Origin of the sequence: Bradyrhizobium sp. MOS001 (assembly GCF_004634465.1) — a bacterium.
GTDB classification, from domain to species: Bacteria; Pseudomonadota; Alphaproteobacteria; order Rhizobiales; family Xanthobacteraceae; genus Bradyrhizobium; species Bradyrhizobium barranii.
Window position 1 is genome coordinate 1 of the sequence record NZ_SPVJ01000039.1, and the last position, 57,671, is coordinate 57,671.

The following is a 57,671-nucleotide window of genomic DNA, read 5'->3' on the forward strand; positions in this document are numbered from 1 at the left end:
TGATGTGGCGGCCAGGCGTTGACCACGGACAGAAGCATGAGCTCGGCGGCGTGACATTCACTCGGGAGGCTTGACATCATCGGGCCCATTACAGAAGGGCGTGGACTCGTTAGCGCGTAGCCAAATTCGGATTGATGCGAGCTTGATGAACGCCAGATAGTTGGCTGCGAGTTTGTCGTACCGGATCGCGACACGCCGACATTGCTTGATCTTGTTGAAGAACCGTTCGATCAAGTTCCGCGCACGATACAGATGCGGGCTGAAGCAGATCGGGTCTTTGCGATTTCGTTTCGGCGGAATGTTCGCCCATGCTCCTTGCTGGCGGGCAGACTCCCTGATCCAGTCCGCGTCGTATCCACGATCCGCGAGTAACATCGTTTGTGGAAGCAGGGCGCTGAGGAGAACCGAACACAGCCGATTGTCATGCGCTTCACCCGGCGTAAGAGCGAGATGGACCGGCAGGCCATTGGTGTCCACCACCGCGTGAATCTTGCTCGTCAGGCCCCCTCGCGAGCGACCCATATCTTGGTGATTGTTGTCCGCGATACAGGCTCCGTGCTGGTGCACGCGCACAACGGAGGTATCGATCATCTGCACCGCTGCGTCATGACCGGCGGCCAACGCATCCATAATCTGGTCCCACACGCCAGCCCGCCGCCAACGAACGAAGCGATTGTAACAGGTGGTACGGGGACCATAGGTCTCTGGCAGGTCGCGCCAAGGCGCACCTGAACGGAGGACCCAAAAGATGCCATTGAGCACGCGACGGTCATTTACACGCCGAATGCCACGCGGCTTGTTCGGCAGCATCGGTTTGATGGCGGTCCATTCATAATCGCTGAGTTCGTAGCGCATGATTCGAGGCTCCAGTTTCGGAGCATGAATCACGTCCGCAGCGATACCCTCAAGCCGCATTGGCCCTTTGAGGTGCCGCTAAATTAATGCTCTGAATCATTCTGCTTTCGGCGGCATAGCGGACACGGCCGGACTTGCAACTGGTTCGACCCAGTCGCGAATGACCCGGAACGGACCTTGCGCTTGCTTGGCCTCGGGCAGAAATCAAAATATTAGCAACGGGCAGATTGGCTCAGTCCGAGCTATCTCGCTGTGTCCGGGGAGCCATGCTGACCCCCCGGGCGGGAGAAGCTTCAGGAGCAGGCAACTACCAGGGCTGCCCTTTGCCAAACGACCAATCCTCTTTGTTGACGAAGACCATGTTGATCATGATGTCGTCGGGCCGTACGCCGAGCTTGTTGGTGAGTTCGTCGGCAATCTGCCGGTAGAAGGCAAACTTCAGTTCTTTGGTGTTACCGACCGTGCTGGTCACCTGGATCAGGATGAAGTCAGGCGACCGATCCATGCCAAGGAAGTGCCGATCATAGATGAGATTCTCTGGCGCGTGCTCATTGACAACAATGAAGCGGTCGCCATCCGGAGCCTTAAGAACACCGACAATCCCTTCATACACAATGTCAGCGAGTTTGGCGCGATAGTCTGCAGATTTGCCTTTGATCAGATCGATACGTGCAAACGGCATAATTCTCTCCTTTGTGGTCGGGTGGATGGATTTTAGACTACCAAGTGGTTGGTAGCTAATCTTTAGGGCTTGGAATTGCTGCCGTCAAGCCCTACCTTCCACTTGGTTGGTTTTTTTAGGGAAAAGGCTCAATGAGCGCAGGTTCGAAGGAAATCATTCTTGCTGCAGCAAAACGGAGCGCGATGGCGCATGGCTACACTGGCTTAAACTTCCGAGACATCGCCGCCGAAGTCGGCATTAAGGCACCAAGCATCTATCATCACTTTCCGACCAAGGCCGATCTCGGGGCAGCGGTAGCAAAGCGTTACTGGGAAGATATTGTCGTGGACCTTAAAGCTATATCGGACCAGTCGCCTGATCCGCTCAAAGCGCTGCGCCGATACCCCGAGATTTTTCGTAAGTCGCTCTCGAGCGACAACCGCATGTGCCTTTGCAGCTTCATGGCTGCGGAATATGACGACCTGCCGGACACGGTGAAGAAGGAGGTCCATGCCTTTGCCGACGTTAATGTGGCGTGGCTCAGCAAGCTCCTGTCTGCTGCCGGGATCGTCAAACCTAAGGAAAGCCAAGCGCGGGCTCGAGCAATCTATTCGGCCGTTGCGGGCGCGCAGCTCTTCGCGAGAGGTCGCTCGGATATCTCACTCTTCGACGCGATGATCGACAGCTATCGTTCGGCTGGACTTTTGCCGGCGTAAGCGAGGGCCTTCATCTTCGCCATTTCGCCTGGCACGGGCATCGACATGATGCCGAAGGCGACGGACCGTCCTGACTGTTGGCGTATAATCAAAGGCATTTGGAGCAACGAGCAACAGCGGCACAATCGGAGCGTGAAGCAATTCGTTGGACTTTGCCCGTCGAGGCGATGTCGCATATTGGCCCATCGCGTCATTTCGCTGTGCTGCGGAATTTGGTCGCTATCGGGGCATAGCGGACTCTAGCAAGCCGACCGACCGGCAGATTTATGGGTTCACGGCCTAGTCATCTGGAACGCAAGTTCGCCACATTAGTTGATAGCTCGAATCTCTACAGAGGAGAGAGCTCGTGGCGAATGCAGGTGAACGAGGCCGGCCGATCGCGCCGTTGGTGCTTAGTCCGCAGGAGCGGGCGTACTTGGAGAGGCAAGTTCGTCGTCATCGCGTTGCCCGATCGCTATCTGAGCGCTGCCGCGCGATCCTGCGGTGTGCGGATGGCTTGCCAAGCAAGTCCGTGGCTGCCGAACTCGGCCTCCACGAACACACCGTTGGCAAGTGGCGTCGCCGATTTTTGAAGGATCGCTGTGATGGCCTGCTTGACGAGGCCCGCCCTGGCCGCCCTCGAACCATCAACGACGATCAGGTTGCTGAGGTAATTGAGCGGACATTGCGTACAACGCCACCCGACGCGACGCACTGGTCGATCCGCTCAATGGCTGGGGAAACTGGCTTTTCCCACACCACGATCCGCCGAATGTGGATGGCGTTCGGCCTGCAGCCGCACCGCAGCCAGACATTCAAGCTGTCGAGCGACCCGCTGTTCGTCGACAAGGTCCGCGATATCGTCGGCCTTTACCTGTCCCCACCGAACCGAGCCCTTGTCCTCAGTATCGATGAGAAAAGCCAGATCCAGGCCCTGGATCGCGAGCAGCCGGTCCTGCCGATGATGCCGGGCGTACCGGAACGGCGCACGCACAGTTATGTGCGGCATGGTACGACCTCGCTGTTTGCCGCGCTCGATGTCGCCTCGGGGTTCGTCATCGGCAAATGCTATAAGCGGCACCGGGCAGTCGAGTTCTTGAAGTTTTTAAAAGGGATCGATGCTCAAGTTCCTGAAGGCCTCGATGTCCATCTCGTCATGGACAACTACGCCACCCACAAAACACCTAAGATCAAAGCGTGGCTCGCCCGTCGGCCGCACTATCATGTCCACTTCACGCCGACTTCCGCGTCATGGATCAATCAGGTCGAGCGCTGGTTCGCTGAACTCACCAGAAAACAGATCCAGCGAGGTGTTCACACCTCCGTCAGGCAGCTCGAGGCCGACATCCGTACCTTCATCGACCTGCACAACAGAAAACCGAAGCCATTCAAATGGACCAAGTCCGCAGACCAGATTTTGGCTTCCGTCAAACGCTTCTGCTATAAAGCTCAGCGGACTTTATGTGGCGAACTTTAGATTCACGTGACTAGGAGGGCAGACATGGCACGGCAGGTCATTCCAGCCCCAATGCTCCCGGCTGCCGATCCAATTGCGGATTAGAGCGCCGGGAGTGCCAGGCCCGCCAGTTGTGGCCGAGGAAGAACAGCCCAGCCAGCACGCCAATAGCGGCCGGTATTACCAGGCTCAGACAGTCCATGACGCACCGCCTCCCAGCAAAGGAATCGTCCGTCCGATAAACTGACGGCCTTCGGCTGCGTTAAGCGTCAGCGATAAAAACCCGCCGGCGTGAACCGGCAGGTCTTTGTGATGGACTCGCGATCGGCTTACCAAGGAAGATAGAGCGCGACGAACAGCGCCAAGCCGATCAGACCGCACGCCTCCGCGACCGACCGCGTGCCATCCGGCGAGCGATGGATTCACGAAATCAAGTTCGACGGCTACCGCGTGCAAGTCCACCTCGCCAACGAAGCCGTCAAGGTCTTCACACGGCGCGGCCACGACTGGACGAAGCGTTTCAAGAAGGTTTCCGATGACGCCTGGCACGTCAAGGCGAGCTCGGCCATCATCGACGGAGAGATTGTCGTACCTGCCACCGACGGCACGACGGACTTCTCGGTCTTGCAGAATGAGCTCAAAGGCAAGTCAACGAAGATCGTGCTCGTCGCCTTCGACCTGCTCTACCTCAACGGCAGGGACATCCGGAAGTTACCGCTGTTTCAGCGCAAGGCGGAGCTGAAGAAGATCATTGCCGGCACCGACGTTCAGTTCAGCGCGAGTTTCGAGATCGACGGGAACGAGATGTTTGCCCATGCCTGCAAGATCGGGCTCGAAGGCGTCATCTCCAAGGTGCGCGACAGCGCGTACCCGGTCGGCCGCAGCAACAATTGGGTCAAGAAAACCTGCGCCCAGCGCGAGACACTCACCATCGCCGGCTTCGCCCTCGATGAGGGCAAGTGGGACGGCATGTATCTCGGTCGGCGCAAGGGCGACGACCTGATCTATGCCGGCAAGGTCGACCACGGCTTCGACAAGACATCGGCGGCCGAGCTGAGGTGGCGCCTCGAGCCGCTGGTGCGGAAGACACAGCCCTATGCCAAGATGATTGCGCACAAAGGTGGTCGAACCGAAGCTGCTTGCTGAGATCGAGTATCGCGCCAAGTCCGCCGAGGGAAAGGTGCGGCATCCGTTCTTCAAGGACTGCGGGAGGACCTGTAACGGCGCGGCAATCGGTGACAAATTTTTTTCAGCCTCCTCTTGAAACCAAAACCGGCTTTGCTAGGCCGTGAACCCATAAATCTGCCGGGCGGACGGCTCGCCAGAGTCCGCTATGCTCCGATAGCGACCAAATTCCGTAGCGCAGCGAAATGACGCGATGGGCCAAAACCGGAAGTCGCCGGGTCGCTCGATGACTTCCCGTCCCGAGTGTCTCATCCAATCAGCGTCGACCTTATCAGCGCTGACGAGACGGGAACAATCCATGCGTCGACAGCGGGACTGGACTGCGAGGCGGCGCGGCTCATTCCGGTAGGCCCGCCATCCGGCAAGCTTGCGACAATCTTTCGATATCTTCCGCCCTGCGAAATCTTGTTTTGATTCTGGAAATACGTAGGACCGGCTTCAGTTGCAGTAGGCGCGCAAAGACGACTCGTGCTTCCTCAACCCGTCCAGACATCGAAAGGCATGCCGCCAGAATAAATTGTGCGTTCACATAATTTGGCCGCTGCAGGACAGCAGACCTTGCCCAAGATGAACCGTCGTCATACCGACCCGCCATAAAATGAGCATATGCTATCCCGGTCTGGGCAAAAAATATTAATGGATCCAGCGGACTTAAACGCACCGCGATTTCATATTGTTCGAGCGCCGCGTCTAATTCGCCGAGCATAAGGTGTTCTCCGCCGCGCGAATACCGTGCGATGACGAGATTTGGATCTAGATTTATCGCCCGTGAGAGGAGGGCTGCGCCCTCCTCGACCTCACCCAATAATTCAGAGATCACCTGTCCGGTCCTCGCCAGCACCGTTGGATCGTCCTTATCGAGCTCAATTGCCCGCATTACGAGTCGCCTGGCTTCAACACACTCCTGTGCAGCATCGCTTCTCCAGCCGAAGAACTTTCTTTGCAGATAGGAATAAGCGCCAAGGGCGTATGCTGCGGCGAATTCGGGATCGATCACGTTGGCGGCCTGGCTCAGTCTAACCGCTTCAATATTCTGTTCGCGGGTGAATTGGTAAAAGCTTGATAGCGCGCGAAGATAATAGTCGTAGGCCTCAAGGCTTCCAGTCGGCTTGCGTTTCGCGCGCTCGATTTCGGCGCGCTCCAATTGAGGAAAGATTGCGCCAATCACGCAGCTCGTTACTTGATCCTGCAGGTCGAAAATATCTTCGAGTTGACTGTCGAACCGGTCCGCCCAAAGATGTGCTCCTGTCGTAGCGTAGATCAACTGCCCGGTAATGCGGACTCGATTGCCGGCTTTGCGCACACTGCCTTCGAGCACATAGCGAACGCCAAGTTCACGCCCGACCTGCTTGATGTCGACGGCCTTGCCTTTGTAAGTAAAGGTGGAGTGTCGCGCGATGACAAAAAGCGACTTGGACCGCGACAGGCCGGTAATGATGTCCTCGACCATGCCGTCGGCGAAATACTCCTGCTCCGGGTCGGAGCTCAGGTTGGTAAAGGGGAGAACGGCGAGCGAGGGCTTATCGGGGAGTGGCAGGACGGGTTTCGGCTGTTCCGCCGGGATTTCGGTCACCGCCACGCTTAAGGGCCTCTGCGCTTCCCGCACCGGGCCAACGAAGCGAAAGCCCTTCCTTGGCAGTGTTTTGATCAGGCGCTGTTCCTCGCCGGAATCGCCGATCGCGCTCCGGGCGACGTTCACGCGGGTCGTCAGCGCTGCATCGGAGACGATACGCCCGTCCCAAATGGCCTTGATGAGGTCGTCTTTACTAACGACGCGCTCCCTATTGCGGAGCAGGTAGTCGAGCAGGTCGAATACCTGGGGCGCGATGGCCACGACGTTCGCTCCGCGATGTAGCTCCCGGCGGTCAGTGTCGAATGCGTACTCCTCGAAGAGGTAGCGCACGTTGCTATTTCCCTACGTTGCCTCCAACGGCTTCTGTTGCCGGTTGCAGGCGCAAAGAATAAGCCGCCGGGGAGGAAAAAGTAAGCCGGATGTTAAGCGCGCCAGCGCATCGCCCGGTATCCTCGGCTCGTGAAACAGTCCAGCCTGGACACATCGCAATGAGCACGGTCCACGGGGCCACCGAGCCGAGACAGGCAGCCGCAAAGCGGCAAGTCTACAGCCCTCTCGAAATATATTGGGATGCATTTCAACAGTGGCGAGGTTACGAGCCACCTTGTGCGACCTAAGTGACAGGGAGCTAATGGATATCGGTACTACGCGCGGCGAGATCGATTACGTCGCCTCGAACCGAGGTATCGATCCGCGAGGCATCCGATCTGCCGAATGAACGTTCGATGTCTGGTAATGGTGGGGGCCTGAATTTGCCACGGCGGGGAAAGCGGACGTCTCCCGAGGTCGCTGAAGGGCCATGAGCCGACCTAGACTCATTTAGCAAAGCTGGCCCGCAATCAACCCTTCTCATAGGCAACAAGGCATTCGGCCAGTCCCTCCGCATTCGACAACGCAACAAGATGGCCACCGGGAATTTCTGCCACCTCCTTTCCGAGCCTTTCGCGCGCGACACGCCGTTGAAATTCGATTGGGAAAAAGCGGTCATCTTTTCCCGCAAGAACATGAATGGGGATGTCAGGCCAACGCTCGAAAAGACAGGGCTCGCCGAAAATGGTCTCGGCTTCCTCGCGAGGCTTTTCAGGGCCAGCGCGCAGCACCTCCTGCGGCACGTCGTGCAGAAAGTACGTTTCCACGTCGAATTCCGCCGTATAGCCACGCACCGCCGCAGCTTGTTCCCGCGCCTCTACTGCTCCTGTTGCGCCCCACCATACGCCAGCGGTCTCGCCCGGCTCTGGGATCATCGCGTTGACAAACACCACCATCCGCACGTGCGCACGTGCGCAAACGAGGGGTGCCGTGAAGCCTGCAAGCGACTGAGCGACCAGAATAACATCGGCTCGTTCCGCGATCGAGCGGACGACGATGTCAGCATACGCTGCAAGACCGGCGTGCCTGTCGTCGCCAGGGAGGTCAACCGCCACGGGTTCGTGCCCTGACGCGTGAATAAGCGGGGCCACACGGTGCCAATACCAAGCCATGCCGCCTGCCCCGGGAACAAGGATGAATGTTGCCATATTGAGTCCTCCTTTTCTTAAGACCGCTCGTAAGCCGCACTTTGATGGGCTGCCTCCCTATAAGACGGCTTGGAATGAGCTGGACCGACGGCATCACAGATTGTTTTGTCAGCGATGGCACCCTGATCCCTCATTCAGACGGATGTCTGGGTGGGGTCATTCGCGTCGGTTTGGCCGGAGCACGACGACTTCCGGTCTACCCCCTGCCGGCTCAACCGGTTGACGCAACACAGGCATTAAATCTCTCTGCTGGCGTTTCAAATTGTAAGGTCTCACGTGGTCGTTCGTTTAGCTGACGAGCCACTTTGTTCAGATGGGCTTGCGAATGCACCGACAAGTCGGTGCCCTTTGGAAAGTACTGTCTCAGCAGGCCATTGGTATTCTCGTTCGACCCGCGCTGCCACGGGCTTTGCGGGTCGCAAAAATAGACATCGATGTTGGTCGCCATCGAAAAGCGCCGATGATCCGTCAGTTCCTTGCCTCGGTCCCAAGTCAGGGACTTATACAGTTCTTTTGGTAGCTTCTTCGCCGGCTTGATGAGCGCGTTGACTACAGTCTGGGTGTCCTTGCCTGCCACTTTGGCCAGCATCACGTAACGCGTTTGACGCTCGACTAAGGTCGCGATGTAGGTGTTGTTCGGCCCGGACAGCAGATCGCCCTCCCAATGGCCAGGCACCGCCCTATCTTCAACCGCAGCCGCTCGCTGACGGATTGAGACGGCATCCTTCATATGTCCCCGTCTATCGCCATTCGGATCAACCGGTCTGGAGCGACGCATCGAGCGCTTCGATCGAAGATGGCGAAGCAGCTCTTTCTTGAGCACGCCGCGCGCTTGGACAAACAGGCTGCGATAGATGGTCTCGTGTGACACCTGATTATACTCGTCTTCAGGATGCGTTCTCTTCAGCCAACCGGTTATCTGCTCGGGTGACCAATCCAATCTGAGCTTCCCTGCCACGGCCTGCCGAAGCCGCGAATTGATCGCCAGCTTACAACATTTTGGACGACGCGATTGTGCCCAGGCATTCTCGTCCGCAAGTGTCGCCCGGTAGCGATCACAGCCGCCATTGCGGCTCATTTCACGACTCACCGTCGAGGGCGAGCGGCCAAGCAGTTTGGCGACAGACCGGGCTGATTGACGTGCCGTAACGCCTCTGGAAATCACCTCGCGTTCCGCAAGCGTCAATGCCAACCTGGAGCGACGCCGCTCCGCAGGACGAAACCCTCCATGCGGGGCAACCAGAAAATAGATCGACGATGACTGCTTACCAAAAGCTCGCCCGATCGCCTTCAGTGACTCCCCGCGCTTCCAACGGTCCCATAACTCCGTCTTTTCTGCCGCGGTAAAACCTCTATGAAATCTCCGTTCCATCCTACACTCCATCTTTTCCCTCTAAGATAAAGTGTTGCGTCGATCGGTTGAGACCGCCCCCGGTGAACGGACATTCTCAGGATAGTGGGCACGTCTCAAACGGGCCACGAGCAGGCCTTGGCCGCGAACCGACGCGCGGAAATCCTCCAAGGTTGCAATCCGCTTCGGTCCCGATCTTCCTCAAACCATAGGAATTTTGTCATGACGAATGGTGGAATTACCCGCCGTCGCATCCTGCGCAGTGCTGCAACCGGCGGTCTCGCGGCAGCAGCGACCCCAGGGGCGGTCGGTGCCGACCGCGCGCAATCGGCGCGAAAGACCTTTGTCTTTGTCAGCGGGGCTTTTTGCGGTGGCTGGATATGGCGCCGGGTCACTGACCGGCTCGAACAGGACGGCCATAAAGTGTTCGCTCCGTCACTCACGGGTTTAGCCGAGCGCTCGCATTTGCTGAGCAAGGATGTCGATCTGGACACCCACATTGCCGACGTCGTCAACCTGATCAAATGGGAAAGTCTCGAGAACGTCTGCCTCGTGGCTTGGTCCTATGCAGGCTTTGTAGGCTCGGGTGCACTCGAAAGCATCGGCGATCGCGTCTCATCGGTTGTATGGCTTGATGCCTACATTCCGGCCGACGGACAAAGGGTGGCGGACTACGCAGCCGAGCCGGTCCGCAAAGGCATACAAATGGCCATCGACAAGGGCGAGGCGGGCGTTCGCGGATCGGCGCATTATCCGGCCAGTGTTGTTGCCGAACGCGATCGGGCATTCGCCGAGTCTAAGGTTACTCCGCATCCAGTCGGCACCTATCTCCAGCAGATCAAGGTTTCCGGGGCGCTCCAAAAGGTGGCGAAGAAGACATACATCCGGCTCCCAAAATTTCCACAGCCGCCCTTTGACAAGGCACTGGCAGACTGCAAGAGCGACAAGTCTTGGGCCACATTCGAACTGCCGGATTTTGGGCACATGGCCATGCTCGATGCACCAGACCGCGTGAGCGAGTTGATACTGCAAGCCGCGTAAGATCGACCTCCCCGCAACGTAGGGGAAGACATCACGCCGGAGTGCGTTATGTCCGCCATGGGTCCAAAAGGCGAAATGCTCAAATTGCCTGCGTAGTCTGCTTTTCCTCCAGAAGCGGTCATCCATCCGTGCATTGCTGTGCCGGCTTCGGCGAGATGATCCACCAAAGGACGCGCCCGGTCTCGTAGAGGCTGAATGGCACGCCGACCCCGCAAACGAATACGACGGGCAAACCGCTCAGGTCGGGACCGTATGTGGGACGCTCCTGGGCAACGCCGGGATTTGGCCGGGGGCCGACCTCGAGCTTTTCTAGGCGGGGCGTGCCGAGCTCAGGCCGGTTCATGGCTTAGCAGCGACGCCCCCGAAGCAGGCGGTGCGCGAACTACGCAGGTCAGGATCATACCCACAAAACGCCAGCAAATCGTGTGGAAAGGCGGGTCTCTCGGCCTCACTTTGGCACTTCAGCTTGAATGCGCAGGACGTAAAGCGTGGTCTGAAACTCGTCCGTCACTTCCATCTGCCAGTCTCGGGCCGGCGTCAGCTTCCCATCAATGCCTTGGAGCATCTGACGGGCTGTCACAGTGGCCTCGTTCCACGCCGCATGCTTGTCAGGAAGTTCCTCATCCTGGTGGTCGATCTCGCCACGCACGTGCTTGATATGAAAGAAGTATCTCGGCATGACCAGAAAATGCTGCGAAACTTTAGTTTCATGGGTTGCCGCGTCGCATCGCGGGTTCACTCCGTGCAGGAACTTCAACACCTCGCCCTACGTTTTCCCGGAAGGGAGATCTCTCACATGACGGGTATGACCGAGCAAGACATCAGGAATCGAGCTTACCTCCTTTGGGAAAAGGCGGGCCAACCAGCAAGGCAGATGGACACTTTCTGGTACGAGGCTGAGAAGGAGCTTATCGCCGAGCGCAAAAAGCAGGGCGACGTGCCTTCCTACTTGCCCAACCTGGCGGCTAGCTGACCTTCGCAGTCATTGTTAAGACAGCGGCCTCTACCTGTATGCGATGTACAGCCGGATCAGCACGTAGCCCCAGCCGATGCCGTAGGCAGCAGCTGTGCAGACCAGGGCCGCGGCGGTGGCATACCATATGATCTCGTGAACGCTCACGCGCTCGCCTCTTGCGCCAGCGACCGCCGGCCCCCACAGCGAGGACGTTCAGCCCGATCCAGCAGGCGGCGGCGACCAGGGCGATGGTCATTGGCCTGCCTCGTCGAAGATGTGCGGGCTGAGGGCGGACTGCTCGACCAGAAAGCCGGCGCGGTCGAGCACCAGAGGGGGACGGTCCAGAGCCGCCCCAACTCGGCATTCATCGGGGACTGGGCGAGTCGCTTCGATTAGCCGATAACATCAGATCATTATACGCGCGGTGAAGTTCTATCGCTCTAGGAGCTTAATCGTTGAGACGGGCCACTTCCCGGGATGGCCAGCGACGGAAAGACGCAAACGTGCGCTTCGTCCAAGCACAATTCCTCGATAGTCCCTGCCTTTTCATCCGTCAGCACCACGGGCTTGCCGATCAATTCCGTCTCGGCTTTGTGATACTCCCACAGACTAGCGGCGGCGTGCGCTTGGCTCGGGGCATTGCCTCAGCTGTCTCCAACGCATCAGAGCGACTGTGCATGCAAACCTTAGGAAGCTGAGCAGGGTTCCTTCGGGTGCCAGATGGCTGCCGGCGCGCGCATCGCAGCATGTTGCTCATAGGAGTTAAACAGAAATTTTCTGTTCAATGAAAGCACGTTGGGGCATCAGCAGAGGTGAGCCCCTACCCTAGCCAGCCTGCTCACTCCGCTTCAACCTGGGCCAGGAACCGACTGGTTGGTAAGGTTCGCGTTTGAACTCTCCCGCGCTGTCATTACTGTGACTGGATTGCCAATTGCCCTTCCTGCCGCGCGGATGGTGTCGACGAACAGCCTCGCGGCCGGATTCCGACCAATCGGACCACCATGTCCTCCGGTTCCAGCGCCAGTATCGCCAAGAAAGCGCGCACGAAGGCTGAGGCGGATTTTGCCACCTGGCTAATGATGGCCAAGCTCGGTGGTTTCGATGACCTGCCGTCCAGCGCCCAAAGCTTTCTGACTAACTATCGAACTCGGCTCGAGACAATGAGCGAGGCCGAATCCACGGCCCTAGCCGTTCGCGAGGTCTACAGCGCTTATTACAGCGAGATGGGAGGCGTGGGCGCAGCGCCGGAACCAAAGGCTCGGACGCCAACGACAGAGGGCAAAGTCGTGCGGTCCCAGAGACCGCCTAGATCTCAACCCCGTGAATCGGCTGCGCGCCGTTCGACGAGGCCAATGACCCGAAAAACCCTCGCGGCGCTGCTGATTTTCGCGAGCATGGTGGCGCTGGTTATCGCATTCAGATTTCTAGCGCAGTAATACCGCCCGCGGATTGTGTGCGACGTCCGCTTTTACCCCGATAGCGACTAAATAGCGGACATCGTGCACTTCGCATTTGGGCCAATTTCGGAAGTGGCGACGCTCATTCGATGATCCTGTCGGCACGACTCAGGATCGTTGACGGCACCACAATGTTTGAGGCCTTGGCCGTCTTGAGTTTGACGACAAGCTCGAACGTGGTCGGCCGCTCGACGGGGATGTCTGCCGGCTTCCCGCCTTTGAGAATGAGGTCGATAATCTCCGCGCCGCGCCGCCATTGCTCGCCATGATCGGTGCCGTAGGACATAAGGCCGCCTGCCTCCGCGAACTCGCGGTAGCCGTAGATAGCGGGCGAATGCAGGCGGGAGGCGGCCGCGGCGATTTCGGTCCGCTACTAAACGTGAGGCGGTCCTCGAGATCGCAAGGCCCCCGGCTCCTGCAACCTTGCTGGCCTCGAGCTGCGGCGCGATCTCCTCGGGCGAGCGCACAAGACCCGTAACTCTATTCTCCCGACATGCGCTGCGGTCTCGAGTTCCCTGTAGGCGAGGGCCGCGTACGGCGTGCCCGGGTTCAAGACCGCGGCAATCAACGAGGCGGCAGGGACGATCTCGCGCAACAGCTGAAGCCGGATGCCCTATATGCGGCTAGGTCCGACAGTCCGGTGACGTTACCGCCGGGCCGGGCGAGACTTGCAACGACCTCGGCGCCGGCAGGATCGCCCACAGCCATGAGTACAACGGGGATGCCGCTTCTGGCTGCCTTGCCCGCCGTGGCGGCAACCGTGCCAAATCCGGTGACAAGCGCGTCAGGCTTCATCCGAATAAGGTCGGACGCAAGGCCTCGCAAGAGTTCCGGCCGGCCTTCTGCCGAGCGATAGACGAACTGCAGGTTTTTTCCGTCACGTTAATCAAGCTGATCGAGACGGCGCAAAAAAATTCCGCACGAAGCTACGATCCTCACCTGCAAGTAGGCGAGGTAGGCAATGGTGAATGATTTGACTTTTTGTGCGCTGGCCCTGCGCGCGACGCCGAGGAGCGTGGCACCGGCTAGGATTTTCAATCAACGACCGCAGGTCCGTCATGCAAATGCCTCTCGCTCGAAGTATTCGAGCCGCAGACCAGAACGGGTCGCTCAAGAATGCTGCTAGATATCAAATGCGCCTTGACTATTCCCGAACAAAAATACGGACTTAACCTTCCATTCGCCGTTGGATTGGTGCTCATAAAGCTGAACGGTACCGCCGGACAGCATGGTCGTTTCCTCGCCCTTTACCAAATGAAGCTTTGAATAGCGAGGTAAGCGTAGTCTCCCCTCTGCAAAGTCTCTACAAGCTCAAGCTTGTGATTTCTGACGCTCGTGCCTCTTTTGGCAAAGAAGTCGCGTATCGCCGTAGGTCCAGAGGCGCTGCGCCGGGTGGCATTAGACTGGCGTCGGCGGCATACATTGGCAGCAAGGCGTCGAAATTCGGATCGTTGATCGCAGCATCCCATTGCGCATCGAGTTTCGTCATGTCTTCAGGGAGCGGGTCCGCCCGAGAGAGGGCCCGCGATCCAGGCGCGACGCCCTCCTAGACGGCGCGCCCACATCGCAAGACGGCGAGGCTCGATCTGACTTAACGTACAGCCCTTATTCGGAAACAGCGAGAACGGTCAGGCCCCTGGTGCGCTTGTGGGGTGTCTCGAATTCGATCCGCTGCCCCGGCGATAGGCCGATCAAGGCCGCTCCAACAGGTGTCAGGACCGAGATCCGATTGAGTTCGATGTTTGCCTCATGCGGATAGACCAGCACGATCTCTCGGCTCGCACCCGTTTCGTCATCGCGATAGGTTACTTTCGACCCCATCCTGATCACACCTCGCAAGTTGTTCTCGTCCGTCACCGTGGCACGTTCCATTTCTCGAGCCAGAAAATGGGCGACTCGCGGAAACAGATCCATGCTCGAATTGGCCAAAGAACTGAGACGCCGCGATTCGTCCTCAGTGATCTTGATCGGCGGCAACACCGGCTGTTCTCGCAGGCTCTCAGCTTCGAAATTGCGCATTGATCGCTCCTATGCTGCAGTTGGTCCGGGGTCGTCATCGAACTGGTTGCCTGACCGCCTCGTCCCTCTCCGGAAGAGTGGGACGACCTTTGAATCCGATGGGGTCAGGCTTTGGACCCTGACGACATTCAGACATCCGGCGACAAAGTACGGCATCTGATCGCCGACCTGCAGTCCGATCAAAGCCGCACCCAGCGGGGTCAACACCGAAATGGAGGCGGGATCCGACCAGCACTCCTCGGGCCAGACCAATTGCACGGTGCGACGCGGAACGCCCCAATTCGTGCAATGAGTGACCCATGATCCGATCGTCACGAACGGACGGACGTTGTCCGCTTCGTCCGGGACGATATCGGCGCGGTTGATTTCGCCCATGAGGAATATCCCGTCCAAATCTCCTTTTTGGACGGCGAGGCGGGCGAGCTGTTCGAGCCGCGGATAGTCTGATGCGGTCAGCGCAATTTTTGGAAGAGGCAGCACGGCACACTCCTTCTGCTTCAAGACGACCTCTCGAGTGGAGGTCACGAAAGCTGGAAAAGAGCCCGGACGGCGCGAACACCGTCCGGCTAACCGCCTGCTTGGAGGCGGCCGGCGTGAAGAGCAAAACGCGCGGTGCGCGCATCAATGTCGATGACATAAGCCATGATGCTCTGACTATAGTAGTTCATTTCCCTGGAAACATTGCGACGAAACCGCACAGCACCTGTGCACGCGAAGTATCGAGAGGGGACAAAGGGACGTCGTTGGAGTGAGAGGGGCGGACAATCACGCGGGACTGCCTGGCTGCGTAAGAACATGCGTCGAAAGATTACATCGCGTGGGATGGCCAGGCTGGCGTTGCTGCAGGCGATCACTCTTGTCGCTTCACCGGTAGGCCTGGGCGGTTTGACGTGAATGTGAGCCGTAGTTCTACAGAGCCATTGTTATAGTCGGCGTCGATCGCTTGCACCTGCGATGGAACACTGAACGGGCGCCATGACATGCGATACCGCTCCGAGGTCAGCCCAGCTGAGGACACCGAGCCGGTCGAGATGAGTGGCTGGCGGGTGATCGCGCTCTGCGGATTCTACGCGTTGCTCGGCGCTCTCGCGGCCGTCGTCGCCGCTGCGACTGGCACGCTTCCACACTGGATCTGAACCGCTCGATTGCGGAGCCAGTGTCCGCCAGAATGGCGGTTTCCGGGTCAAACCAATCACAATGGCGCTAAATCTAGCAGTGGAGATATCGATCCGCCTCGGCTAAGCAATTGAGGATCAGCGAAGCATCTCTCCACCTCGCAGCCTGGGGCAATGAACGCAAATGTTCCTGCTTGCCGTTCTCGTCCTTCCTTTCGCAGGAAGCTTTATTGCGGCACTCTTGCGGGTCAATGCACGCAACGCTGAAGCATGGCTCGCTGGATCGATCGCACTTACAGCTTTTTGCCTCATCGGCGCGGCTTATCCGAACGTGACGAATGGCCGCGTTGTCGGGTGGCGAACGGACTGGGTCGCTGAACTTGGACTCGCATTTGTGCTGAGGCTTGACGGGTTCGCATGGGCCTTCGCCATGCTGATCACCGGCATCGGCTTTCTGGTGGTGCTGTATGCCCGCTACTACATGTCACCCAGTGATCCCGTTCCGCGGTTCTTCTCCCTCCTGCTCGCCTTCATGGGGGCAATGCTTGGAATCGTGCTCTCCGGCAACCTGCTGCAACTTGTTTTTTTCTGGGAGCTGACCAGTCTCTTTTCATTCCTACTGATCAGTTACTGGCACCACAACGCGGCTGCGAGAGACGGCGCGCGCATGGCGCTGGTGATCACGTCGACGGGCGGGCTTTGCCTCTTCGCTGGCGTGCTGCTGATCGGGCACATCGTCGGCAGCTATGACCTGGAGCAGGTGCTGGCTTCCGGAAACGTGATCCGTTCGCACGCGCTTTATGTCCCCGCACTCGTTCTGATCCTTCTCGGCGCTCTGACCAAAAGCGCGCAATTCCCGTTTCATTTCTGGCTGCCGCACGCGATGGCCGCTCCAACTCCCGTTTCCGCTTATCTCCATTCGGCAACAATGGTGAAAGCCGGAGTGTTCCTTCTGGTGCGGCTCTGGCCGGCAATGGGTGGAACGAATGAATGGCTGTGGCTGGTGGGCTCGATCGGCCTGATCACGTTTTTTCTGGGCGCCTTTCTCGCCGTGTTCCAGCAGGATCTGAAGGGGCTACTGGCCTACTCGACGATCAGCCATCTCGGACTGATCACGCTTTTGACCGGACTCGATACCCCATTCGGGCAGATCGCGGCGATTTTCCATATCATGAACCACGCGACCTTTAAGGCATCGCTGTTCATGGCGGCCGGCATCATCGATCACGAAACCGGCACGCGCGACATCCGCCGCCTTAGCGGGCTATGGGCCTTCATGCCGATTACGGCGACGCTGGCCATGGTGGCTGCCGCGGCAATGGCGGGAGTGCCGTTGCTGAACGGTTTTCTGTCGAAGGAGATGTTTTTTGCCGAGACGATCGAGGTCCATGACAATTCCCTCGTCGATCAGGCGCTGCCGTACATCGTCACTCTCGCCAGCACGTTCACGGTTGCCTATTCACTGCGCTTTATTCGCGACGTGTTCTTCGGCCCGGCTCCAACCGGCTTGCCACGCGTTCCACATGAGCCGCCCCTGTTGATGCGACTTCCGGCCGAACTGCTCGTGCTGGCATGCCTCGTCGTCGGCGTCGCGCCGGCTCTCACCGTAGCGCCGATCCTCGATACGGCTGCTCGGGCGGTTCTCGGCTCCGCGATGCCGGAGTACAGCCTTCGTCTCTGGCACGGAATTACGCCCGAACTTCTGATGAGCATAGTAGCGATGGTCGGGGGGTTGGGCGTCTACGTCATGCTGCGCTCCTACCTGCTCGTGCACGAGGGACCGCCGTTGCTCGGTCGCATCAACGGTAAGCGGATCTTTGACTGGGTGTTGGTGACGTTGTCCTGGCGCCTTGCGCGATGGCTCGCCACCAATCTCGGGACGAGACACCTCCAACCACAATTGCGAATCTTGGCTGGCGTGGCGTTCGTCGCTGCCCTGCTACCCCTGTACGCCCGCGGCCTCTCGCTGACGGGACCATCAGGGCGTGAATTCGACCTCGTCTTCGGATTACTCTGGGTGGTGGGCGTCGGTTGCGCGGTAGGAGCCGCGGTCCAGGCCAAATTTCATCGGGTGGTCGCGCTGATACTGCTCGGGACCGCGGGCCTCGTCACCTGCGTCAGCTTCGTCTGGCTGTCCGCTCCCGATGTCGCGCTGACGCAGATCGTCGTTGAGACGGTTACGACGGTTCTCCTATTGCTCGGCTTGCGGTGGCTGCCAAAACGCATTGCTCAATCAAGCCCGGACGAGGCACGCGGCAGCATTCGGTGGCACCGCGCTCGCGACTTCTCCATCGCGCTCCTCGCCGGGCTCGGTTTGGCCACCCTCGCTCTGGCAGCTATGCAGCTCCCGGATAATCACAGCATTTCACGATACTTCGTGGAAAACGCATACACGAAGGGTGGCGGAACCAATGTGGTGAACGTCATCCTGGTTGATTTCCGCGGGTTCGATACGCTCGGCGAGATCACGGTGCTTGCGGTGGTCGCACTGACCGTCTTCGCGCTTTTGCGCCGTTTCCGTCCGGCCCCCGAAAGCATTCCCGTTCCCGAACAGCAGCATGCCCAGGATGCCCACGACGAGGCTCATCCCGATCGACAGAAGGGCGACACTGCCAAGGACACGCTTGCTACCGCGGCATTAATGATGGGGCTGCTGTTTCCCGTGATCGGCGTCGTGGCCATTTTCCTTCTATTGCGCGGGCACGACCTTCCGGGCGGCGGCTTCGTCGCCGGCATCGCAATGGCGACAGCGTTCATCCTGCAATATATGGCTCGCGGCACGGTTTGGGTGGAAGCTCGTCTTCACGTCATGCCGGTGCGTTGGATGGGTTTCGGCCTCTTGCTGGCAGGGTGTGCGGGAGCTGCCGCCTGCGTTTTCGGACACCCCTTCCTGACCTCGTACTTTGCATATGCCGAATTGCCTCTGCTCGGTCGCGTCCCCACGGCCAGCGCTCTTCTCTTCGATATCGGTGTGTTCTCGCTCGTCGTCGGCGCCACGGTCTTGATGCTCATCGCAATCGCGCATCAATCGCTGCGTCGCTACGGCGTGCCGCTCCAGGCGGGGCAACGCGCGCCCGGTGAGCGACCGAAAGAGGGGTTGGTGTAATGGAGCTTAGCCTGGCCATCGGCATAGGTGCGCTTGCGGCGTCCGGCGTGTGGCTGGTCCTCAGGCCGCGCACGTTTCAAGTCATCATCGGGCTTTCGTTGCTCTCTTACGCCGTCAACCTCTTCATCGTGGCCATGGGGCGGGCGCGGACGGGAGCGCCGGTGCTGATCGCAAAGGAGATCGGGGATGCAATGAAACATGCTGACCCGCTACCACAGGCGCTCGTATTGACTGCAATCGTCATCAGTTTTGCGACGACGGCGCTGTTCCTTGTCGTTCTCCTCGCGTCGCGCGGCCTGGCTCGCACCGATCACGTCGACGGTCAGGAGCCCGAGGCGTGAGCGGAATCGCAAATCTGGTCGTTGCGCCCATCGTCCTGCCCCTGCTTGCCGGTGCAGGCATGCTGCTCTTGAATGGAGAGCGGCACCGCAACATAGTGGCATCCGTCAATGTCGCCGCAACGGTTGCACTCGTTTGCGTCGCGATGATCTTGCTCGGAATGTCTGATTCGGGTCACCCCGGAATCAGGGAAGTCTATCGCCTGGGCGATTGGCCCGCTCCTTTCGGAATTGTCCTCGTTCTCGATCGGCTCTCCGCGCTCATGCTGCTCCTGACCAGCATCCTGGCGTTGGCGTCGGTTGTGTTCTCTCTTGCCCGTTGGCACCGGACAGGCGCGCATTTCCATCCGCTCTTTCAGTTTCTGTTGATGGGCCTCAATGGTGCCTTCCTGACCGGCGATCTCTTCAACCTGTTTGTCTTCTTCGAGTTATTGCTGGCCGCTTCGTACGGCCTTCTGCTGCATGGTTCCGGTCTCGCACGAGTGAAAGCTGGGTTGCACTACATCGTCGTCAATCTGGTCGCGTCGCTGTTGTTCCTGATCGGGGTCAGCCTGATCTATGGCGTCACCGGGACGCTCAATATGGCGGACCTCTCGGCGCGGATACCTACAATCGCTGCGGAGAGCCGCGGTTTGCTCGAAGCAGGCGCCGGCATGCTGGCGGTGGCCTTCCTGCTCAAGGCCGGCATGTGGCCCCTGTGTTTCTGGCTGCCGACGGCCTACGCAGCCGCGAGTCCACCGGTGGCGTCGATCTTTGCGATCATGACCAAGGTCGGCGCGTATATCATCCTGCGTCTATCGCCGTTGCTTTTTGGTGAGGGCAGCGGCGCGTCAGCGGGCTTCGGTAGTGACTGGCTGTTGTGGGGCGGGTTGGCGACGATCGCATTCGGAGCAATCGGCACACTGGCATCCCAGGACACCGCCCGTCTCGGCGGCTTTTCGGTGCTGGTATCCTCCGGAACCGTACTGGCAGCCACAGGGACCGGACAAGTCAGTGTCACCGGTGGAGCACTGTTTTACCTGGTCAGCTCGACTCTCGGCATCAGCGCGTTCTTCCTTCTGGCCGAACTCATCGAGCGCGGCCGCGAACCCGGAGCTGATGTGATCGCCGTCACCCGGGAAGCTTATGGAGAAGATGATGACGCGGACGATACGGAAGAGGAGGTCGGCATGGCCATTGTGGCCACGATGGGGTTGCTCGGCGTCGCCTTTATGGGGTGCGCGCTAGTCATCGCCGGGCTCCCGCCGCTGTCGGGGTTCATAGCCAAATTCGCGCTGCTGACGGCGGCGCTTCGTCCTGCAGACATGCATCCGGGCGGTGCCGTTCCTGGCAGTGGATGGGCGCTCCTGTTGGCGCTCCTCGTATCCAGTTTCGCGGCGTTGGTCGCGCTGACCCGAGCAGGCATACGCTCCTTCTGGGCCTCGCCAGATCGCGCCGTGCCGCGTGTGCGCTTGATCGAGATGGCGCCCATCATGTTCCTGTTGATCATTTGCGCGGCCCAGACAGTGCTCGCCGGTCCGGTGATGCGTTTCATGCAGGCAACGGCGCAATCGCTGCACGCGCCGGCGGGCTACGTCAGCGACGTCCTGGAGATCAGCGCCCAAGGCAGTCGAAAGGCGGGCGGCAAATGACGCGATTCCTGCCCTTTCCGCGGATGAGCTTCTGTCTGCTCGCATTGTGGCTACTGCTCAATCAGGCAGTCACGATCGGACATGTCCTCCTCGGTTGTGTGATTGCGCTCGTCGGCGGGCGGTTTCTCACCGTACTGGAGTTACCAAGCACGCGCGTCAGGCGACCCGGCGTCCTTCTACGCCTGCTGGGATTGGTGGCGATTGATATCATCCGCTCCAACTTGGCGGTTGGCCGGATCATTCTCGGTTTTGGGCGCCGACAGCGAAAATCCGGATTCGTGAACGTTCCGCTCGATATGCGCAATCCCTACGGACTGGCGTTGCTGGCCTGCATCATTACCTCGAGCCCCGGAACGCTGTGGGTGAACTTCGATGCACAGAAGGGTTTGTTGATGATCCATGTTCTGGACCTGGTCGATGAAGCCGAGTGGATCCGCACGATCAAGCAGCGCTACGAACGCCATCTGCTGGAGATATTCGAATGAGCCAGCTCTTGCTGATCTACGCGCTTTCCGCCGCGCAGGTACTTCTGGTGTTGGCTATCGGCTGTGGCGTGGTCCGCATCTTTCGCGGGCCGCGGGCACAGGATCGCGTTTTGGGTTTCGACACGTTGTCCGTGAACGCGATGTTGTTGCTTCTGACGTTCGGGATTCGATCCGGCGAAACGCTCTATTTCGAAGCGGCCCTGGCCATGGCCCTCTTCGGTTTTGTTGGTACGGTTGCGCTGGCGAAGTTTCTACTGCGCGGCGAGGTGATGGAATGAACGGCATCGAACACCTGCCGCCCTGGGCTGCGGCTCTCACGGCATTTCTCCTGCTTGTTGGCGCCGCCGTCACACTGGTCGGTTCGCTGGGCCTTTTGCGGCTCGGCACATTCTACGAGCGGGTCCACGCGCCGACGCTCGGGACAACGCTGGGCACCGTATTCATTGCAGCTGCTTCAATCGTTTGCTTTTCGGTACTTCAGAGCAGGCCAGTGCTGCACGAAATCCTAATCATCGGGCTTGGCGTGGTAACCACGCCTATTGCCTTGACCGTATTGGTGGGCGCAGCGCGATTTCGCGATACTGCCGAAAAGAGTGCGCAGGTTCGCGGACCAGAGGGCAATTAGCGCAAGACGCGCGATTTCTTGCAGCAGGTTCCTTGACCGGCGAGTCGGCCAATCCAGGCTAAATGTCGCATTTGATTTCCTGCATCGCATGCCCACCTCTAAGTGCATGATGTATGATGCTGAGTAATAAACGAGTTCGCCGAAGTCTTTGCAGATTGGCCGCCTGATCGGAGGCAATCAGCCCCGAACTCAGTGCACGTCGCGGCCGCGAGGGCTCTAGCTCGCTGCCCCGCAGGGCGATGCACATGCCGCTGGCAAACAAGCCGTACGGCAAACAGAGGCAGTGATGACTACAACGCTACGACGCCGGATTTATAGGACCCAGCTGCAGATCCGCCGGTAACCCGGACGATGCCACATCGTCCGGGACGGCACCTCAATAGTTCTGCAACCAAAGCCGGGAGTTTCTCATGTCAGTGTTTTTCGCGCTGCTCGTCCTGACCTCATGGGTCATGTTCATCTGGATTTCAGATCCCGATGGTTTCCGCGAGGCATTCGCTCGCCGCCAACCGCCAATTCCTCACGACCCTAAAAGGTGACGTTGAGAGGTTCACCTCCGTCACCGCGTACAACAGTTGCTTATGAGCGAGAAAAATATCGTGCTCCGGATGTTCGCGGGGCGCGATGCTTGGTTGCTTCTCGGCTACAGATCGTCGGTCCAAGCCAATCTGGTGGATTAGATTGAACGAAGCCGGCACGCGACAGCGTCATAGGCCCTCCGCAAGGCAACCGAATTGCCGCGCTGGTCGAACTTGGCAAGCCATCGTTCTTGCTGCCGTTCGCAATTACAAGGATTATGACATGAACATCGTAGCTGCGACAGATTTCTCGACGCGCTCCAACCGCGCTCTGCGGAAGGCCGGCCTCTCAGCGCGCTCCCTTGATGCAAAGCTGCACCTTGTTCATGTCGTCGACGATGATCAGCCAAAAGAGCTGGTCCGCATCGAAGAGCGTGAGGCACAACGGGTGCTGGTTGAGCAGATCGTATCCATGCCGGAGCTGCAAAACGTTCAGTGCTATCCGACTGTGGTCAAGGGCCATCCTTTTGACGGGATACTGCGAGCGGCTGCAGCAGCCGACGCGGATCTCGTTGTAATGGGAGCCCATCGCAAGCAGTTTCTGCGCGATATCTTCACGGGCACCACAATCGAGCGTGTTATTCGCGGAGGAAGGTATCCGGTTCTGATGGTGAACAACGAGGCGCAGCGGCGCTATGAACGCGCTCTAGTGCCAGTTGATATGTCGGATACATCGGCCGATGCAATTCGCGTGGGCCTGTCCACCGGACTCTTGGCGGAGGGCACGATTCTTCACGCCTTCTCGCCGATGGCGAAAACGCGATTGCTCAGCTCTGGTGCGAGCGGGGCTGTAATCAGCGGATATGTCGATAGCGAGCGTCAAAAGGCAATGGAGGAGCTGACGAAGTTTCTGGTGACGAACAAGCTCGGCACGCAACGATGGTTTCTCCAGGTCGCCGAGGGCGGGCCTATGCAGGTCATCACCCGTGCTGTTTCGGAGAGGCGGCCTGACATGCTGGTGATGGGCACGCACGGCCGATCTGGCATGCTTCGGGCGTTGATCGGGAGCGTAACGGAAGAAGTCCTGCGTTCGTTGAACGTGGACGTTCTCGTTGTTCCTCCCGGCGGCTCTGAACGCACAATAGCAAATCCACCGATCGCCCCTGCCCCAAAGGCGTGACGCGTGCCGCGGCTCATCGCTCGCGAGCGAGTCATGCGCGCTCCGCCTGCAAACCGGCGGCGATCTGGCAAGAGACCCCCAAGAAATCGACGCCGTCTCTTGGTCTCCGCCCGCGCTAGGCGTCGGCCAGCCGTGTTCGCAGGGCCGGCGACCCCTCCTTCAGCGAACAACGGCTCCCACTCTGCCGGGTTGGTCGATAGACTAGCGGCGCCTTCGTTCAGCGTCGCGCGCAGCCGGCTTTGCTGCGTGTGGTTTAGTCGAGCCCCGCGTGATTTTCAACGGATCGCTGGCCGGAAAGGTTTGCTGCAATTGCCGGTCCAGCTCCTCGTCGAGTTCTCGCTTCTCCCGCTGCTCCGATGTTTCGTAGTGCTTTGGCATTGCTCAATCTCCGCGTTTAGCACTTGGTGACCGGCCGTCTGCCACCAAAGAATTGTGGCGCCAAATACGCACAGTTGGCGTTAAAGCGAGCGGAATTGAGGATTTAGAATCAACAAAGATCTTGAGGCAACAGCGCAGTGCTCGGGGCACCAATGCGGAGTTCGTGGTGCCGAGGCGCTCTACACCCGCAGGTTGCAGTCTAGTGATGCACTGCGCAAGCGCATGCAACGCTTCGAGTACCTGGCCCTGCGCTGTTGCGCCTAAGATCGGGCATTCCTGTCGGGGTGACGTAGATCCGGCGGATCAATTGTCCGGTCCGGGTCAATCGCGGCACGGGCGAGCCAGCGGTAAGTCCGGCTAATGTCGGCCATCCCGCGGAAAGCGGAAGTAACTTCAGAACATTTGCAATAGGCCGGTGCGGGTCGATGCCTTGACGTGTTGACGCTCTGAAATCGGAACCTCGAATCATGCGCTAGGAACTCAGCGACTGTGAGTGGCCGCCATTCCACCGACAAGAGCGAGAGCAACCCTCTAAAGATCGAGTCTCAGAGCTTGTTGAACAATTTCAATCGAGAGTTCACCAGTCGACGTGTCGCTTCCACGACTGCGGGCAGGATCTTGTACGGAACCACTTCATCCGGCATAGCTGCGAGCGCTTCATCCAGGCTACGACGCCAAGCAACCCTGAGCTCAGTGTTCACATGAATAATGTTTATGCCGGCATCTATGGCACTGTCGAAATCGACATCCTCCGTTCCCGACCCGCCATGAAGCGTAAGCAACGTCCCAGTGGCTCGCTTGATGGCCGCAATCCTTTCAATGTCCAGGTGCTTCCTAGTCTTTCCCTCAACCATGCTCCGCAGCATGCCGTGCATGTTGCCGACCGCAGGGGCCAAGATGTGTATACCGGTCGCCTCGAAGGCCTTGGCCTGCTCCGGATCAGTTAACCCGCGGCTCAAATCAGGGGCATCATCATGGATCCGCGAGCCCGTTCCGATGTCGCCGATTTCACCCTCTATCAGGATCGACGGATTGATGTCTTTGAGCATTTCAACCGCTGCTTTGGTTTTCCGGATATTTTCGTCGATCGGAAGAGCTGAGAGATCGAACACTATGGAATTGAAGCCAACTTTTGCGGCGGCCATCGCCGATTCCAACGAGTGGGTGTGATCGGCGTTAAGATAGACTGGGAGTCCTTCGCCATCGCGGAAGCTTGCGACCAGAGCCGATATTTGCCTATCACCGAGAAGCTCGCGTTCGCCCTCTGAAACCCCGACGACGACAGGAACCTGCAGGTCCTTGGCCGCCGCCACGATGCCCTTCAGTACAGTGCGACTGTCGAGGAAGCTCGCACGGATAATTCACGTGCTGTTGTGTTTCCCGAGTGCTGCAACAGCGTAGCGATCGCCCCCGACCACCTCCAGATGGCCGGCGGCTGGCAGGGTCAGCTATGCCACGGGTTGTTGTGGATCCAAGTGCACGCGTTTGGCTTGCGAAATGTGGGATCGCGATATTCGATGTAGTCGAAGTTCACCGTCCCGAACGTTGTCTGAGGCTTCTTTAAAGCCGAGCAAGTCTGAACCTCGATAAATTCGCTCTTGAAATTACCGCGGGGAAAAGCCGCGATGACTTGGTCGCGTTGCTCTGGCGTGTACTCATCATATCCAATCCCGACGACGTCCACCAAAACACCCGCGTTTGTGAGAGCGATCTCGGGCCGCATATACTGGGGGATACCAGGCGTGGTGTGTAGGGCGATGGCTTCCCACACCAGATCCGCCTTCGATTCGGAAATGCCATGGCTCTTGAGAAATTCGCGCGCTGCATCTGCGCCATCGACTTCAAAACGTTTTGTCTCGGTATGATAGGTGTCGATAAGGCCCAAGTCATGAAACAGCGCAGCGACATAGAGCAGTTCAGAGTCGAATTTCAGGTTCTGGCGGACACCCTTCATCGCACCAAACACAAAGACTCGAACCGAGTGGTTAAACAACATCTCGGTTTCGTGGTGCCGCACCAGTTCGGTGGCTTCGCGCGCGATCTTGCTATCCGGAATCTTAATGCCGAAACTTACGTCGTTCATTGTTAAACTCCTGTCTTGTGCGCGCTGAACTGCCGACAGCACCGCAATTCATGCCCGCCGACGCTTTAGATCGATACCCACAAGGTAACCCGCGAATGTTGGACCGGAAGTACCCTTCTGTATGACGATACTGCAGTGCGATTGAGGCTGAAAGCAGGGTCTCGCTCGGGCAGTGTGGCTGTCGTTTTCTGATCAGCGGTCCCTGTTCTCGTGGTGCACTCCATGGATTAGGGGCGGCTTGAAGCTCCTGAGGAAGCTCGCCACCCAAATCAAAGAAATGTGCAGGACGCCAAGTACAAACCGCGGGAAATTCACTTCCTGCGAGTAAGGATCAGATGTAGGGAAATTGCGCGAGAGCTGGTTGATGACCAGCTATTGTCGTTCCCGGTCTAGAATTTTAAAATGCGATAAAGGCTACGAAGCCCATCTCTCAAACACGCAGAATCTTGCGGGTTGTGGAGAGCGCCGAGCGTAGGTGTGACTTTTGAACTCGGCAATAGCGCAAGCCGGCGGCTGACTCACATCTTGGTAGGAGTCAAGAATGGGAAGCACTCTCGTCGGTAATGGTCCTGCTGATTCTTCTATGTTGGCATGGCGAGTACACAAATTCGGCGCGCCGGACGTGATGATATTTGAACGGGTCCCAAGGCCAGATCCTGGTCCGGGCGAAGTTCTTGTCGATGTTCACGCAGCAGGCGTCGGTCCCTGGGACGGCTGGATCAGGGCCGGCAAGAGCGCGTTGCCGCAGCCTCTTCCTCTCACGCTCGGCTCCGATCTGTCCGGAACGGTCGCGGCCGTGGGATCGGGCATTTCGGACCTGGCTGTCGGAGATCAGGTTTACGGAGTGACCAACACTCAGTTCCTTGGTGCTTACGCAGAATACGCGGTGGCCTATGCTGCGATGCTTGCGAAGAAACCAAGCTCGCTGAGCTATGCCGAAGCGGCTTCCGTTCCCGTCGTTGCGGTCACGGCGTGGCAAGGTCTGTTCGACCACGCTCGCCTCGAAGCCGGGCAGACGGTTGTCATTCATGGAGCTGCGGGAAACGTTGGAGCCTACGCGGTTCAGCTCGCTCGTCGCGCTCGGCTTCGTTCAATCGCGACGGCTGGGGCGAAGGACGTCGAGTACGTGAGGTCCCTCGGTGCCGACGAAGTATTGGACTATCATACGCAACGCTTCGAGGAAGAGGTGAAGGACGCGGACGCGGTACTGGATCTCGTCGAGGCGAAACGCAAATGCGTTCTTTTCAGGTTCTTCGCTCGGGCGGCAAGCTGATCTCCGCTGTGTCCCAGCCCGATCAAGACCGCGCAAAGTCCCGCGGGGTCACCGCAGCCTTCTTCTTGGTGGAAGTGACCACCGAGCGGCTGCGCACAATCGCCGATCTCATTGACCGCGGCGAACTGAAAACCCGCGTCGGTGTAGTTCTGCCTCTCGCCGATGCGCGAGACGCGCACATGATGTTAGAAGGCCGACGATCACCGCCGAAAGGAAAGATCGTTCTCAACGTAGAGGCCACGGGCGAAGTCACCGCGCCCGCTTGAATTCGGGCTAACGATGAGCGTCGCGGCAAGCAGGTGTGGAGGGCCGCCAACTCCCGCGGGGACCGGGAACAATTGCTGAGAACGCTTTGGCTTGTGGGCTCTGCTTGTAATCACCCATCGCTGGTGCCGTCGTCAACGCAGGTTTCAGCCCGTCGACCCAACGCCGAGCACATCGTCGCACTCAATCGCCAAGCTACGCGGAGGGACGCGCCTCATTCGACGTCGACGACAAAAGTCTGGTTTCGGCTTCAAGATCTTCTTGTGAAACTCCGAAGCCTCTTCGAACTGAAAGCTCTCCATGTGGGAGAACCGGACCACTGAGGGATCGCTTCGCCTATTGCCCGACAGCCCAGCGCGACTTCCGCATCAGATTGCTGAAGTCCCTGCGACGGAAACCAGGGTCCTTGTAGGCCATTACATCGGCCAAACCGGTGCCTTGGGTGGTTTCAGGACGGTGCTTGAGGCTGTCGTAAAGGGCCTGCAGGAAGCCTTCCGCGAATTGTGGCGGACGCGGATAAACCGTCTCGACAGCGCTCCGCTGCGCGGCAGTGAAGTCGTCATAGCCGGCGCCGACAAGGTCCATGTTGGCTCCTTCGGCAAGAAGTGCCGCGATGGGGTACAGATGCGGGGAAATTCCATTTGTCGTATGCAGTGCGATCGCAAGCCAGACGCTCTGGCCATCAGCTTCCGAAATGCCGTGACTCCGCAAAAAATCGCGTGCGGCATTCGCGCCATCCACTTCATAGCGCAGGTGACTTTCCCCATAACTTGCAGTCAGTCCATAATCATGGAACATGGCCGCTATGTAGAGAAGTTCCGGATCAAAGGTCAGACCCTTGCGCTTTCCTGCCAAAGCAGCCCAATAGTAAACGCGCATGGAGTGCTGAAACAGCAAATCGTTTTCGGTATCGCGAATGACCTGAGCTGCATCGCGCGACAATTTGCTGTCCGGAATTCTTATCTCCGAAACCTCCTCGACGGCGTTCGGAACCGCTTCCGCAATTTTAGGCGTGACCGTTTCGGCCTGACCGTTTGGTGCCAAGGCGGATCCGGCGACCAATGCGAGGGCGGCCCAGGTGAGAGTGGTACGAACATTCATGTCGTTCTCCTCTGTAGCCGGAGATGGCGTGTATGGGGCTAGAACGTGCTTTCGCCCTGGCATCGACCATTGGAGTTTCCCTGTTGGAGGTCGAAAAGACTCGCCTCAGGCAAACAACACACGCTCTTGCGCTTATTCCGTAATCTTTACGAATCCCTGCTGAACGAGCTGTGTCGTCCTCGCCATGGCATCCGTATTGACTTTGATGCCGGGTAGCAGATCGGCATTGCCCCAGTTGTGAGCCTTCGCGGTCGCTCCGCACAGCTCGATACGCACACTGCGCTTCATCAGGTCTGCCACAAGGTCCTTATAGGGATTGCCGGTCGCGATATTTCGATCAGCGTTGTAAGCAGTGTCGTGCAGCGTCACGTGGCCGGCATTCGTGTGAAAGACGGCGATAACCTCCGATTCGGCCTTCGCGTGGGCGATGTCGTTGGTGATCAGCTGAAGGTGGAAAATGGAAGCCGGCAGATCGCCTTCGAACGCCAACGCGCCGATGCTATACACTGTCTTCACGTCCTTGAGCGTTACCTGAATATCGATGTGAAGCGGCTTCTCGGAGGCAGACATATCCATACTCCTTTCACTGGAAGAACGGGTGATGGCCATCATTTGAGAGGACCGTCAGACGCCCTCGTAAACCAGTCGGGTGAAGAGCGCCGGGGTGATGAGGAACTGGCCCCATATCGCATCGAACGCCGCGGTCGGCTTGGCGGCGATCGCGTCATCGAGCGATCGGCCCTGCTGCTTGAGCTTGCCGACATTGTCGCGGATTGCGATAAGCATGTCGCGGTAGGCCGCAAGTTCAACCTTGTTGCTGACAGGGTTGCCGTGCCCCGGGATGACGATCGTCTTGTCGGTTACGGCGGCAACATTCGCCTCGGCCGCCTTGATCATCCCGTCGATGTTTCCGCCGGTTGAATAGTCGATGAACGGATAGATGCCGTTCCAGTAGGTATCGCCACAATGAAAAATGTCCGCTTCGGGGATCGTCACCGATAAGTCGCTATCGGTGTGCGCGGGACCGTAATATTCAAGGAGAAGCGTGGACCGGTTGAGCTTCAGGGCTTTCTCAGACGAGAAGGTTTCGGTCGGAACGGCCGATAGCGGAGGAGACGGGAAGTTGAAATCCCAGTCCGCAACTCTCTGGGCAACTAGCAGATGCTTGTGGGTGTTCTCATGGGCGATGATGGCTGCCCCTTCCGCATTTAGCCATTGATTTCCGTCCGTGTGATCGAAGTGCCAGTGCGTGTTGATCAGGTGCGAAATTGGCTCGCGGCTCAAACTGTTCGCAGCCTCTAGGATGCGCGGACGGGATGCGGTGATGCCGGCGTCAATGAACACCTTGCCGTCGGCGCCTGTCATGACCGCGATATTGCCGCCAGAGCCCTCGAGGACGCTGACATTGTCGCGCAACTTATGGACTTTGATGGCCGCTTTGGCGGCGTCGTCGCGGATGAGGTCCACAATGTTGCGCGCTTCCGCGAAAGCCTGTCGCGGCGAGAGCCAGCCGCCCGTCGCCGCTACTGTAGTCGCCGCCACGCAGCACAGGCAGAATCCGCGTCGTGACATGATATCCTGGTTGAGGGTCACCATGGGTTTCTCCAATGGATGTCCGCAAACGGGCTAGCGCCACAACGCGGCGTCGCGCATGATGCTTGCGACGTGAATGATGGTCATGCGGAAAACGCCTGTTGGCCCACCATCATCTCTTCTGCAATGCTCTTCGTAGCCTTATCGCTATCGACTTAACCTTGCATATCCGGAGCGATAAGCGCAGATCCGTCGCCGAGCCGCTCAGTCCTCAGGAGGAACTCACGGTTGCTTTGCGGCCGCCGTGCATGCACAGAACCACGGGACCGTGACGTAATAAACCGTAACACCATTTGTCTTGATCCGCTTGTGAATCGTTTCCACGGAGCTACTATTGGAGTCCTGCATTCGTCCTTGGACTTGCTCTAGGACAGAGTTGCTCAGCTTTGGCAGATCTCGTCAGCCCCGCCGGTGCTGCTCTCGAGTTGGGGCGCAATCGCTGTATAGCAGCTTACCAAATTCTAGTTGGTCCTTTCTCGCGGGTCTTTCGAGATCGCACTTAAGATTAGACACACCGGCATGATCATCCTGATTGGCGACCCACAATCAAATCGACGGCCTCTCGAGGTTGCTCCTCCATGATCCAGTGCCCAGACTTCATTGTGGCAGCGCTCTAGACGTTTCTCGGGACGGCGCGCTCGCGTAGCTTGGGCAAATGTCCCTCGGAAGCGCCTTCTGCCCGTGGTGACCTTCGACTTTCGGACTGTCGCGCCTTACCGCCTTCGCAACTCACAAAATTCCCGCCGCTGGGTTTAGGCCAACGACGGGCAGTTCGCACGTTCCCCGCTATAGCGGGGCTCGGTGGCCGCGCCACAGCTGCAAGGCGGCGGCCCCCTGCAGTCTCCGCGATAGCCTCAAATCCAAGGACCTCCAGATGAGGCGACTTCGCCGCCTAGGTCGGAAGCACTGCGACCCATTTTTGGTGCTGGCCTGTTTCCGACCTTGTGGCCTAGTTTGAGTTTATGTCGGCCGGCAGACAGACGAGCCGCGTTAATTTCTGATTCACTTGTCCCATCATCTGCTGACGGGACAGATCCATGAACATGCCATTAAACGTGGCAGCCTCTCCTTTGCGAAAGCAAGCAGCCAATACGCTTCTCCGCGCGCGTAAACTTCCGCCCGGCCCTTACCGCAACGACCTACGCCAATTGGGCATGGGGCTGTTGAAGCTGTATAAGGGGGCCTCGGAGCTAACATTCGAACAATCGAGAGGAGAATGGAGTGTGACAAGTAACGCGCCTCACCTGATTGGCGAAGACGAAATCATCGGCCGGAGGGGGCGCAGTGAACTCGCGGACTTGCCGCTGGTCATTCAGCAGACGCGAGCGATAGTTGAGGCAAGTCGCAGTCGTTTGGAGCGAAGCCACCGATTGTTGCAGCAGCGATCTTACTCCGAGGAACTAAGGAATGAACTAGGGCCGCCTCGGTGGGACGGCCTCCCTGCTTTTCGAGCTCGCGAAAGTAGTCCAAAAGCTCCGCCTCGATCTCGCGGACATGGTTTGACGTGGGTCTGCGATAAACGCGGTCAACATCAACGCGCGCTCGGTCTTCTCTAGCGCTTTCAGAACAAAAAGTTCACCGCGAACTGTGTCTTTACTGGTTTGAAAGGGCGATCTCCCGAGTCACGCCGCAATTTTCAATTGTGAAAAGTCGCCCAAAGTCTGGATTTGAGCGATTTTGTCTTCGTGTAATTTGCGAGTTTAGACCACATACATTTAAGTCATTTCGCAACGTTAAAGTGCTCTCCGCCTCATATCGTCAATCCTGCTGCGCTCATCAGCAATCGGAACAGCAGCGCGACAATTCCCAGTGTTGCAACGCTCGCTGCCCAGATGATCACGAGCCAGCCCAGCCGGCTTCTCCAATCTGGTCGATGCTCTGAGGTCACGCGTGCTTCAATGATAGCCCTCGCCGGCCCGGACCTTACCGCGGAAGACATAGTAGGACCACGAAGTGTAGATCAGGATGAAGGGGATAATGAAAAGCGCGCCGACCAGCGTGAATCCGAGCGATTGAGGCGGACTTGCCGCCTGCCAGATTGAAATGGAAGGGGGAACGATGTTTGGCCAGAGGCTGATTGCCAGGCCGCTGTACCCCAGAAAAAGCAAGCACAACGCCAGCATGAATGGTGCCGCGTGATATCCGTTGGAGAGAGAACGAATCAGCAAGACCGTCGCGACCAATACCAGCAAAGGTACGGGCACGAAGAAAAGAAGGTTCGGAAGGGAGAACCATCTCTGTGCGACGTCAGGGTGAGCGAGCGGCGTCCAGATGCTCACAATGGTGATCGTCGCGATAAGCGCCAACGCTGCCGGTTTCGCCAGAAACGTCATCCGCCGTTGCAATTCGCCATCGGTTTTCATGATAAGCCAGGTACATCCCAGCAGCGCGTATGCCACCAAAAGACCAAGCCCGGTGAACAGACTGAAAGGACGAAGCCAATCAAAAGGTCCGCCGTCGAAAACGCTGCGGGAGACTTCGAACCCGTCGATGAAACTCCCTAGAGCTACGCCTTGGCAGAAGGTCGCGATGTAGGATCCCCACGCAAACGCCTTATCCCAGAAAGGCCGGTGCGCCTCATCCGCCTTGAATCGGAATTCGAACGCGACCCCGCGCCAGATCAGTCCCGCCAGCATCACGATCAGCGGCAGATAGAGCGCTGTGAGGATGATCGAGTATGCCAAAGGAAACGCGGCAAGTAGCCCCGCAGCTCCGAGGACGAGCCACGTTTCGTTTCCGTCCCAAACGGGGGCGACAGTGTTGACCATCGTATCGCGATCGGTTCGGTTCGAAACGAAGGGGAAAAGAATGCCAATGCCGAGATCAAAGCCGTCCATGATCACATACATCATCAACCCGAAGCCGATGATGATGGCCCAGATCAGTGGAAGATCGATACCCATCGTCTAACCCTCCCTTTCTTCAGCATAAGGAGTAGGATCAACTTCGTCAGGCGCTGCGGAGAGCGGACGCGCGGGGCGCAAGTTCTGGTCTTCGTCGGCATGCACGCTATCGGGCGCGGTGCGATCAGCCTGGGGCCCTCTTGCGACCAGCTTCAGCATATAACTGACGCCGATTCCGAATACGATGGTGTACATGACGATGAAGAGGATCAGAGTTGTCGAAAGAGCCAGCGCAGAATGGTTCGACACTGCATTCTCAGTCCGCATGACGCCATAAACTACCCAGGGCTGACGACCGATTTCTGTCGTGAACCAGCCCGCCAGGATTGCGATCAGGCCGGCCGGCCCCATCGCGACGGCGAAACGAAGCAGGGGCTTGGAGAGATAGAGACGATTGCGCCACCGTGCCCACGCCGCCCATAGCCCCAGCAAAAGCATCAGCATGCCAAGACCGACCATGACCCGAAAGCTCCAGAACACGATCGTCGAGTTCGGACGGTCTCTTGGTGCGAATTCCTTCAGTCCGGGAATTTGGCCATTCAGTTCGTGGGTGAGAATGAGGCTGCCGAGATATGGAACCTCAAACGCATAACGCGTCGTCTCCGCCATCATATCGGGCCAGCCAAACAAAACCAGCGGAACACTCTCGCCTGGCTTGTTCTCCCAATGCCCCTCCACCGCGGCGATCTTTGCTGGCTGATGCTTTAGCGTATTGAGGCCGTGCGCGTCGCCGATCGCAATTTGAAGCGGGGTCACCACCAGCACCATCCACATCGCCATTGACAGCATGGTTCGTGTGGCCGGTGTATCGCGTCCCTTCAGCAAGTGCCAGGCCCCGGAGGCGCCAACAAACAGCGCCGTCGCCAGATACGCGGCAACCGTCATATGCGCTAATCGATAGGGGAAGGATGGGTTGAAAATGACCTTCAACCAGTCAACGGGGACGACACGCCCGTCGATGATCTCAAAGCCCTGGGGCGTTTGCATCCAGCTGTTGGATGCCAAAATCCATGTCGCCGAAATCAACGTTCCGAGCGCCACCATGATGGTGGCGAAGAAGTGAAGGCCCGGCCCGACTTTGTTCCAGCCGAACAGCATGACGCCTAAAAAGCCCGCTTCGAGGAAGAAGGCGGTCAGGACCTCATATGTCAAAAGCGGTCCGGTGATACTGCCGGCGAAGGCGGAAAAATAGCTCCAATTGGTGCCGAACTGATAGGCCATGACGAGGCCGGAGACGACACCCATGGCGAAGTTGACCGCAAAAATCGCCGACCAGAACTGATAGAGCTCTCGGTAAACGGTCTGCTTCTTCCACAGCCACACCCCTTCGAGGACGGCGAGAAAGCTCGCCAGCCCGATGGTGATCGCGGGGAAGATAATGTGGAAGGAGATGGTGAAGCCGAACTGGATCCGCGCCAGTTCCAGAGCGGTTAATCTGAACATCCTTTGCTTCTCCCGATCCGGTCAATTGGGCGGGTGAAACCCTGATAAAACCCTGTGAAGTTAACTGGAGATTTCGCGCCAGTATCGACTGTAAGACCGAAGACATCTGGCCACGCATAGTGGTCGAGATCATATTTTCCGCGAGCAATGATACGGCGACCCAATTCGGCAATTGCAATGTCTCGCCGGCAAAATGTGGTTCGACCAGCACATCCCCAAGTGGATCCACGATGCAGGATCCGCGGCGAATGAGCACAGTTCGCGCATGGATGGGCGCATAATTAGGCGGCCATCGCCGCGCGTCACGCTCCAGGCCCGTCGGCATCAGCTTGCGGTGCTTGCCTAGAAGTTTGCCCGACGGGCCGTAAGTTAGGGCTGCGCAATAGAGCGATCCGCCATCTCGCTCGATAATGCCCACGACGAGATGCACGGAATTGTCACGGGCGACCTCGCCGAGGCGTGCTGGGTCGGATCTTGGCAAGTCGATTGCGCTTTCATCGTAGCGGCGAAACTCCTCCGGGCCCTCAGGACCACGCTTCCCCAAGCGCGCGCCAAAATCTATCCCCCTCGGATAACCGCCGACGAAGGCCTCTGGATCAACCACGAGATCGGCTCCCTTTCCGGGCGGCGTGGCGTGTGAGTTCGGCAAGCCTTGCGATCGTCTTAGGCGTCTCGAACAGGACCGCCGCGGGTTTCCACGGAGCTGCTATTGGACTCCGGCCCTGGACTTGCTTCAGGACAGAGTTACTCAGCTTTGGCAAATCCCAGCCCTCGCCGGTGCCGCGCCGCAAGCCCATCTAGCGTACCGCTTCTAGTTGGCTCCTTCTCGAGGGTCTTTCGAGATCGCATGATCCAGTGCCCCGACTTCATTAGGACAGCGCTCTGGACGTTTCTCGCGACATCGGCGAGCTCAGAGTTCAAAATTCCATAAGTCTTACGAGGCACCCATCCGCTCTCAATTCTAATGACAGTTATCTCTTGCTAGACGTGGACAGCCACAATCTAGACCCATGTTTTCAATTGCAGATGCGGGTGAAAGTGGGGGCCGCCGGCGTCCGATGGCGGATTGACTTAGAACCATCTGGCACCCCTCCCCGGTCAGCCAAGTGACTCTATTGACGGCAGGCGCCGTCGAACTTCGGAAACACGACCAACGTATTCAATTGGCGCGCGCACACTCGGGGGGTGTCTGGGAAATCGCTGGCCTGAATTGGGCCGTTGTCGTTTGCTGCGTTCATCTCAGCGTGACGTGCGGTTGGCCGACTCCGCGGCCCGGAAAAATAATCTGAAAATCTGCGGCCTAACGCGCGTGATGTCGATGTCGCCCTTCGCGATTGCTTTGGTTTGCTCCACGCCGGCGTCAGATTCGACGTAAACCAACTTTGAAATGCCCTCGGCATTTAAAAGGTCGCTCACCACGTACTGCGGAGCGATACAAATGCTCGGCTTCTTCGCAAGGCGGATTGTCGTGGTCTCTGGCGGGGGATTGGACTCTTCGGCCCTCAGCCGCGCCGCGACGCTCCCAAACACGGCAGCAGAAGCGGCGCACGCCCCAGCCACCAGCTGAAGAAAATGACTGCTATGGGCCAAAATGCGAAGAACTCAACGTGAGCAAATTTAGTCTGCAATGTCCCACGGAGCGGACCTCATTGAAACGTGCCGTCACTTCGCTGATGGGCCAATAACGGAAGTCACGAATGGACTCACTTACTCCATACTACCGTCAGCAATTAATATCTAACGCGAACTGGTCCACAAATGGACGAGAGGGTCAAACGTAACCGCTCGCGATACGCAAGCCCGGGCTCTTAGCGCCTGTGCGCTAGTGCGATGCGCAGGTCCGAGAAAGCGTCGAATATCGACGTCAACCGCGCTTTCCAATGATCCCAAAAACGATTAATCTCTTTCCCTTCACGCAATTCAGAAAGTCGATCGGAGAATAAGCCACACGATAAATTAGATGGAGGAACCAATGGTGAAGAGAGCGATTACGCTCGGCGGCGGCGGACCGGCAGCAGGGCTACACATCGGGGTTCTGAAAGCACTTGCAGAGGACGGCAAGACGTTCGACGATGAGTCTGATGTGTGGGCGTTGTCTTGCATCGGCGCCTGGGTTGGCATCGTCCACAATCAATTCAATGAAGAAACCCTCAAAAAAGAAAACAAAAGCAGAGCCGAACTGACCTATGAATTCTTCAGGGACGGCGTATTTCGGGACGATGAAGGCTATGAGCGTTTCCCCATAAACACCGTATTCGGGGCGGATTGGAACGCCAACATCAAGGCCTTCCAGGACTTCGTCACCGATCCCAAAAGTTACAGTGATTTCCGATGGCAACCGTACAAGATGATGGAACAGATCCAGGGCACCATATCCGCTTGGTTCAACCATCTGCCTCGTAGTGAACAACCCTTCAAGGAATGGCGCGAAGGAGACATCAACAACTGGATACTCAATAAAGTGCTCGCACCTAATCCATTTGTCCGATACCTCACCTCCCTGATGTACTTGTCCAAGGTCAACGGCCTATCCAGGATCAACTATCCGGATAGCGAGTTTATGAAGAGCATAAACTTCGACGAGCTAAAAACGGACAGAATGCCACACATCTATCACAACGCCTGGAATCTCGACGAACAGAAGCTGGCGTTGTTTTCCAATCGTCGGATGAAGGAGGACGAGAAAAAGCAGTACAAGGGAGCTATCGACTCACGCAGCCTGTGTGCGTGTTCGTCTCTTCCCTTCGTCGAAGGGACGGTTGAGATCGACCAAGTTACATATTGCGAAGGGGCGTTAGTCGATACTGTGAACTTCGATAGCTTGCTCGAGGAGCACCCCGATTTGAAAGAAATCTGGGTGAGCCGGATCGTCGATGCGAAGCAAATCCGCAAGCCGGAAAATCTTCACGATGCACTAGCAAATCTCTGCCAATTGTTTGCGGCAACGGTCGGCGAGGATGACGTCAAGCTTTTCAAATATCACGTCAAAGAGGCGCACACGCTCGACAGAGCAGCCGAAGCCGGGATACTCGAGAAAGCAGTCGAGTGCGGGATGCTCGACAAACCAGCCGTGGAGGGAAAGAACTGGAAAAAGCCTTGGAGAGGCGTAGTCGTCGAGATTCACGTGCCGGGACACATCAATTTCAAATGGAATCACAGCAATCTCGAAAATTCGATAATGCTGGGATACGCCGCCGCCAAACAAGCAATCGACGCATTTAACAAAGCGGAAATCGAAATCAAGGCGAATAGTAGAGACGGCAAGCTGCTCAAGCCCATTTTCATAAACGAGAATCCACAGGACGACGCGAATTGGTTAGATCTGCGAGATCGTACTTATGTGGGTCTAAAGAAGGCGGCTAGTGGCGCCAAGCCAAAGTAGGCAGATCGCGTTGTGGATTTAGATCTGGGCATGCGTTGTCCCGGTTTGATTACCGCAGCACATCGAGAAGCGCTTTTGCCTCCTTTAGATCATGCGTCTCGAAGCCTTCGGTGAAGTTGGCATAAATCGGCGCGAGGAAATTCAGCGCTTCCTCGCGTTTACCCCGATCGATCCACAGCGCGGCAAGGTCCATTGCGGCTCGAAGTTCAAGCGTCTTGGCGTGTTGGCATCTTGCCGTATTTAATGCCTGCTCGAGCAGTGCCTGCGCTTCGGCTTCGACGTCTGGTCCGCCGCGGACGACCAGCACCCGTGCCTTCAGCCGATACAATTCGGCCTCCAAAATTCGTTCGCTGTTTCGGCTCGTTGTTGCGAGGCCGTGCTCGATCAAATCCAGCGCCGCCTCGTAGTCGTGACCAATCAACAATGGCGGACACAAAAGCACGTAGAGCGCGGTGATGGCCAGCTGATAACCTGCACTACGATATTCGTCCAACGCGGCACGGATCTCCCCGAGTGCGCTGGGTGAAGGTTCGAGCGACGCCACGCATATGCCCCGAATAGCGCGCGCCAAGCGCCATTGCCGGAATCCATGCTCCTCCGACAGGGCGATACAGCGTTCGGCATGAACTTGCGCAGTCAGGAACTCGCCGCGAAGGGCGTGAAGAATGCATGCATAGTAACAAGCATACGCCTGCGAATGCGGATGACTGATGGCGTCGGCGCGCTGAATGGCGACGTTCACTCGCGTGAGTGCCGTATCAGCGTAGCCGAGCAGCCAGAGCGCCCACGACATCAACGCCAGGTCAGCCACGCCGGCATCCTGGCCTGCCACACGTGCCGCCAGCCTATCCTCCTCGCTGCTCGCCTCGAACGCTTCGTAGGCCCGTTCGATCGCTTCATGGGCACCGGTGAGACGTCCCATGAAAAGGCGGATCATCGCCTGCCCCCGCATCGCGTTGAGCAACGTCGGTCGATCGTCGCGCGCTTCGGCGAGTTGGAGCAGGGCGGCGATCGTTTCCTCAGCCACCGGCAACTCACCGCGCATTACGCTCGCGGTGGTCAACCAGAACATCACCTGGAGTTGCTCAGGGGGGTCTCCAAGGCGCTCGCACAGCTCACGCGCGCGGGCAAAGGTTGCCATCGTCTTGTTCGAGGCTGGTCCTTGGGTAGCGATCAGGCAAGGCCCGAGAGCGAATTGGAAGTCAAGTTCCAACCTGTCCTTTCGCGCGCCCTCGGGCAGATGCCCCGAGGCCTCGATGCCTCGTTGCAGGTGCGCGATGGCCTCAAGGTTGGCCGATCGCATGGCGGCTTTCTTGCCGGCGCGCAGCCAATATGCCTCCGCCTTTTGGAACAGCCCGGCCTCAGTCAGATGGTGCGCGAGAGTTTCGGGGTGAGGCTCCACAATTTCCGGGAACCGTTGCTCGAAGGCGTGTGCGATCGTGGCATGCAGCGCTGCGCGTCGGCTCTTCAGCAGTCCCGAGTACGCAGCATCTCGCACAAGCGCGTGCTTGAAGGTATAGACCGCCTGGGGTATCTCGCCCCGGCAGAATATCAGCTCCGACCGAACCAACTGGGCAAGCGCCTCCTCAAGTCTCTCTTTTGGCAACCCGGCTACGGTGCTCAGCAGTTCGTAGGAGAACTCGCGACCCACCACAGCGCCGATCTGAGCCACCTCCCTCACCGGAGCCAATCGATCGAGCCTCGCCATCAGCGATGCGTGCAAACTCGTCGGAATCGCCATTGGGGGCAGAGGACGGTTGAGGACGTAGTGATCGCCCTGCTGATGCAATAGCCCCGTTTCGAGCACAGTCTTGGTCAATTCCTCCACGAATAGGGGCACGCCATCGGTGCGGGCGAGGATCTGGTCCATTACCTCTTCCGGGAGCGTCTTGCCGGCGGTGACGCGCTCGATTAACGCCGCCCCGTTGCGTCGGTTCAGCCGCGTGAGCGAGATCGTCGTCACATGCGCATGACCTGGCCAGGGCGGCGTGAACTCTGGCCTCGCGGTGATGAGCAGCAGCACCCGAAGCCGCGGTATCTGTTCTAAGGTCATCGTGAGCAGCTCCAGCGACGTCGGATCTGCCCAATGGACATCCTCCACAACGACGAACACGGGCTGTCGCGCCGCCAAGCGATTGAGCTGAGTCAAAAACGCCCCCAATGTCATCTCCTTGCGCTTCTGCGGGCTCAGCTCTGGTATGCGGTAGCGCTCACTGGGGGGTAGCGACAGAAGGTTAGCCAAAGGTAGCAACACGCGGTCGGCATCAGCCCGCACGAGCAGAGCCTCGAGCTTAGCAAACTTCTCTGCGGGCGGGTCGCCCCGCTCGAACCGGGCAGCGCGTTCGAGCTGGCGGGTGAAAGGATACAGCGCACTGTTGGTGTGGTGCGCCGAGCAGAACTGGCGCACCGTGATATGCGGTTCGGCCTGGAGCCGCTCGTCAAGCGCCAGCGCAATGTGCGACTTGCCGATACCGGGCTCTCCGATGAGCATCACCGCGCAACCTTCGCCACGCCTGGCGTGCTGCCAGCGACGCAACAGTATCTCGATTTCCTCGTCACGCCCAATTGGCGGCGCTAATCGGGTTTTGTGCTGTGCCTCGAAGCGGCTTTCCACCTCGGTTGTTCCCAGGACCTGCCAGGCTGGTATTGGATCCGCCCATCCTTTAAGCGCGACAGGGCCGAGATTGCGGAATTCGAAATGCCCATCAGTGAGCCGGTGCGTACTTTCGGAAATCAGCACGGTGCCGGGATTGGCGAAGGTCTGCAGGCGCGCAGCCAAGTTCGGCGTCTCGCCAATGACCGCCTGCTCTTGAGCTGAACCTTCGCCGGTCAAATCGCCCACGACCACCATACCGGTAGCGATACCAACGCGAACCTGCAGCTCGGTGGCGGGGTCTGTCCGGAGGCTAGCCACGGCATCGACCAGCGCCAGCCCGGCGCGTGTCGCCTGTTCAGCATCATCCTCGTGCGCCTGGGGATAGCCGAAATAGGCGAGCACGCCATCTCCCATGTACCGCGCGATAACGCCCTCATTCCGGGCAACAACCTCTGCGATGCAGCGGTGATAGGTGCCCATTACGGCCCGCAGGTCCTCCAGATCAAGGCGGGCCGAAAGTGCGGACGAGCCGACCAAATCGCAAAACATGACTGTAAGCTGACGCCGCCCGGCGTGGTCTGCCGACGCCAGCTTCGCGCCCACTTGAGGCGTTCGCGGGACCTCTCCCTGAAGTGCTACGATCGCGCGCAGCATCTTGCGGCGATGGCCAAGCAGGACGCCCAAGTCCTTTAGATCCTGCTCCGTGAGATCTCGAACGACCGAGAGATCGATGGCGTTTTCGCGGAATCGCTCGGCGTACTCGCCCAAACCGATCGATGCTAGCCACTCTGCAATACCGGTCATGGTATACCTATGGCTTATACAATGAGAATAGCACATTAAAGAGAGGCTTGCGAAGGCACATCTGCCGACCGAAGCGCCGATCGCCGGACTTCTTGCCCAATGTAACGCTGTGGCCCAGCCGAGAAGTGAACGCCGCCAAGCGCGATATCTGTTAGGGGTCGATTGGGTTGCAAAAGTCTTTTTGGAGGTCGAACAAAAAGTCATAGAGCCGCTGATGCATTTTGCGCGCGGCGATGTGAGGGACCATATCGATTGAACCAAAATCGATCACGGATGTCCGTAATCGCACCGACAGCCAATGCGGCAGCGGCGAGGTCTTAAGATTAACTTTCGCGAGATTCTTGTGGTTGTTCGACTTTCGACTTTTGCAACAATATCGGTCAAAAGCGGCGGTCGGGGCGGTCCGGACCCGCGTCCGGTCAGCGGCCAATTGCAGACATCCAAATCGGCCCAGCTTGATTCAGCTAAGGGCCAAAAGGCGACATCCTACGGCGCGTTGCCGGTCGGCGTGCCAGCATTCAACAGTTGGGAAACGGCGGTCACAAGCTGAGCAGGCGCGAACGGTTTTGTGAGAAGCACGCTATTCGGCACGCCCTTAGATGACCACTCTTCGGCTGCTTTGCCCGTCATATAGATTATTGGTAGCGCGGGATCGATCTCCCGCGCCACGCGGGCAACGTCCCATCCCTCCATTTTGCCGGACAGATGGATGTCGCTGACAACTGCGAGAAACTTCTTGTGATTTAGGGCGGCTACCGCTTCCTCGCCTGATGCAAAAATGCTGACTTCAAACCCGCCTTCCCTCAGTGCTTCCTCGACCATGCTTTGAATTAACTGATCGTCCTCAACGAGCAATATCGTCGGAAGTGTCTGCACTTGTTCCACTGCATTTCCACCCCTGCCTAATCGTCAAGCAATATTGACGTCGGAGTGAGAAGTCCGTCGAACGGAAAGTGTTCCGCATAAATGTTTAAAAGTTAACACTGGTGGAATTTGCCTCGCCGCCTTCCATAACAGGAGCAACGCAGCAGGGAGCGACGGGCACAAAGAAGATGACGCGGCCAAGTTAGCTACCCAGATCTTCAATCCGGCTTGCGCGTATACGGGTGCCCAACCTGGAGGCGGTTGTAGTTGAATGGCAGACTGCCATAATTTGCCGAGTGTCGGTCCATCTTTGGACAGTCGTAGAAAACACAGCAGTGGGGGTGGGAATGGTCCGAACCGGGGCTCTTAAAGCTTCGACAATTTGGTCCGCAGAGGACGAGGAAAAGCTTTTGCTGATGCGGGAGAGCGGATCGGCGTTCAGCGACATTGCAGCAGCCCTCGGCCGTAGCCAAGCATCGGTCGAAGCTCGCTATTCCATCTTAAAGAAGCAAAACAAACTGCAAAGCTGAGCCGCACGGGAGTTGGCGTCTGGCTTTTTGCCCTGTCTCTCCAGAACCACTGAGGTCAGCTTCGGGTCTTGGTCGTGTAAAAACGCTATTGCATGACGGGACCGGCGCGGTCGAACTCAGGCTACCGCAGTCCGATCAATTTGGGCAAGTTTTACGGCCGCTCGACCAGAACTCATCCTGAGGCAATGTCGGGGCTCTTTTTTACGCGCCCCATGAACCGCAACGGCGCGCGCCAGCTCCCGTATCACGCCCTCACCGCCGCCAGCAGCGGTTTCATCCCGACGATGTTCAGCACGCGTGTCAGATTGTAGCCGAGCACGCACAGCGCCATCTCGGTCGCAACTTTCGGCAGCGTCACGCACAAGAAGTGCGTCGCGCCCATGCGCATCTTCAGTGTGCCGAACGGATGCTCGACGGTCTCGCGGCGTGTGCGCATGGCGTTTGGATTCTTGTCGAGCCGCGCCTGAGCGCGTTCGAGAACGTCCTCGTGCACCCATCGCTTGATACGGCGTCGTGGGCTCGGCGTGCACTTCGATTTGAGTGGACAGGTTTTGCAGGCGTTCGTCCAATAGTTGCGCAGCTTCTGGCCGTCTTCGTCGTTGGTATAATAATATTTGAGTTTCTCACCGGCCGGGCAGCGATAAACATCCTCGTCTGGCAGATAAGCAAAGTCCTGTTTGCCGAAGCGTCCCGAAGCCTTCGCACCCGATGTCATCGGCTTGGGCAACGTCACCGTGATGCCAGATTGCTCGCACGCCACGATTTCTTCACCCTTGAAGTAGCCGCGATCGGCGACAACATCGAGCGTGTCGGCCTCAAGAACGGCTTTGGCTTGCCGGGCTATGTTTGCAAGTTGCGACCGGTCTGAGCCGCTTGTTGTCACCTCGTGCGCGACGATCAGATGGCTTTCTGTATCGACCGCCGTCTGCACGTTGTAGCCGACGACGCCAGAACCACGGCCGCTCGTGGCCATCGAACGGCTGTCGGGATCAGTGAACGATATCTGCTGATCGGGCGACGCCAGAACCTGTTTTTCAATCGCTGCGAGTTTCGCCATTTCAACGGTCAGATGTTCGAGCCGTTCTTTGATCCGCGTCTTTTTTAACTCCAGTGTTTCCGACGGCTCGTGCCGGTCGGTGGTATCGAGCTGAGCGAGATAGCGCGCAACACTCTCCTCCAATTGCGTGCGCCGCCGCTCGACTTTGCCGCGCGTGAAGTTCTTATCGCGATTATTGACTGCTTTGAATTTGCTGCCGTCGATGGCAACGCTGGCTGTCGCGAGCAAGCCCATCTTGCGGCACACCTCGACGAAGCGCGCGCAGACCTTTTTGATGCCGGGACCATTGTCCTTGCGGAAATCGGCAATCGTTTTGTGATCGGGCGCAAGCCTGGCGAGCAGCCACATCACTTCGACGTTGCGGCCAGCTTCACGCTCAAGCCGGCGGCTCGAATGGACACGGTTGAGATAACCGTAAATGTAGAGCCCTAAGAGCGCGGCCGGATGATACGACGGCCTACCTGTGCCGGCAGGCTCAACGCCACCGAACCCAAGTTCAGCCAGATCGAGGGCTGCAACGAAGGCGTCGATCACGCGAACCGGATTGTCATCTGCAACCCAGTCGTCCAGGCATTCCGGCAACAAAGTAGATTGCCCGCGATCAGCTCCTTGAACGAAACGAGTCATGCCAGCCCCGCCGATTCAGTGCAGGAATCATAGCAGGCACGGCGTTTTCACACATGGGGTAATTCCGGGCTCGAGCCATACTCAGGCTCAGGGAATCGGCTCTCCTGGAATCGACAAGGCCCTCCCTCAGGGCCTCGCAATGAAGGAGAGAGGTTATGGAACACTATGTCGGATTAGACGTATCGCTGAAACTGACTTCGATCTGCATCGTCGATCGGACAGGAAAGGTCGAGCGCGAAGGAGTGGTTGCTTCTGCCCCGGAGGCGATCGCGACGTTCATCAAATTGCATGCGCCACACGTCGTTCGGATTGGGCTCGAGACCGGAGCAACGTCGACATGGTTGTGGACCGAGCTGGATAAGATGGGGTTGCCCATCGTCTGCATTGACGCCAGGCATGCGAAGGCGGTTCTGAAGATGCAGATCAACAAGAGCGACCGAAATGACGCTGCTGGCATAGCGCGTATCATGCAATGTGGTTGGTACAAGGAGGTTTGCGTCAAAGATCTCGATAGTCATGCGACCAAAGCTCTTCTTGTCAGTCGAGCTCTGCTCGTCAAGATCAAGCGGGATATCGAAAATCAAATCCGGGGGCTCCTCAAGAATCTTGGCCTCGTCATCGGACGAGCAAAGATGAATATGTTTGCTGTGCGCGCCGCGCAGTTGGCCGAGGATAGGTCAGAGCTTTTTGCCGCGGTAGATCCGTTGCTGAAGGCACGCGAGGCCATCGAGCAACAGATTGTGGACCTTGACCGCAAGGTGCTGCGGCTGGCTCGCAATAATGCTCAGGTGCGACGGTTCATGACGGCTCCTGGCATCGGCCCGGTCACGGCCCTTTGCTTCCTTGCGACGATCGATGACCCCGCTCGCTTCAAGAGATCACGAAGCGTCGGAGCCTACGCAGGGCTAACGACCCGCCGATACGCATCCGGCGAGATTGACTGGACGGGCCGAATCTCGAAATGCGGCGATAAGATGCTGCGAGGCTACCTCTACGAGGCGGCCAATGTGCTGCTCACACGCGTAGCAAAATGGTCAGCACTCAAGGCGTGGGGCATTCGGCTCGCGAAACGAAGCGGGCTACGCAAAGCCAAGGTTGCGGTTGCCCGCAAACTTGCCGTCATTCTGCATCGGATGTGGATCGATGGTACCGAATTCAAATGGTCATCAAAGGATGCTGCTGGGCAACCTGCATAAAGGATAACGAGTTCCCGCCGACCAGGCGGGAGCGAACGTCCCTGCCGGGACGCTGGCGTTGGTGAGATCGCCCCTGGCTTTGCGACGCTCGAAAGAGCAAAGCGCGCTTCACACATTGATCCGCCAGCGCCATCTTACGCCATCATGCGGAGGGCACGCCCCTACCGCGGAGAGAACCATGGACCCGGCAAGGATGTTCAAGGAAAGCTTGACCTCACGCCCGGAATTAGAGAACAGCCAGGGTCATCAGCAGTAATACTTGCGTTGAGGAATCAAGTCGGCTCCTCCTCTGACCCCAACGCTGCCGATACTTACCGGGAAAAGGTGCGCGACCTGAAGAAGACCCTGGCGGTAGCGGACGAGAACAGCCGCCTTGCGGCCCATGAGGCGCTGCGCGAGATTGTTGAGAAAATCGTTATCCACCCGCGTGGACGTTACAAGCCGGTGGAGATTGAGATTTACGGCCAACTCGCCGCCCTGCTCAGAATTCTGAGAGGGCGGCTGGCCCCCGGGAGTCTGGGGGTGTGCTGGTTGCGGGGATAGGATTTGAACCTATGATCTTCAGGTTATGAGAACAATTAGGCTCGTTTCCTGATGGTGCGCCGGGTTGCCCCACGTGTCATAACCCATTGTTTATAAACTATTTATTTGACTTTTCGATTTCGGCGGTGTCCTGTCGTTTCCGCTACGGTGGCGACACGGTGGCGACACGAAGAACAAACCGACACCGCTTTTACGCCCTGGTATGCCAATCAAGCTCTCTAAACGCACTGTTGACGCCCTCGCCGCTGCCCCCCTGCCCTCCATCGGCTACGACACCGAATTGAAGGGGTTCGGCGTGCGGCTCGGCGCGGGTGGCTCGCTCAGTTGGTTCATCGAATACCGGCCGGGGGCTGGCGGTCGGCGCGTCGCCAAGAAGCGGTTCTACTTTGGCTCGCGCGAGTTCACGCCCGAACAAGCGCGCCAGACTGCCAAGGAATTGCTTGCGGCGGTTGCGCTGGGCGGCGACCCTATGAAGGATCGGATTCGCGAACGCCAGTCTCTGACCTTCAGCGAATTTGCCGAACGCTACTTGGCTGAGGAAGCCCAGGTAAAATTGAAGCCGGGCACGATTGCCAACTATCGGATTGCGATCAGAAAGCATGCCGTCCCTGACCTGGGCCGGATCAAGCTCGACAAGATTTCCAATGCCGATCTCGCGCGGCTACACACCAAAATTGGCAAGACCAGCACGGTCAACGCCAACCGGACTATGGAATGTATCTCGTCGATCTTTCGTTACGCCGCGACCTGCAACATCGTTCCGGTCGGCCACAATCCAACCAAGGGACTCCGGGCCTTCCGTGAGAACCGACGTGAACGATTCCTCAGTTCGGAAGAACTGGGGCGTCTCGGCGAAGCAATCCGGGAGGCAGAGACCGTTGGCATCCCGTATGAGATCGACGGGTCGAAGCCGTCGGCAAAACACGCCCCCAAACCCGAGAACCGCCGTATCCAAATAGATGTTTACACTGCCGCGGCGTTTCGGCTGCTCATTCTAACGGGGGCTCGCCTTCGCGAAATTCTGCATCTGAAATGGGATTACGTGGACTTTCAGCGTGGCCTGCTTCTGCTCCCGGACAGCAAGACGGGGCGGAAAGCCATAGTGCTGAATGCTCCGGCCCTTGCCCTGCTGCAGAAGATCGAACGAGCGTGGCAATATGTCATTGCATCAAGCGATCCTGATCGTCCGAAGGCCGACCTTAATCGGCCGTGGCGTACAATCTCCAAACGTGCGGACCTAGCTGGCGTCCGGATACACGACCTTCGGCACACACACGCCAGCGTCGGGGCAGCCGCTGGTCTGAGCTTACCTATCATCGGCAAACTGCTTGGACATACCCAGGCGAGCACAACACAACGATATGCGCACCTCGCCTCGGATCCGTTAAAGGAAGCGTCTGAGAAGATCGGCTTGTCGCTGTCCGCGCAAATGGGCGATACACCGACGCCCGAAAAGGTCGAAGCAAAGCGTTGACCTGCGGAATGATACCGTTTGCTTTTGCGCTGACTTGAACATGAGAAAATGTGATGTCTAGTCCGACCATTCACGGAGAACGACTGCCGCTTGATCGGCGACTCGACCTGGAGCTCGTTGAGATAACGGAAACTCAGTGGAGGGAGATTGAGAAAATAATCGGGCTGAGCCTTTCGAACAGGACGATGGCAATCCAGTTTTACATGCACCTTTACGGAATGGCTGGCTCTTCTCACTCCCCTGACAACACGGTGCTGGTCACAGACATTCTCCCCGCTCTTGAGCGCTGGATGCGCGCGGGCGATGTATTGATTGAAAAACTCAGAGGTAAGAAAATAGATTTATCCTCTAGAGATGCTTACGTCGCGCTCCTCGATGAGGAACGCATCCAGAAGCTGCGCAGAGTGTTACCGTCGCAGTTGCTTTTGTTTGCCGCTGAATCTGCAGTTGGAGCAGGCCAGATTGTGAAGCAGGAAATTGAGAGCGAGAGTAGACATCGGCCCATTGAAAACGATCTTTGGTCCGCATGGGTCTGCTTAACCGCGAGAATACTCAAAGCTGCGGGCTTGAAGATTTCGGGAGCAAGCATCGACAAAAGCTCACACGCAAATCCCTCTCCGTTCATTAGAGCCGTCATAGAGCTACAGTCCCTCCTTCCGAAGCAATGCCGACGCTACAATGGCTACGAATCCGTCCGCACTGCTACGCAGCAGTCATTGAGAAGCATGGGCGGACTAAAAACCCAACTGCTCGTTCAAGTGTTGATGTGGGGACTTCAGTTGCCGGAGCACCCCGGATATCCTGGCAATTTGCGAAAGGGATCTAAAGGCGACATCGCAGCGTTCGAGGCGCGCGTGAAAGAAATGCAACATAAAATCGCGCTACGAAATCAGAAATTTGGGTTCGATCCCTATTCGGTCTTTCCGCATTTGCGTCCATCATCGGAGGGTGACACCTAGCCTTGGCTTCGCGTCTCCATCACGGAGTACAGTAGCCTCGGTTTCGGGAACCCAAATTCGCATTCTGAAGATTTTTTCTTCCGCCCAATCTGCCCCAGATGTCTAGCTTGTCGTCTCGCTTCCGGGCTGGTCCGGACGTTTCCGCGAGATGATGATGTCACAGACAAAGACGACCAACGAAGAATTCTACCTAACGCCGCATCAAGCCGCAGACTATCTCAACAGTTCAGTCTCAACACTCGCGAAGCGTCGCCTCTACGGCGGCGGGCCGCGCTTTACTCGTATTGGACGAGCCGTTCGATACCGCAAATCCGACCTCGATGAGTTTATGGCTTCGAACCTGCAACGGTCCACCTTCGAAAGGACCGAAGCATGAACGACGCTACCTTCTGCTTATCGCAAGACGCTTCGATACAAGCGCATCTGGAGATCGCCAAAAAGGCAATTGCCTCAGGCGAGAATGATCTGCGCCGGGCCGCTGAGCATATAGCCGAAGCCCACAAGCAAGGCGCGTCTCAACGACGGATCGCTGCTGCAATTGGGAAATCGGTTTCCACTGTAAATAGATATCTGAATTGGCACGATTCCGGATTCCGAGATGAAACTCCGTTCGGTCCTGAGTCCAAAGCCAAACGCCAACGCGCGCGTGTTCGGGCGACCGAACGCACTAATAGTGGGAAGAGATCACGCGGCGAAGTGGCGCAGGACGAACTTGCTGCAGCTCTTGCTCGTGCGCAGGCCGCCCAGGCCGACGCCGCTAGGGCTAGAGCCGAGGCTATCCGAGCTACGGATGAGGCGATGCGGGCTAAAGCAGAAGCAGTTCGAGAGCGCCTCCGATCCGGCAGAGCTGATCCTAGCCATTCTACAGCAACCGCACCACGACACCCATTAGATCGTCGCCAGCGCGATTTACTGGTGAAGGCGCTCGGCATGCTTGGCTCCGATCAAGTCGGCGAGCGCGCCGCGGCTGCGCTCATCGCGGAGAAACAACGCAGCAAACTCGGAATGACCTGGGACGAGCTGGTTGTAAACGACCAAGACGGTTGTGATCTCGACGAGGACGAACTCGACGACGACGACGAGCTAGATGACGAGGACGAGGACAGGGACTGGAAATGTCACGAAGCTGGAGAACAACCCAATTGATCGCCGCCGCCGACTTGTTTGGCGCGAGCCAAAGCCACTAAGGCGTGGCCAAGGCCGAATGAGCTGTTAGTTGCGCGATCCGCACAGGAGAAGCGCTTCAGGAACGTCTTAAGGCGGACAAGTTGCGAGCGCCCCGACGACCCTGAGCCGCCAGACTTCGCGCGAGAGAACTGGGCCGCGGATTTCGACCGCGACCTTCGTAAGCACGACCGATAATCGCGACCTTTCGCAGCGGTCATATCCAAGGAGACCAAGATGATCGACAACATCGACCGCGCCGCATCGGCGCTCACCGCCGTCGAGGCATTCCGCGAAACTGGGCATGGCTCGCCCGACATCGCCGAGGCCGTTGGCTACCTAATCGGCAGCCTGATGCACCTCTGCGTGCAGAAAGGCCTCGATCCGTTCAAGATCGTGGAGCAAGGTGCCTGCCACTTCATCGTGGAGGTCATCGATCCCGACGGCATCAATTACGAGGCTAGGTTTCACTACACCGCCTCGGCACGGCGCTATGGATCGCGCGACCGGTTCCGCGTGTTCTATCAGAACCCTTCGAAGGCGGAGGTCTCGTGACATTGCTGGGCGCAATCTCGCGACATTCTTCGCTGGGCTCGAAGACCGTTTCGACGTCCTTCTCGCGCCTGCCCCTCTTACCGGTCATCCAAACCCACGGATGCTGACGCGCGTTGATGCCGGAAAGCGCCACGGCTGCGCTCATCACGGAGAAACAACTACCGATATCGGCAGAGACTGGGACGATCTAATCATCCCGGATCTTGACGACGAGTATGACGAAGACCTGGACGATGAAGGGTAACCCCTCACATGAATTTCTATGAACGCCTACGTCGCAACGGTCCCGTCTTCCACACCCACGTCAAAGCCCACCATGCGGTTCTCGCCAACGAGTATTGGTTCAGTGACGCCACGCCGAGGATGGGCAGGCAGTTCACCGCCGAAAAGGCGAGGGAGCGAAAGGCCGAGATTATCAATCTCTTGTATAGAACAGCAAAGCGCGCGCAGCGCTATGGAAATCTCGACGTTGCCACCGGCCTTGAGCTGCTTGCGGACAAGCTGTTCTACTGCCAGCCTGCACGGCGTTGCGGTTCTCTTGCCTGCCCCGAATGCTCACGCGCATTTCAAAAGGCGAAGGTGGCGGCGCAGCGCACGACGATCAAGCAGTTGAGGGGTACGCGGAAGGGTAAGCTGCTGGTGATGGTGACGATCATCCCGCTGATGGTCACGTACAAGCCGGAGGATCTGCCCGTTCTCAAGGTTCAGAAGCTGAACCGGTGGCTCAAGGATGCGCTGACGAAAGCTGGCTTCAAACGGGTCATGCTCGGCAGCATCGACCTGAGTTGGGAGGACGGTTTTTACCAACCACATTGGCACATCGCCATGTGGACCTCTGATCGGAAGCGGCTGAGGCGTCGCCTCAAGAGCATCTTCCCTGGGCTCCAACGCGGTGATCGCCCGGTTCACACCAGCCCAACCTATAGCCTTGGCTTCCTTCCCTACAAGGACAAGGCCATCAAGCTTCCAGCTTTGATGAGAAACAATCGGCGTGGACTTCCCTATCTGCTGCTGGCCCTCAACGGCACCGAACCACTGGAATTGATGGTTCTGTCCGGCGTCCGGGTGAGTACTCAGAAGGGTGGCCTCAAATTCAAGAAGATCGAGCGCCGGTGAATGGCGACTCATTGAGAGCGTCGTATCGACAAAAGACGATGAAATCCCGAGTTGTGGCTAGTTCGATGAAGAGAAGCCGCCCCAAAGGACAGATTAGGCCGAGATTTTGAACCGAACTGATTATCGAGGTGCCCATCAAACAATCGACGATGGCGACGCTAATTTGTGACTGAGTACCTGAGCACTGAGCATGAGAATGAAATGAAGAAGTCACACGACCGCATCGAGCGGAGCAAATCCGGGGTATTCCTTGTTTCGGCCAATGGCAGACGACGAATTGCCGCGCCGATCCGGTTCAAAGCTATCGGGCACCGACTATCCGGTGGCAAAAAAATCGCGATGGCCGAAATAGCTTTTGTGACGAGAAAGTCGGCGAAGGTATCAGAATTTTTCGACATGTCAGCTACGACACCCCGAAACCGCAACAGGATCATCGATACCTTGGCGGATTCCGACTATCGCTGGCCAACTGAAAGTAAACTCCCCGAGCGACTAATCGAACATGTGCTGGCACGTGAACCTGATCGGACCTTCACCATGGTTGGAGCTCCTGGATGGTACGAAGATGCGATCCTCACCTCTCGTCGTCAATTCGGAAAAGGGAGCCGTTTCATATTGGACCCTAATGCGGGTGCCAACGTTGCGAGGATGGCTCTTGGAAAGGGGTCACTTGAGGATTGGCAAGCAACCGTCGCTCGAACCGCGAGAAAGTCGTCGCGTCTCCGTCTGATGATAGGTGCGGCGTTTGCGGCTCTTCTGCTTCGCCGCCTGAACATGGACTCGTTCGCCCTCAATCTCTTTGGCACCACATCCACCGGAAAAACGAGCGCCCTTTACGCGGCTGGATCGGTCGCAGGATTGTTCGGAGACAATGGGTTGCCGGGGTGGGCTGATTCCATTCCGGGCTTAGAGCAACTCGCGGTCGGTCATCGAGATGGCATTCTTCCGCTGGACGATACTGCAGATGAGGGCGGCAGTACGCTGCCAATCCAGAAAAAGGCAAAGCTATTCGCCTTCATGTTTGCGCGTAATCGCGGCAGAAACCTCGACAAATCTTATGAAAAGAAAACGAACCTAAGCGTCAAGGAGTTTCGGGTCATCGCCCTCAGCACGAGCGAATTCGCTCTGAAAGCAATAGCAGAGAGCGCTGCAACATCTCGCATCGGCGGTGAAGAGGTCCGATTTATCGATGTTCCCGCGGTCGAGCCGGGTGCTGCTGGGATTTTTGATTGCCTTCAACTTGCCGCGGATGAAAATCCGACGGAAGTGCGCCAGCGGTTGGTGAACGAACTGCGCCTTCACGCAGTCGAAAATCAAGGCTTTGCGATGGATCGATACATGCGCCGGGTTACAAAAAATCCGGAGGCCGCGGTCAAGAGAGCCAAGTTTCATATTGCGTATTTCGAGGCGGAGGTTTCTTCGAAACTTGCGACCGGCCCGGATCGGCGGATTGCAGCCAATTTTGCTGTGATTTACGCCGGTGCAGCCTTGGCAATCGAGTACGGCATTCTTCCTTGGAAAAAGAGGGAGACACGAGCCGCAATCGAAAAATGCATGGTAGGGGCGCTTGCCACCATCCGGAGGTCCCCGACCGTCGTTTCTAATCCAGGGACAATTTCGAATATCGAAGGTGTCGCCCGTGAACTAGACGCCGATCTGCAACGCCTTACTCTGGTCTCGCTCAGAAAGGGCGAACGTTGCTCAAAGGAAGAGGCTATGCGGCGCGAGAGTGCGGACGGCTTTCGCGTTGATGGAGATATTCTCATCAAGCCAAGGTCTTGGAGGCCGAGTGATGCCGCAAAGGAGTTGCTTGTCGAGCATCAGATTCTCCGAACGCAGCGGAGCGACGCCGCCACGATAGACAGGAAGGTAATGGGGGTGCCCGGCAAGCGACGCTACTACGTCATCGACCAAGAAAAACTTGAGGGAGCGCTCGCTACCCTCGCCGGTCCGCCCAGCCTTTGAAAAAGTCGATTTTTTGAAACAATGAGCGGAGTGGCCGGACCAGAACCTGCGCCCCCTGCGTCCCCTGCGTCCCGAACGTAAGTAGCAAGCGAAAAAATCAACAAAAACAGTGGAGTTCGCTTGTGATTGACCACCTTTATCGCTGTCTGTCCACGATGTTTCGGTGGTCAATCGGTGGTCAGCCTCCGGCGCGATCCGACGGTTGGGCCACACAGAATGTGTAAAGCACTCCATTGGTAATGGAGAGTCGACAGTTCAATCCTGTCTGGCAGCACCAGCTTCCCCCTTTGATTTTCAGGCTCTTTGGAAAACCATCGGGGTAGGCGCAGTGAGTACAAATGCAGAAACGTGCGCGGGAATGCGCCTATAGCGGCACGCTTCTCGCACGCTAAATCTCGCTTGGTTCTGCAGTGCCATGAGCGGCCCCGCATGGAGAGGATTCCAAATGGTGACATGTCCGATTTGCGGAAACGAAATCGGAGAGCTTCCAAGAAGGGTTTGATTGCAAGCAACACGGCAAGTTCAAGGTCTCAAGGACAGCTCTCGAGGCTGAGCCGAGTAAGAGCGCCGGGCGCGATAGTTGGGTCCGCGGCGCGCTATCTCTCACCGGTTGAGTTGGCCGAGGAGTTTCCACCGTCAGGAATACGAAGGCCGGCCCATCGTCGTGCAGTCATGTGCACAGGACGATCGCGCTCAAATCGTTTGCGAGCTCGCTAAAGCGACCGGCGCGAACCAGGCGTCATCGTGGTAGGGCGTCGCGGTAATGCGCAGCCACTCGGTGCCGCGCGGAACGGTCGGATAGTTGATCGGCTGGACAGTATCCCCCATCAGGAAACGGGGGAATCGTAGCTGACTCGTGGCTCTTCACACAGCCAGGGTCAACAGCAGCAGTCAGCTCAGCGATCACATGGCGCACGCTCTGCCGCAGACAGCCGACATAGCGACGGCTCTTGCGTTGTTCTGCTCAGGAGCGATTCTGTTGAAAAAGTCCGATCTGTCGCGCATGCCTATTTTCTAAGGGCTACCGGTGCGGTCGACGCCGTTAGACACGGGGCGCCACGTCAATCTGCGCTGAATCGCTCTTCGATCTTCCTAGCTTTGCCGTGAAGGCTGTTCTTGCCGGAATTCGCCCTGAGCTGATCTCAGCGACATTTTGCGCTGGTACTATTTTCGACTTTTTCAACAGTATCGATCATCAGCCGACTTCGGTAAACGTCCGCATTGTTTTGGCGCTGCAAAATCTCGGGGCCTAAGGTCCTGTGGGCTATTCGATCGGGTATTCGGTATTGGCGGTACGGCAGCCGTCATGGCTATGATTTGGCTGGTCCTCACTTAAGCGCGATACGACTCCTAAAATACCGTGCCCGTTGGGGAGCGCGGCTTGCGCTGCCCCAAACCGGCGGCGAGCAAAGCACCGCCGACATGGCAGATGGCAATCCCGACAAGGGTGACTGAAAAGGCTCGCGTCACGGTTGCCGGAACGGCATGCGCGCCAATGACGGAATAGAACAGGCCGCCGAGCACCGCGATGCCGACCGCGGCACTGACCTGCAACGTAGAATTGACAATGCCGCCGACAAGACCTGCGTGGCGCGGCTCCACGCGCTCGACAATCGCCCGCATCATCGTCGGCATGGACATGCCCATGCCGAGCCCGACGACCGCCACCGCTGGACCCAGCAACGTCCACGGCGGAGCGACGCCAGCGGCGAAATGGGAAGCAATCAACGCGATCGCGATAGCGCCGGTCGCCGAAAGAGAAAAGCCGAGCGACGTCGCTGCCCTTCCTAACCAGCGGCCGAACAGTGGACTGAAGGTCGATCCGGTCACGAAGCCGATGGAAAACGGAATGACTCCGAGCCCGGCCTGCAGGGCGGTAAAGCCAATCGCAGCCTGGAGATAGATCGAATAGATCAGGAAGAACGTGGAAATGGCGTAGAGCGTCATGATGGCGCCTAGGCCGCGCATCAGGCCAGGCTGTTGAAAGATTTCAAGAGCGATGAGCGGATCGCCACCGGCCCCAGCCAGCCGGATTTCGTAGCGTCGGAACCACTCGACGAAGATCGGCGTGGTCAGCAACATGACGATCGACCACACCGGCCAGCCGCGCTCGCGCCCTTCGACCAGCGGCAGCACGAAAGCCGTAAGTGCTGCGCAGGACAAAACGACGCCGCCCCAGTCGAGGCGCGGACGGCGTTCGCTACGCGTGTCCCGCAGCACGCGGAGCGTGGCGATGAATGCGACAACCACGATCGGCACATTGATCAGGAAGATCAACCGCCAGCTCAATCCGCCGATATCGGCGGCAACGAGGGCGCCGCCCACAAGTTGGCCCACGGCCGAGGAGAGGCCGAGGGTGATGCCATAAATGCTGAGCGCGCGTCCGCGCTCGCGCGGCGGAAACAGGGCATGCACGGACGCCAGCGCTTGCGGGGCCATGGCGGCGGCGGCCATCGCCTGCAACAGGCGCGCCATGATGAGCGAGGATGGCGACCAGGCGAGGCCGCAGAATGCGGAAGCCAAGGCGAAGCCGGCAAGGCTGATCAGGAAGATGGACTTGCGCCCATAAATATCGCCAAGCCGTCCACCGGTGATGAGAAAGACCGCATAGACCACGGAGTAACTTGAAATGATGAGCTGCGCGTCCGCCGCCGTCGCTTGCAGACCCGACGTGATCGACGGCATTGCGACAATGACGATGAAGAAGTCGAGCAGCGCCAGAAATGAACCCACTAGTAGACACGCGAGCGCCCACCACCGCTTTGGATCGAGATTTTGGACCTCGCTCTTCGCTGGTGCCGTGGGAGTTATCGACCTTTCGTGCTTCATTTTTCTTATCTTTGCTTTCGTTCGACCCATGTCCGGTGGGGCGACGGCGAGCCCGCCGCGGAAACCCGTCGCGCGGCAGACTGCAGCCGTGCCGGCATGCGTGGACATGATCTGCTCGGGGAAGATCAGGCGAATGAATTGCCTCGCGCCCGCGTATGAACTTTGCGAGCAATTGACGCGGAGCGCGCCTCGATGCCGACGGCGGCCTTGTCGATAGCGAGCTGGCACGGAACGCCGCGGTGTTTCTTGTCCGCGAGTGGGTGCTCTATCGCGCTCTTGGAGTGAAGAGCCAAAGCGCCTTGCCTGCTAATCCTTCCGTCGGACTAGCTGTTGGCCATAAAGGCACGTCTCCAGTTCAACGTAGCTTGGCAGGATAGAAGCGTCGCCAGTTGTTAACCCCATGCATATTTTCTTTTGGGACGGTGCATATTGCCCCCACTGCGTTTGAAGCTGATCTTTTGCCTGTTGCTCGGCGTCAGCACATTTTTTTATCGTTGCGTTCAAACCTGCATTTGGATCGACTGCGGAGGCAGTCTCGACTTTGCATCCCAATTCAATGTTGAAGTCTGGAACATGATCCGCAACCGTGACGATCAGTTGCGAAGCCAGTACTAGGGCTGACAGTGAAATTATCATCTTCTTTCTCCTCATGTTTGATGGTTGGGTTCGTGCAGTCTTGTCGCATGAGATCGCGACATCGACTTACGATGATCCGGCTCCGGGACAGACGAGCTCAAGGCTGGCGGCGTTGGCTACCGACATCATCCGCTTATGGAGGTTGAAAAGGAGCCACAGCATTCGTGAGTTCATAAGTGTAACTAGCGACCCCGAGAATAACATCAGGCACAACGCCAGGACGATTAGCGTGACCAGCGTGATCAACCACAAATGATGATACTCTCGCTCCAAGACGGGTGTGCCTGGTGTCTGGAAGATCTGAGCTTTGTCGGAGCAGCCAAACAGCAACGCTACAGATGCTGAAGCCAATAGCCAGAATGATCTGAGACCAAATGCGACTCGCGCCGTCCGGTTCCGTTCGGGCCACGCAATCGGCTCGTCAGATTTCAAAAGACTTGAACCACGATCTTTGGCAAAAGGCATGCGAGCACCCACTCTGCGAGGCAGAAAGTTGTGCGCGTAAGGACTCATTCAAACCTCATCCGCGCATCGAACTGTCTAATTGCGTTTGCACGGATTGAAGTAGCATTC

General features: G+C 58.0%; 46 protein-coding genes and 4 pseudogenes. 24 read left to right on the forward strand and 26 right to left on the reverse strand.

Annotated elements, in window-relative coordinates; translation table 11 throughout:
* Positions 1-57: 57 nt before the first annotated feature.
* Positions 58-855 carry an IS5 family transposase gene (locus CT676_RS32650; protein ID WP_135216178.1) on the reverse strand — a complete coding sequence of 266 codons (798 nt, stop codon included), beginning with the start codon at positions 853-855 and terminating at the stop codon, positions 58-60.
* A 307-nt stretch (positions 856-1,162) separates the two neighbouring features.
* Complete coding sequence (locus CT676_RS32655; RefSeq protein WP_135216179.1) at positions 1,163-1,537, reverse strand: tautomerase family protein; 375 nt, start codon at positions 1,535-1,537, stop codon at positions 1,163-1,165.
* A gap of 131 nt (positions 1,538-1,668) precedes the next feature.
* Here CT676_RS32655 and CT676_RS32660 point away from each other — a divergent pair, with 131 nt between their 5' ends.
* From CT676_RS32660 to ligD, 3 genes and pseudogenes are all read left to right on the forward strand, one after another.
* Positions 1,669-2,232 carry a TetR/AcrR family transcriptional regulator gene (locus tag CT676_RS32660; RefSeq protein ID WP_135216180.1) on the forward strand — a complete coding sequence of 188 codons (564 nt, stop codon included), beginning with the start codon at positions 1,669-1,671 and terminating at the stop codon, positions 2,230-2,232.
* 346 nt (positions 2,233-2,578) lie between these two features.
* A complete protein-coding gene (locus tag CT676_RS32665; protein WP_135216181.1) occupies positions 2,579-3,688 on the forward strand; it encodes an IS630 family transposase in 1,110 nt (369 codons plus the stop codon).
* 348 nt (positions 3,689-4,036) lie between these two features.
* Positions 4,037-4,888 (forward strand): annotated as a pseudogene (gene ligD, locus CT676_RS32670) (non-homologous end-joining DNA ligase).
* A gap of 301 nt (positions 4,889-5,189) precedes the next feature.
* On the opposite strand, the gene CT676_RS32675 reads toward ligD, so the two are convergent.
* The 3 genes from CT676_RS32675 to CT676_RS32690 all read right to left on the reverse strand — a co-directional run bounded on the left by CT676_RS32675 (position 5,190) and on the right by CT676_RS32690 (position 9,314).
* Positions 5,190-6,686, reverse strand: a complete 1,497-nt coding sequence (locus CT676_RS32675; protein WP_343287554.1) for a winged helix-turn-helix domain-containing protein — start codon at positions 6,684-6,686, stop codon at positions 5,190-5,192.
* A 578-nt stretch (positions 6,687-7,264) separates the two neighbouring features.
* On the reverse strand, positions 7,265-7,942 hold the full coding sequence (locus tag CT676_RS32685) for an alpha/beta fold hydrolase (protein ID WP_063985052.1): 678 nt from the start codon (positions 7,940-7,942) through the stop codon (positions 7,265-7,267).
* A gap of 211 nt (positions 7,943-8,153) precedes the next feature.
* On the reverse strand, positions 8,154-9,314 hold the full coding sequence (locus CT676_RS32690) for an IS30 family transposase (RefSeq protein ID WP_135216182.1): 1,161 nt from the start codon (positions 9,312-9,314) through the stop codon (positions 8,154-8,156).
* A gap of 201 nt (positions 9,315-9,515) precedes the next feature.
* Between CT676_RS32690 and CT676_RS32695 the strand changes: the two genes are divergently transcribed.
* A complete protein-coding gene (locus CT676_RS32695) occupies positions 9,516-10,334 on the forward strand; it encodes an alpha/beta fold hydrolase (protein ID WP_244623331.1) in 819 nt (272 codons plus the stop codon).
* A 448-nt stretch (positions 10,335-10,782) separates the two neighbouring features.
* On the opposite strand, the gene CT676_RS32700 is transcribed toward CT676_RS32695, so the two are convergent.
* Positions 10,783-11,091: a hypothetical protein gene (locus tag CT676_RS32700; RefSeq protein WP_244623332.1), complete on the reverse strand. Its 309-nt coding sequence runs from the start codon at positions 11,089-11,091 to the stop codon at positions 10,783-10,785.
* Positions 11,092-11,130: 39 nt separating this feature from the next.
* Between CT676_RS32700 and CT676_RS32705 the strand changes: the two genes are divergently transcribed.
* Positions 11,131-11,307, forward strand: a complete 177-nt coding sequence (locus tag CT676_RS32705; RefSeq protein WP_084795268.1) for a DUF2934 domain-containing protein — start codon at positions 11,131-11,133, stop codon at positions 11,305-11,307.
* 414 nt (positions 11,308-11,721) lie between these two features.
* Here CT676_RS32705 and CT676_RS45470 read toward each other — a convergent pair.
* A pseudogene (locus CT676_RS45470) lies at positions 11,722-11,897 on the reverse strand (PRC-barrel domain-containing protein).
* Between the two features lie 393 nt (positions 11,898-12,290).
* Between CT676_RS45470 and CT676_RS32715 the strand changes: the two are divergent.
* Positions 12,291-12,725 carry a hypothetical protein gene (locus tag CT676_RS32715; protein WP_135216183.1) on the forward strand — a complete coding sequence of 145 codons (435 nt, stop codon included), beginning with the start codon at positions 12,291-12,293 and terminating at the stop codon, positions 12,723-12,725.
* A gap of 103 nt (positions 12,726-12,828) precedes the next feature.
* Here CT676_RS32715 and CT676_RS32720 read toward each other — a convergent pair whose 3' ends face one another.
* The 3 genes from CT676_RS32720 to CT676_RS32735 form a co-directional block, all read right to left on the reverse strand.
* Positions 12,829-13,107 (reverse strand): ABC transporter substrate binding protein, encoded by a 279-nt coding sequence (locus CT676_RS32720; RefSeq protein WP_084795269.1) that lies wholly within the window; start codon positions 13,105-13,107, stop codon positions 12,829-12,831.
* A 1,244-nt stretch (positions 13,108-14,351) separates the two neighbouring features.
* Entirely contained in the window at positions 14,352-14,765 is a 414-nt protein-coding gene (rnk, locus tag CT676_RS32730; protein ID WP_063985056.1) for a nucleoside diphosphate kinase regulator, read from the reverse strand.
* Between the two features lie 9 nt (positions 14,766-14,774).
* Positions 14,775-15,266 (reverse strand): GreA/GreB family elongation factor, encoded by a 492-nt coding sequence (locus CT676_RS32735; protein ID WP_063986618.1) that lies wholly within the window; start codon positions 15,264-15,266, stop codon positions 14,775-14,777.
* A 479-nt stretch (positions 15,267-15,745) separates the two neighbouring features.
* Here CT676_RS32735 and CT676_RS44435 point away from each other — a divergent pair, with 479 nt between their 5' ends.
* The 8 genes from CT676_RS44435 to CT676_RS32770 all read left to right on the forward strand — a co-directional run bounded on the left by CT676_RS44435 (position 15,746) and on the right by CT676_RS32770 (position 23,763).
* Positions 15,746-15,901, forward strand: a complete 156-nt coding sequence (locus tag CT676_RS44435; RefSeq protein ID WP_161495741.1) for a hypothetical protein — start codon at positions 15,746-15,748, stop codon at positions 15,899-15,901.
* 163 nt (positions 15,902-16,064) lie between these two features.
* Positions 16,065-18,986 (forward strand): monovalent cation/H+ antiporter subunit A, encoded by a 2,922-nt coding sequence (locus CT676_RS32740; protein WP_135216184.1) that lies wholly within the window; start codon positions 16,065-16,067, stop codon positions 18,984-18,986.
* Positions 18,986-19,327: a Na+/H+ antiporter subunit C gene (locus tag CT676_RS32745; protein WP_063985058.1), complete on the forward strand. Its 342-nt coding sequence runs from the start codon at positions 18,986-18,988 to the stop codon at positions 19,325-19,327. Before CT676_RS32740 ends, CT676_RS32745 begins: the two co-directional genes overlap by 1 nt.
* Complete coding sequence (locus CT676_RS32750; protein WP_187387790.1) at positions 19,324-20,955, forward strand: monovalent cation/H+ antiporter subunit D; 1,632 nt, start codon at positions 19,324-19,326, stop codon at positions 20,953-20,955. Before CT676_RS32745 ends, CT676_RS32750 begins: the two co-directional genes overlap by 4 nt.
* Positions 20,952-21,440: a Na+/H+ antiporter subunit E gene (locus tag CT676_RS32755; protein WP_063985059.1), complete on the forward strand. Its 489-nt coding sequence runs from the start codon at positions 20,952-20,954 to the stop codon at positions 21,438-21,440. Before CT676_RS32750 ends, CT676_RS32755 begins: the two co-directional genes overlap by 4 nt.
* Positions 21,437-21,718: a K+/H+ antiporter subunit F gene (locus CT676_RS32760; protein ID WP_063985060.1), complete on the forward strand. Its 282-nt coding sequence runs from the start codon at positions 21,437-21,439 to the stop codon at positions 21,716-21,718. Before CT676_RS32755 ends, CT676_RS32760 begins: the two co-directional genes overlap by 4 nt.
* On the forward strand, positions 21,715-22,065 hold the full coding sequence (mnhG, locus tag CT676_RS32765; protein ID WP_063985061.1) for a monovalent cation/H(+) antiporter subunit G: 351 nt from the start codon (positions 21,715-21,717) through the stop codon (positions 22,063-22,065). The genes CT676_RS32760 and mnhG overlap by 4 nt, the downstream gene beginning before the upstream one ends.
* 801 nt (positions 22,066-22,866) lie before the next feature.
* The gene (locus CT676_RS32770) at positions 22,867-23,763 is read left to right on the forward strand and encodes a universal stress protein (protein ID WP_063985062.1); all 897 of its coding nucleotides are present in this window, start codon (positions 22,867-22,869) and stop codon (positions 23,761-23,763) included.
* Between the two features lie 201 nt (positions 23,764-23,964).
* Here CT676_RS32770 and CT676_RS44440 read toward each other — a convergent pair whose 3' ends face one another.
* The 3 genes from CT676_RS44440 to CT676_RS32780 all read right to left on the reverse strand — a co-directional run bounded on the left by CT676_RS44440 (position 23,965) and on the right by CT676_RS32780 (position 26,224).
* Positions 23,965-24,141 (reverse strand): hypothetical protein, encoded by a 177-nt coding sequence (locus tag CT676_RS44440; RefSeq protein ID WP_161495740.1) that lies wholly within the window; start codon positions 24,139-24,141, stop codon positions 23,965-23,967.
* A gap of 545 nt (positions 24,142-24,686) precedes the next feature.
* Entirely contained in the window at positions 24,687-25,502 is an 816-nt protein-coding gene (locus tag CT676_RS32775; protein ID WP_135216185.1) for a class II fructose-bisphosphate aldolase, read from the reverse strand.
* A gap of 83 nt (positions 25,503-25,585) precedes the next feature.
* Positions 25,586-26,224, reverse strand: coding sequence for an HD domain-containing protein (locus CT676_RS32780; protein WP_063985064.1), 639 nt, complete (start codon positions 26,222-26,224; stop codon positions 25,586-25,588).
* Between the two features lie 583 nt (positions 26,225-26,807).
* Between CT676_RS32780 and CT676_RS32785 the strand changes: the two are divergent.
* Positions 26,808-27,763: pseudogene (locus CT676_RS32785) on the forward strand (NADP-dependent oxidoreductase).
* Positions 27,764-28,097: 334 nt separating this feature from the next.
* Here CT676_RS32785 and CT676_RS32790 read toward each other — a convergent pair.
* The 8 genes and pseudogenes from CT676_RS32790 to CT676_RS32825 all read right to left on the reverse strand — a co-directional run bounded on the left by CT676_RS32790 (position 28,098) and on the right by CT676_RS32825 (position 36,391).
* A complete protein-coding gene (locus CT676_RS32790; protein WP_135216186.1) occupies positions 28,098-28,862 on the reverse strand; it encodes an HD domain-containing protein in 765 nt (254 codons plus the stop codon).
* Positions 28,863-28,994: 132 nt separating this feature from the next.
* The gene (locus CT676_RS32795; protein ID WP_135216187.1) at positions 28,995-29,432 is read right to left on the reverse strand and encodes a DsrE family protein; all 438 of its coding nucleotides are present in this window, start codon (positions 29,430-29,432) and stop codon (positions 28,995-28,997) included.
* Positions 29,433-29,486: 54 nt separating this feature from the next.
* Complete coding sequence (locus CT676_RS32800) at positions 29,487-30,458, reverse strand: MBL fold metallo-hydrolase (protein WP_135216188.1); 972 nt, start codon at positions 30,456-30,458, stop codon at positions 29,487-29,489.
* Positions 30,459-32,205: 1,747 nt separating this feature from the next.
* Positions 32,206-32,394, reverse strand: a complete 189-nt coding sequence (locus CT676_RS32805; protein ID WP_135216189.1) for a DUF2474 domain-containing protein — start codon at positions 32,392-32,394, stop codon at positions 32,206-32,208.
* Positions 32,351-33,358, reverse strand: coding sequence for a cytochrome d ubiquinol oxidase subunit II (gene cydB / locus CT676_RS32810; RefSeq protein ID WP_135216190.1), 1,008 nt, complete (start codon positions 33,356-33,358; stop codon positions 32,351-32,353). The genes CT676_RS32805 and cydB overlap by 44 nt, the downstream gene beginning before the upstream one ends.
* Positions 33,359-33,361: 3 nt before the next feature.
* The gene (locus CT676_RS32815) at positions 33,362-34,801 is read right to left on the reverse strand and encodes a cytochrome ubiquinol oxidase subunit I (protein WP_135216191.1); all 1,440 of its coding nucleotides are present in this window, start codon (positions 34,799-34,801) and stop codon (positions 33,362-33,364) included.
* Positions 34,802-35,168: 367 nt separating this feature from the next.
* Positions 35,169-35,405 (reverse strand): annotated as a pseudogene (locus CT676_RS45475) (nitrilase-related carbon-nitrogen hydrolase); the annotation flags it as partial.
* Between the two features lie 635 nt (positions 35,406-36,040).
* The gene (locus CT676_RS32825; protein WP_135216192.1) at positions 36,041-36,391 is read right to left on the reverse strand and encodes a hypothetical protein; all 351 of its coding nucleotides are present in this window, start codon (positions 36,389-36,391) and stop codon (positions 36,041-36,043) included.
* 382 nt (positions 36,392-36,773) lie between these two features.
* On the opposite strand from CT676_RS32825, the gene CT676_RS32830 reads away from it, so the two are divergent.
* On the forward strand, positions 36,774-38,183 hold the full coding sequence (locus tag CT676_RS32830) for a patatin-like phospholipase family protein (RefSeq protein ID WP_244623333.1): 1,410 nt from the start codon (positions 36,774-36,776) through the stop codon (positions 38,181-38,183).
* A 49-nt stretch (positions 38,184-38,232) separates the two neighbouring features.
* Here CT676_RS32830 and CT676_RS32835 read toward each other — a convergent pair whose 3' ends face one another.
* From CT676_RS32835 to CT676_RS32845, 3 genes are all read right to left on the reverse strand, one after another.
* Positions 38,233-41,583 carry an adenylate/guanylate cyclase domain-containing protein gene (locus CT676_RS32835; protein ID WP_135216194.1) on the reverse strand — a complete coding sequence of 1,117 codons (3,351 nt, stop codon included), beginning with the start codon at positions 41,581-41,583 and terminating at the stop codon, positions 38,233-38,235.
* A 486-nt stretch (positions 41,584-42,069) separates the two neighbouring features.
* Entirely contained in the window at positions 42,070-42,468 is a 399-nt protein-coding gene (locus CT676_RS32840; RefSeq protein WP_135216195.1) for a response regulator, read from the reverse strand.
* Between the two features lie 753 nt (positions 42,469-43,221).
* Positions 43,222-44,661, reverse strand: a complete 1,440-nt coding sequence (locus tag CT676_RS32845) for an IS1182 family transposase (RefSeq protein ID WP_135216196.1) — start codon at positions 44,659-44,661, stop codon at positions 43,222-43,224.
* A gap of 155 nt (positions 44,662-44,816) precedes the next feature.
* Between CT676_RS32845 and CT676_RS32850 the strand changes: the two genes are divergently transcribed.
* The 8 genes from CT676_RS32850 to CT676_RS32890 all read left to right on the forward strand — a co-directional run bounded on the left by CT676_RS32850 (position 44,817) and on the right by CT676_RS32890 (position 53,633).
* Positions 44,817-45,857 (forward strand): IS110 family transposase, encoded by a 1,041-nt coding sequence (locus tag CT676_RS32850; protein ID WP_135216197.1) that lies wholly within the window; start codon positions 44,817-44,819, stop codon positions 45,855-45,857.
* Between the two features lie 324 nt (positions 45,858-46,181).
* Complete coding sequence (locus CT676_RS32855) at positions 46,182-46,400, forward strand: hypothetical protein (RefSeq protein WP_244623334.1); 219 nt, start codon at positions 46,182-46,184, stop codon at positions 46,398-46,400.
* Positions 46,401-46,602: 202 nt separating this feature from the next.
* Positions 46,603-47,874: a site-specific integrase gene (locus tag CT676_RS32860; RefSeq protein ID WP_135216198.1), complete on the forward strand. Its 1,272-nt coding sequence runs from the start codon at positions 46,603-46,605 to the stop codon at positions 47,872-47,874.
* Positions 47,875-47,927: 53 nt separating this feature from the next.
* Positions 47,928-48,833, forward strand: coding sequence for a hypothetical protein (locus tag CT676_RS32865; RefSeq protein WP_135216199.1), 906 nt, complete (start codon positions 47,928-47,930; stop codon positions 48,831-48,833).
* Between the two features lie 372 nt (positions 48,834-49,205).
* Entirely contained in the window at positions 49,206-49,979 is a 774-nt protein-coding gene (locus CT676_RS32875; RefSeq protein WP_135216201.1) for a helix-turn-helix domain-containing protein, read from the forward strand.
* Positions 49,980-50,234: 255 nt separating this feature from the next.
* On the forward strand, positions 50,235-50,552 hold the full coding sequence (locus CT676_RS32880) for a hypothetical protein (protein ID WP_135216202.1): 318 nt from the start codon (positions 50,235-50,237) through the stop codon (positions 50,550-50,552).
* A 252-nt stretch (positions 50,553-50,804) separates the two neighbouring features.
* Positions 50,805-51,668: a hypothetical protein gene (locus CT676_RS32885; protein WP_135216203.1), complete on the forward strand. Its 864-nt coding sequence runs from the start codon at positions 50,805-50,807 to the stop codon at positions 51,666-51,668.
* Positions 51,669-51,869: 201 nt separating this feature from the next.
* Positions 51,870-53,633 carry a DUF927 domain-containing protein gene (locus CT676_RS32890; RefSeq protein ID WP_135216204.1) on the forward strand — a complete coding sequence of 588 codons (1,764 nt, stop codon included), beginning with the start codon at positions 51,870-51,872 and terminating at the stop codon, positions 53,631-53,633.
* A 1,350-nt stretch (positions 53,634-54,983) separates the two neighbouring features.
* On the opposite strand, the gene CT676_RS32900 is transcribed toward CT676_RS32890, so the two are convergent.
* Complete coding sequence (locus CT676_RS32900; RefSeq protein ID WP_135216205.1) at positions 54,984-56,570, reverse strand: MFS transporter; 1,587 nt, start codon at positions 56,568-56,570, stop codon at positions 54,984-54,986.
* 198 nt (positions 56,571-56,768) lie between these two features.
* Positions 56,769-57,098 (reverse strand): hypothetical protein, encoded by a 330-nt coding sequence (locus CT676_RS32905; RefSeq protein WP_135216206.1) that lies wholly within the window; start codon positions 57,096-57,098, stop codon positions 56,769-56,771.
* Positions 57,099-57,671: the final 573 nt, after the last annotated feature.

Coding starts and splice junctions, on each gene's coding strand:
- CT676_RS44440 (WP_161495740.1), bottom strand. CDS start 24,141: ATGCCAAAGCACTACGAAACATCGGAGCAGCGGGAGAAGCGAGAACTC.
- CT676_RS32800 (WP_135216188.1), bottom strand. CDS start 30,458: ATGGTGACCCTCAACCAGGATATCATGTCACGACGCGGATTCTGCCTG.
- CT676_RS32650 (WP_135216178.1), bottom strand. CDS start 855: ATGCGCTACGAACTCAGCGATTATGAATGGACCGCCATCAAACCGATG.
- CT676_RS32705 (WP_084795268.1), top strand. CDS start 11,131: ATGACGGGTATGACCGAGCAAGACATCAGGAATCGAGCTTACCTCCTT.
- CT676_RS32685 (WP_063985052.1), bottom strand. CDS start 7,942: ATGGCAACATTCATCCTTGTTCCCGGGGCAGGCGGCATGGCTTGGTAT.
- CT676_RS32905 (WP_135216206.1), bottom strand. CDS start 57,098: ATGATAATTTCACTGTCAGCCCTAGTACTGGCTTCGCAACTGATCGTC.
- CT676_RS32780 (WP_063985064.1), bottom strand. CDS start 26,224: ATGAACGACGTAAGTTTCGGCATTAAGATTCCGGATAGCAAGATCGCG.
- CT676_RS32740 (WP_135216184.1), top strand. CDS start 16,065: ATGTTCCTGCTTGCCGTTCTCGTCCTTCCTTTCGCAGGAAGCTTTATT.
- CT676_RS32790 (WP_135216186.1), bottom strand. CDS start 28,862: ATGAATGTTCGTACCACTCTCACCTGGGCCGCCCTCGCATTGGTCGCC.
- CT676_RS32795 (WP_135216187.1), bottom strand. CDS start 29,432: ATGTCTGCCTCCGAGAAGCCGCTTCACATCGATATTCAGGTAACGCTC.
- CT676_RS32885 (WP_135216203.1), top strand. CDS start 50,805: ATGAATTTCTATGAACGCCTACGTCGCAACGGTCCCGTCTTCCACACC.
- CT676_RS32690 (WP_135216182.1), bottom strand. CDS start 9,314: ATGGAACGGAGATTTCATAGAGGTTTTACCGCGGCAGAAAAGACGGAG.
- CT676_RS32835 (WP_135216194.1), bottom strand. CDS start 41,583: ATGACCGGTATTGCAGAGTGGCTAGCATCGATCGGTTTGGGCGAGTAC.
- CT676_RS32900 (WP_135216205.1), bottom strand. CDS start 56,570: ATGTCCACGCATGCCGGCACGGCTGCAGTCTGCCGCGCGACGGGTTTC.
- CT676_RS32770 (WP_063985062.1), top strand. CDS start 22,867: ATGAACATCGTAGCTGCGACAGATTTCTCGACGCGCTCCAACCGCGCT.
- CT676_RS32830 (WP_244623333.1), top strand. CDS start 36,774: ATGGTGAAGAGAGCGATTACGCTCGGCGGCGGCGGACCGGCAGCAGGG.
- CT676_RS32695 (WP_244623331.1), top strand. CDS start 9,516: ATGACGAATGGTGGAATTACCCGCCGTCGCATCCTGCGCAGTGCTGCA.
- CT676_RS32860 (WP_135216198.1), top strand. CDS start 46,603: ATGCCAATCAAGCTCTCTAAACGCACTGTTGACGCCCTCGCCGCTGCC.
- cydB (WP_135216190.1), bottom strand. CDS start 33,358: ATGGGTATCGATCTTCCACTGATCTGGGCCATCATCATCGGCTTCGGG.
- CT676_RS32890 (WP_135216204.1), top strand. CDS start 51,870: ATGAAGAAGTCACACGACCGCATCGAGCGGAGCAAATCCGGGGTATTC.
- CT676_RS32880 (WP_135216202.1), top strand. CDS start 50,235: ATGATCGACAACATCGACCGCGCCGCATCGGCGCTCACCGCCGTCGAG.
- CT676_RS32865 (WP_135216199.1), top strand. CDS start 47,928: ATGTCTAGTCCGACCATTCACGGAGAACGACTGCCGCTTGATCGGCGA.
- CT676_RS32760 (WP_063985060.1), top strand. CDS start 21,437: ATGAGCCAGCTCTTGCTGATCTACGCGCTTTCCGCCGCGCAGGTACTT.
- CT676_RS32845 (WP_135216196.1), bottom strand. CDS start 44,661: ATGACTCGTTTCGTTCAAGGAGCTGATCGCGGGCAATCTACTTTGTTG.
- CT676_RS32815 (WP_135216191.1), bottom strand. CDS start 34,801: ATGTTCAGATTAACCGCTCTGGAACTGGCGCGGATCCAGTTCGGCTTC.
- CT676_RS32850 (WP_135216197.1), top strand. CDS start 44,817: ATGGAACACTATGTCGGATTAGACGTATCGCTGAAACTGACTTCGATC.
- CT676_RS32755 (WP_063985059.1), top strand. CDS start 20,952: ATGACGCGATTCCTGCCCTTTCCGCGGATGAGCTTCTGTCTGCTCGCA.
- CT676_RS32660 (WP_135216180.1), top strand. CDS start 1,669: ATGAGCGCAGGTTCGAAGGAAATCATTCTTGCTGCAGCAAAACGGAGC.
- CT676_RS32655 (WP_135216179.1), bottom strand. CDS start 1,537: ATGCCGTTTGCACGTATCGATCTGATCAAAGGCAAATCTGCAGACTAT.
- mnhG (WP_063985061.1), top strand. CDS start 21,715: ATGAACGGCATCGAACACCTGCCGCCCTGGGCTGCGGCTCTCACGGCA.
- CT676_RS32715 (WP_135216183.1), top strand. CDS start 12,291: ATGTCCTCCGGTTCCAGCGCCAGTATCGCCAAGAAAGCGCGCACGAAG.
- CT676_RS44435 (WP_161495741.1), top strand. CDS start 15,746: ATGCGATACCGCTCCGAGGTCAGCCCAGCTGAGGACACCGAGCCGGTC.
- CT676_RS32805 (WP_135216189.1), bottom strand. CDS start 32,394: ATGTCTTCCGCGGTAAGGTCCGGGCCGGCGAGGGCTATCATTGAAGCA.
- rnk (WP_063985056.1), bottom strand. CDS start 14,765: ATGCGCAATTTCGAAGCTGAGAGCCTGCGAGAACAGCCGGTGTTGCCG.
- CT676_RS32875 (WP_135216201.1), top strand. CDS start 49,206: ATGAACGACGCTACCTTCTGCTTATCGCAAGACGCTTCGATACAAGCG.
- CT676_RS32745 (WP_063985058.1), top strand. CDS start 18,986: ATGGAGCTTAGCCTGGCCATCGGCATAGGTGCGCTTGCGGCGTCCGGC.